The sequence below is a fragment of the Marinifaba aquimaris genome, assembly GCF_013328345.1.
GTDB classification, from domain to species: domain Bacteria; phylum Pseudomonadota; class Gammaproteobacteria; order Enterobacterales; family Alteromonadaceae; genus Marinifaba; species Marinifaba aquimaris.
In genome coordinates this window covers 1-49,170 of sequence record NZ_JABULX010000031.1, presented here as the reverse complement: position 1 = coordinate 49,170, position 49,170 = coordinate 1, and the positions used below count along the sequence as shown (strand labels likewise).

At 39.8% G+C, this 49,170-nt stretch carries 41 protein-coding genes and 3 pseudogenes; 15 read left to right on the top strand and 29 right to left on the bottom strand.

The window, feature by feature from the left end; genetic code table 11:
- Positions 1-29 precede the first annotated feature (29 nt).
- The 3 genes and pseudogenes from HR060_RS19505 to HR060_RS16115 form a co-directional block, all read right to left on the bottom strand.
- Positions 30-416, bottom strand: a pseudogene (locus HR060_RS19505) (IS3 family transposase); the annotation flags it as partial.
- A 121-nt stretch (positions 417-537) separates the two neighbouring features.
- Entirely contained in the window at positions 538-1,746 is a 1,209-nt protein-coding gene (gene zigA / locus HR060_RS16120; RefSeq protein ID WP_174201324.1) for a zinc metallochaperone GTPase ZigA, read from the bottom strand.
- 184 nt (positions 1,747-1,930) lie between these two features.
- The gene (locus HR060_RS16115) at positions 1,931-2,239 is read right to left on the bottom strand and encodes a hypothetical protein (RefSeq protein WP_174201323.1); all 309 of its coding nucleotides are present in this window, start codon (positions 2,237-2,239) and stop codon (positions 1,931-1,933) included.
- 374 nt (positions 2,240-2,613) lie between these two features.
- Here HR060_RS16115 and HR060_RS16110 point away from each other — a divergent pair, with 374 nt between their 5' ends.
- Together HR060_RS16110 and HR060_RS16105 are read left to right on the top strand one after the other, a co-directional pair.
- Positions 2,614-3,588: a DUF1852 domain-containing protein gene (locus tag HR060_RS16110; RefSeq protein ID WP_174201322.1), complete on the top strand. Its 975-nt coding sequence runs from the start codon at positions 2,614-2,616 to the stop codon at positions 3,586-3,588.
- 45 nt (positions 3,589-3,633) lie between these two features.
- Positions 3,634-4,686, top strand: coding sequence for a methionine synthase (locus HR060_RS16105; RefSeq protein ID WP_174201321.1), 1,053 nt, complete (start codon positions 3,634-3,636; stop codon positions 4,684-4,686).
- Positions 4,687-4,731: 45 nt separating this feature from the next.
- On the opposite strand, the gene HR060_RS16100 is transcribed toward HR060_RS16105, so the two are convergent.
- Positions 4,732-5,370, bottom strand: a complete 639-nt coding sequence (locus HR060_RS16100) for a Pr6Pr family membrane protein (protein WP_174201320.1) — start codon at positions 5,368-5,370, stop codon at positions 4,732-4,734.
- 129 nt (positions 5,371-5,499) lie between these two features.
- Between HR060_RS16100 and HR060_RS19800 the strand changes: the two genes are divergently transcribed.
- Positions 5,500-6,120, top strand: a complete 621-nt coding sequence (locus tag HR060_RS19800; protein ID WP_174201319.1) for a TetR family transcriptional regulator — start codon at positions 5,500-5,502, stop codon at positions 6,118-6,120.
- A 74-nt stretch (positions 6,121-6,194) separates the two neighbouring features.
- Here HR060_RS19800 and HR060_RS16090 read toward each other — a convergent pair whose 3' ends face one another.
- From HR060_RS16090 to HR060_RS16080, 3 genes are all read right to left on the bottom strand, one after another.
- Complete coding sequence (locus tag HR060_RS16090; protein WP_174201318.1) at positions 6,195-7,193, bottom strand: metal-dependent hydrolase; 999 nt, start codon at positions 7,191-7,193, stop codon at positions 6,195-6,197.
- A 247-nt stretch (positions 7,194-7,440) separates the two neighbouring features.
- Positions 7,441-8,133 (bottom strand): cytochrome c biogenesis CcdA family protein, encoded by a 693-nt coding sequence (locus tag HR060_RS16085; RefSeq protein ID WP_174201317.1) that lies wholly within the window; start codon positions 8,131-8,133, stop codon positions 7,441-7,443.
- On the bottom strand, positions 8,133-8,525 hold the full coding sequence (locus HR060_RS16080; protein WP_174201316.1) for a thioredoxin family protein: 393 nt from the start codon (positions 8,523-8,525) through the stop codon (positions 8,133-8,135). Before HR060_RS16080 ends, HR060_RS16085 begins: the two co-directional genes overlap by 1 nt.
- 358 nt (positions 8,526-8,883) lie before the next feature.
- Between HR060_RS16080 and HR060_RS16075 the strand changes: the two genes are divergently transcribed.
- Positions 8,884-9,579 carry a cytochrome b/b6 domain-containing protein gene (locus HR060_RS16075; RefSeq protein ID WP_174201315.1) on the top strand — a complete coding sequence of 232 codons (696 nt, stop codon included), beginning with the start codon at positions 8,884-8,886 and terminating at the stop codon, positions 9,577-9,579.
- Positions 9,580-9,597: 18 nt separating this feature from the next.
- A complete protein-coding gene (locus HR060_RS16070) occupies positions 9,598-10,065 on the top strand; it encodes a c-type cytochrome (protein ID WP_174201314.1) in 468 nt (155 codons plus the stop codon).
- Positions 10,066-10,194: 129 nt separating this feature from the next.
- Here HR060_RS16070 and HR060_RS16065 read toward each other — a convergent pair whose 3' ends face one another.
- Positions 10,195-11,028 carry a sulfite exporter TauE/SafE family protein gene (locus tag HR060_RS16065; protein ID WP_174201313.1) on the bottom strand — a complete coding sequence of 278 codons (834 nt, stop codon included), beginning with the start codon at positions 11,026-11,028 and terminating at the stop codon, positions 10,195-10,197.
- 195 nt (positions 11,029-11,223) lie between these two features.
- On the opposite strand from HR060_RS16065, the gene HR060_RS16060 reads away from it, so the two are divergent.
- Positions 11,224-12,108 carry a LysR family transcriptional regulator gene (locus HR060_RS16060; RefSeq protein ID WP_174201312.1) on the top strand — a complete coding sequence of 295 codons (885 nt, stop codon included), beginning with the start codon at positions 11,224-11,226 and terminating at the stop codon, positions 12,106-12,108.
- 82 nt (positions 12,109-12,190) lie between these two features.
- Here the strand turns inward: HR060_RS16060 and HR060_RS16055 are convergent, their stop codons facing one another.
- Both HR060_RS16055 and HR060_RS16050 read right to left on the bottom strand, forming a co-directional pair.
- Entirely contained in the window at positions 12,191-12,607 is a 417-nt protein-coding gene (locus HR060_RS16055) for a phosphate ABC transporter substrate-binding protein (RefSeq protein WP_174201311.1), read from the bottom strand.
- An 11-nt stretch (positions 12,608-12,618) separates the two neighbouring features.
- A complete protein-coding gene (locus HR060_RS16050) occupies positions 12,619-13,806 on the bottom strand; it encodes a porin (RefSeq protein WP_174201310.1) in 1,188 nt (395 codons plus the stop codon).
- 481 nt (positions 13,807-14,287) lie between these two features.
- Between HR060_RS16050 and HR060_RS16045 the strand changes: the two are divergent.
- A pseudogene (locus HR060_RS16045) lies at positions 14,288-15,491 on the top strand (IS256 family transposase).
- Positions 15,492-15,850: 359 nt separating this feature from the next.
- On the opposite strand, the gene HR060_RS16040 reads toward HR060_RS16045, so the two are convergent.
- The gene (locus tag HR060_RS16040; protein WP_174201309.1) at positions 15,851-18,517 is read right to left on the bottom strand and encodes a hypothetical protein; all 2,667 of its coding nucleotides are present in this window, start codon (positions 18,515-18,517) and stop codon (positions 15,851-15,853) included.
- Positions 18,518-18,557: 40 nt separating this feature from the next.
- Positions 18,558-19,073, bottom strand: coding sequence for a hypothetical protein (locus tag HR060_RS16035; RefSeq protein ID WP_174201308.1), 516 nt, complete (start codon positions 19,071-19,073; stop codon positions 18,558-18,560).
- A 173-nt stretch (positions 19,074-19,246) separates the two neighbouring features.
- On the opposite strand from HR060_RS16035, the gene HR060_RS16030 reads away from it, so the two are divergent.
- The 3 genes from HR060_RS16030 (at position 19,247) to HR060_RS16020 (ending at position 22,593) form a co-directional block, all read left to right on the top strand.
- A complete protein-coding gene (locus HR060_RS16030; protein WP_174201307.1) occupies positions 19,247-20,737 on the top strand; it encodes an EAL domain-containing protein in 1,491 nt (496 codons plus the stop codon).
- Between the two features lie 624 nt (positions 20,738-21,361).
- On the top strand, positions 21,362-22,045 hold the full coding sequence (locus tag HR060_RS16025; RefSeq protein ID WP_174201306.1) for a hypothetical protein: 684 nt from the start codon (positions 21,362-21,364) through the stop codon (positions 22,043-22,045).
- 389 nt (positions 22,046-22,434) lie between these two features.
- Positions 22,435-22,593 carry a hypothetical protein gene (locus HR060_RS16020; protein WP_174201305.1) on the top strand — a complete coding sequence of 53 codons (159 nt, stop codon included), beginning with the start codon at positions 22,435-22,437 and terminating at the stop codon, positions 22,591-22,593.
- Between the two features lie 156 nt (positions 22,594-22,749).
- Here the strand turns inward: HR060_RS16020 and HR060_RS16015 are convergent.
- From HR060_RS16015 to HR060_RS15995, 5 genes and pseudogenes are all read right to left on the bottom strand, one after another.
- Positions 22,750-23,238: pseudogene (locus HR060_RS16015) on the bottom strand (IS3 family transposase); the annotation flags it as partial.
- Positions 23,239-23,516: 278 nt separating this feature from the next.
- Positions 23,517-26,414, bottom strand: a complete 2,898-nt coding sequence (gene gcvP / locus HR060_RS16010; RefSeq protein WP_174201304.1) for an aminomethyl-transferring glycine dehydrogenase — start codon at positions 26,412-26,414, stop codon at positions 23,517-23,519.
- Between the two features lie 137 nt (positions 26,415-26,551).
- Positions 26,552-26,941: a glycine cleavage system protein GcvH gene (gene gcvH / locus HR060_RS16005; protein ID WP_174201303.1), complete on the bottom strand. Its 390-nt coding sequence runs from the start codon at positions 26,939-26,941 to the stop codon at positions 26,552-26,554.
- A 215-nt stretch (positions 26,942-27,156) separates the two neighbouring features.
- Positions 27,157-28,236: a glycine cleavage system aminomethyltransferase GcvT gene (gene gcvT, locus HR060_RS16000; RefSeq protein ID WP_174201302.1), complete on the bottom strand. Its 1,080-nt coding sequence runs from the start codon at positions 28,234-28,236 to the stop codon at positions 27,157-27,159.
- Between the two features lie 390 nt (positions 28,237-28,626).
- A complete protein-coding gene (locus HR060_RS15995) occupies positions 28,627-29,385 on the bottom strand; it encodes a methylenetetrahydrofolate reductase (protein ID WP_174201301.1) in 759 nt (252 codons plus the stop codon).
- A gap of 214 nt (positions 29,386-29,599) precedes the next feature.
- Between HR060_RS15995 and HR060_RS15990 the strand changes: the two genes are divergently transcribed.
- On the top strand, positions 29,600-30,688 hold the full coding sequence (locus HR060_RS15990) for a diguanylate cyclase (RefSeq protein WP_174201300.1): 1,089 nt from the start codon (positions 29,600-29,602) through the stop codon (positions 30,686-30,688).
- A gap of 30 nt (positions 30,689-30,718) precedes the next feature.
- On the opposite strand, the gene HR060_RS15985 is transcribed toward HR060_RS15990, so the two are convergent.
- The 9 genes from HR060_RS15985 to rnr all read right to left on the bottom strand — a co-directional run bounded on the left by HR060_RS15985 (position 30,719) and on the right by rnr (position 40,348).
- Entirely contained in the window at positions 30,719-31,456 is a 738-nt protein-coding gene (locus tag HR060_RS15985; RefSeq protein ID WP_174201299.1) for a dienelactone hydrolase family protein, read from the bottom strand.
- A gap of 22 nt (positions 31,457-31,478) precedes the next feature.
- Positions 31,479-33,902 carry a bifunctional diguanylate cyclase/phosphodiesterase gene (locus tag HR060_RS15980; RefSeq protein WP_174201298.1) on the bottom strand — a complete coding sequence of 808 codons (2,424 nt, stop codon included), beginning with the start codon at positions 33,900-33,902 and terminating at the stop codon, positions 31,479-31,481.
- A 205-nt stretch (positions 33,903-34,107) separates the two neighbouring features.
- Positions 34,108-34,560, bottom strand: coding sequence for a 50S ribosomal protein L9 (gene rplI, locus HR060_RS15975; RefSeq protein WP_174201297.1), 453 nt, complete (start codon positions 34,558-34,560; stop codon positions 34,108-34,110).
- 38 nt (positions 34,561-34,598) lie between these two features.
- A complete protein-coding gene (gene rpsR / locus HR060_RS15970) occupies positions 34,599-34,826 on the bottom strand; it encodes a 30S ribosomal protein S18 (protein WP_048694093.1) in 228 nt (75 codons plus the stop codon).
- A gap of 9 nt (positions 34,827-34,835) precedes the next feature.
- On the bottom strand, positions 34,836-35,144 hold the full coding sequence (priB, locus tag HR060_RS15965; protein ID WP_174201296.1) for a primosomal replication protein N: 309 nt from the start codon (positions 35,142-35,144) through the stop codon (positions 34,836-34,838).
- Positions 35,145-35,148: 4 nt separating this feature from the next.
- On the bottom strand, positions 35,149-35,547 hold the full coding sequence (gene rpsF, locus HR060_RS15960; RefSeq protein ID WP_174201295.1) for a 30S ribosomal protein S6: 399 nt from the start codon (positions 35,545-35,547) through the stop codon (positions 35,149-35,151).
- A 178-nt stretch (positions 35,548-35,725) separates the two neighbouring features.
- On the bottom strand, positions 35,726-36,874 hold the full coding sequence (locus tag HR060_RS15955; protein ID WP_174201294.1) for a porin: 1,149 nt from the start codon (positions 36,872-36,874) through the stop codon (positions 35,726-35,728).
- A gap of 232 nt (positions 36,875-37,106) precedes the next feature.
- Positions 37,107-37,847, bottom strand: coding sequence for a 23S rRNA (guanosine(2251)-2'-O)-methyltransferase RlmB (gene rlmB / locus HR060_RS15950; RefSeq protein WP_174201293.1), 741 nt, complete (start codon positions 37,845-37,847; stop codon positions 37,107-37,109).
- A gap of 26 nt (positions 37,848-37,873) precedes the next feature.
- Positions 37,874-40,348, bottom strand: coding sequence for a ribonuclease R (rnr, locus tag HR060_RS15945; RefSeq protein WP_174201292.1), 2,475 nt, complete (start codon positions 40,346-40,348; stop codon positions 37,874-37,876).
- A gap of 207 nt (positions 40,349-40,555) precedes the next feature.
- Here rnr and HR060_RS15940 point away from each other — a divergent pair, with 207 nt between their 5' ends.
- A complete protein-coding gene (locus tag HR060_RS15940) occupies positions 40,556-41,206 on the top strand; it encodes a hypothetical protein (RefSeq protein WP_174201291.1) in 651 nt (216 codons plus the stop codon).
- On the opposite strand, the gene panP is transcribed toward HR060_RS15940, so the two are convergent.
- Positions 41,203-42,846, bottom strand: a complete 1,644-nt coding sequence (panP, locus tag HR060_RS15935) for a pyridoxal-dependent aspartate 1-decarboxylase PanP (RefSeq protein WP_174201290.1) — start codon at positions 42,844-42,846, stop codon at positions 41,203-41,205. The genes HR060_RS15940 and panP overlap by 4 nt on opposite strands.
- Positions 42,847-43,058: 212 nt before the next feature.
- On the opposite strand from panP, the gene HR060_RS15930 reads away from it, so the two are divergent.
- The gene (locus HR060_RS15930; protein ID WP_174201289.1) at positions 43,059-43,361 is read left to right on the top strand and encodes a YebG family protein; all 303 of its coding nucleotides are present in this window, start codon (positions 43,059-43,061) and stop codon (positions 43,359-43,361) included.
- A gap of 51 nt (positions 43,362-43,412) precedes the next feature.
- Here the strand turns inward: HR060_RS15930 and HR060_RS15925 are convergent, their stop codons facing one another.
- Positions 43,413-45,032, bottom strand: coding sequence for a methyl-accepting chemotaxis protein (locus HR060_RS15925; protein ID WP_174201288.1), 1,620 nt, complete (start codon positions 45,030-45,032; stop codon positions 43,413-43,415).
- 346 nt (positions 45,033-45,378) lie between these two features.
- Here HR060_RS15925 and HR060_RS15920 point away from each other — a divergent pair, with 346 nt between their 5' ends.
- Positions 45,379-47,961, top strand: a complete 2,583-nt coding sequence (locus tag HR060_RS15920) for a TonB-dependent receptor (RefSeq protein WP_174201287.1) — start codon at positions 45,379-45,381, stop codon at positions 47,959-47,961.
- A gap of 15 nt (positions 47,962-47,976) precedes the next feature.
- On the top strand, positions 47,977-48,402 hold the full coding sequence (locus tag HR060_RS15915) for a phosphate ABC transporter substrate-binding protein (protein ID WP_174201286.1): 426 nt from the start codon (positions 47,977-47,979) through the stop codon (positions 48,400-48,402).
- A gap of 50 nt (positions 48,403-48,452) precedes the next feature.
- Here the strand turns inward: HR060_RS15915 and HR060_RS15910 are convergent, their stop codons facing one another.
- Positions 48,453-48,770: a hypothetical protein gene (locus tag HR060_RS15910; protein WP_174201285.1), complete on the bottom strand. Its 318-nt coding sequence runs from the start codon at positions 48,768-48,770 to the stop codon at positions 48,453-48,455.
- Positions 48,771-49,170: the final 400 nt, after the last annotated feature.

Below are 49,170 nucleotides of genomic sequence, written 5' to 3'. Positions count from 1 at the left end.
ACAAGCTCTACTGACAGATAGCTTGGTTATGTTTTTTTCTTCAATAACGCGTTGCGTTGCTTTTTTGTGATACGTACTCCGAAATCTTTATCAAGTACATCGACTATCGTTTCAAAGAATTGTGCTTTTATCTTGGTATCTTCTAGCTCTTTTTCGAGGGCTTTGATTTTTTGCTCGGGTGTTAAATCATTGGGTTTAGACATAAGGGGAAGCTCATTCATATGATTGGGTGTACCTTTACTCCAATCTAGTTGACCATACCGGCGAAGCCAAGTTAAAACGGTTGAAGCACCTTGTATTCCATAGTGGCTTTGCGCTTATTTGTAAGTACATTCGCCTTTTTCTACTTTATCAACGACGGATAATTTAAAGGCAAGTGAATAATCTTTTTGTGTACGCTTAGTTATTGGTTTCATTATCTTCTCCAAATTGAAGTTGGAAAAGTGTCAACCTTATTCAGGACGGGTCAGCTATAATTAAAAAGGCCACAGTCTTCACTGTGGCCTTTTTATTAACCCATTAGTTGAATCAGTTCAATTAAGCAATTTCCCACCTTGGGAAAGGATCGGGTAATGCTTTCCATGCATCTTTGCCCAACAAAACTTCATTCTCTGTTAACAAGCAATCGTTTAAACGACTAATAATGTCGTCTTTATCTAAACCTTGGCCAATAAACACCAACTCTTGGCGCATATCACCAAAGGGTTCAACCCATTGTTTCATAATGGCTCTGCGGTAATCTTCATCTTCAGGCCATTGATCTTCAGGTACGGCTTTCCAAAATAACCCTGCGGCACCGTATCGAGCCATACCGCCTGCTTGGCTCCAACTCCCTGCAAATTGAGGACGAGTTGCCAACCAGAAAAAACCTTTTGATCGAATTAATTTACCGGCTATATCTTTGCTGTGTAAAAACTCATAGAACTTTTGTGGGTGAAATGGAAAACGCGCTTCAAACACAAAACTACTAATGCCAAATTCTTCAGTCTCTGGCACGTGCTCGCCGCGTAACTCTTTTAACCAACCTGGTGCTTGTTGTGCTTTTTCAAAGCTAAACTTCCCCGTGTCTAAAACTTGTCTAACGGGCACATTGCCATTTTCAATTGGGATCTGAATCGCTTCAGTATTTAACGTTTTCAGAATACTTTGCAGTCGTTCTAGCTCTTTTTCAGGTACTAAGTCAATTTTGCTGATCAGTAATACATCTGCAAATTCAACTTGCTCAACTAATAAGTCAGCAACACTGCGCTCGTCTTCTTCCCCTAAACTTTCACCCACTTCATGGAGTGATTTAGCTTGGTCGTAATCTTTTAAAAAGTTTAAGGCGTCAACCACAGTGACCATAGTATCTAACTTGGCAACATGCGATAAACTCACGCCGTCTTCATCTTCAAAGGTAAAGGTTTCAGCAACAGGTAAAGGCTCTGAAATACCCGTCGACTCGATAACTAAGTAATCGTACTTACCTTCTTGGCAAAGGCGATTGATCTCAACCAGTAAATCTTCTCGCAAGGTGCAACAGATACAACCATTGCTCATTTCAACCAGTTTTTCTTCAGCTCGGTTCAAGCTTATTTCATTTTTTACTGTCGCAGCATCAATATTAATCTCACTCATATCATTGACAATAACCGCAACTTTCAGGCCGTCGCGATTATTAAGAATATGATTGAGAACCGTAGTTTTACCCGCGCCTAAAAAGCCCGACAAAACCGTCACTGGCAAGTGACGTGTTGTAGTAGACATAATCTTATTTCTCTTTTTCTCCGTGGTGTGAAATAAATGATAAGTTACAACATCACAAACATCAATTAAGCACTTTAGCCAGAGGTGGCACCTGGCTGACAGCCAAGTAAAAAATAAGGTTTGGCAAGTGAAAAAGTAAAACATGCTCAATAAGTAAAATGATTGAGCGTGTTTTATTTAACGATCAGAAAGGAGCATAACGATCGTATTTTTGATCATTTGCAGGCATAAACCAACGCGTATTTGCATCAAACGCTAAGCCATCATCAAGCTCAACGTAAGGCACAAACCCGTTTTCACCATACAACCAAAATACTAAGTTGCTACGCTCGCCACTGATAATAGGCTGGGCGGCGTGCGGAATATGGCCTCGGTGCAACGTTGCAATACCGGGCTCAAAACTAAAGTGTGTTTTAGCGCGCGTTTTTGGATTATAAAAATTCAGCGCTGAACCGCTAAAGTGCTCATCTAGTAAATTCATATTCACGTTCATCTTAACGCTTTTCTAAGTGCTCTCTCCTTGCTGTTAACTGAGCAACTTTCCAAAATAGCTCAAAGAAACAAACACTCAAAGCATAAATTTAACATTAAATCAGCGAGTTAATCGTTTTGAACAAGCAGTAAGCCAACAGCAACAACCCCAAATAAAACAAGGGCTGTAGCGAATATCAAAACAAAAACATGAATAAAACTAATCATTCAATGAATTTATATCAATTTTATTCATGTAACTATCGGCGTATAAATCTAATCCAGACACCAACTGACTAATTTGCGATTGATTCTTAGCGGTGCAATTGAGCGCAAATCGAAGGTGGTGAATACCACAGATTTAAGAATATCGGCAAACACAACGGGAAAACGATCATGAGTAAAGATTTCACATTTGCAATTAAGCGCATTTGTTTTGATGAAAACTACCACCCATCAGACAACACGCGAATTACCACTAACTTTGCAAACCTAGCGCGTGGTGAAACACGTCAATCAAACCTGCGCAATGCGCTTAAGATGATCGATAACCGTTTTAACGCCATGGCTAATTGGGATAACCCAAATGGCGATCGCTATTCATTAGAGCTAGAAATCATTTCAGTTGATATCAATATAGAAGACAGTGGCCAGGCTTTCCCATCAATTGAGATCTTAAAAACGAATATTCTTGACCATAAAACGAATAAACGCACCGAAGGTATTGTTGGTAATAATTTCTCATCTTATGTACGAGATTATGACTTCAGCGTAGTGCTGTTAGATCACAATAAAGACCAGCCACAATTTAGTATTCCAGATAACTTTGGTGACTTACACGGCAAGTTATTCCAACACTTTGTTAAGTCAGATACTTACCAAGAAAATTTCGAAAAACCACCTGTGATTTGTTTATCCGTTTCTGATAACAAAGTGTATAGCCGTACTGAAAACCAACACCCTGTTTTAGGTGTTGAATATACACCAAATGAATCATCGTTAACCGAGCAATACTTTAAAAAGATGGGTTTGCAGGTACGTTACTTCATGCCTGCCAACAGTGTGGCGCCACTCGCATTTTATTTCTTTGGCGACTTACTAACGGACTACACCAACTTAGAGCTCATTAGTACGATCAGCACAATGGAAACCTTCCAGAAGATCTATCGCCCTGAAATTTATAACGCCAACGCTACTGCGGGCCTGCGTTATCAGCCTAATTTACAAAACTTAGATCACTCACTAACACAAATTGTTTATGACAGAGAAGAACGCAGCAGACTCGCTAAAGAACAAGGCAAGTTCGCTGAGGAGCACTTTATCAAGCCATATCAAACCGTGCTTGAGCAATGGTCGGCAAGTCACGCTTAAACAGTACTTGGCTTATCCATTAACAAAGATTAGAACTGAATAAATATGAAAACACTTACTGAAAAATTACTGTTACCCACCTCTACTGCCGGAAGTTTACCTAAACCATCTTGGTTAGCAGAGCCTGAAAAATTATGGTCACCTTGGAAGCTCGAAAACGAAGAGCTATTAAACGGTAAAGAAGATGCCCTTCGCGTGACGCTGCAAGAACAACAAAATTCAGGTATCGATATTGTCAGTGATGGTGAACAAACTCGTCAGCACTTTGTCACCACGTTTATTGAAAACCTTGCGGGTGTTGATTTTGAAAACAAGAAAACGGTTTTTATTCGCAACCGTTATGATGCCGAAGTACCGGGTGTAGTTGGCCCTGTATCTCGTCAAAAATCAGTATTTGTCGAAGACGCTAAGTTTTTACGTGCACAAACTAATCAACCGATAAAATGGGCATTACCCGGCCCTATGACTATGGTTGATACGCTTTATGATGATTACTATCAAGACAGAAAAAAGCTCGCTTTTGAATTTGCGAAAGCCTTAAATGAAGAAGCCAAAGAGTTAGAAGCCGCAGGTGTTAACATTATTCAATTTGATGAGCCTGCGTTTAACGTCTTTCTCGATGAAGTGAATGAATGGGGCATTGAAGCGCTTGAAAGAGCGACAGAAGGCTTAAAGTGTGAAACTGCGGTACATATTTGTTATGGCTACGGAATTAAAGCCAACACGGATTGGAAAAAGACTTTAGGTGCTGAATGGCGCCACTACGAAAAAACCTTTCCAGCGATTCAACAGTCGAATATAGATATTATCTCTTTAGAGTGCCATAACGGTCGTGTACCGCTTGAAGTACTTGAGATGATCCGCGGCAAAAAAGTCATGGTCGGTGCCATAGATGTCGCTCGCAATGAAATTGAAACACCAGAAGAAGTGGCTGCTACCTTGCGTGAAGCGTTGAAGTACGTTGATGCAGATAAGCTCTACCCTTGCACTAACTGTGGTATGGCGCCGCTATCGCGCGAAGTCGCCAGAGGTAAACTCAATGCCTTAAGTGCTGGTGCTGAAATTGTTCGAAAAGAGCTGCAAACCCAAGCAGCTTAATACCTACTTTTAAACGTTACCAGTTAGATAAAACACATCCCCCACTTATCTAACTGGTAACTTTTTACGACAGGCTTGCTGATTGTGAATATCAATGAGCTTTATAAACCCATAGCTCGCCGCCAATACCAGTAAAGAAAGTACCACTGCATTCAATATGTAATTCGCTAAACCTAGTGTCTTTATATTAGTAAAAGGGTAAGGACTAAAACCTGACCAGCTGATATGAGCAGAGGTATACAACACGTAGCTCCAAGGATAGAGCAACCAATAGTGCAATTTGCCTACCTTAATGTTGTGCTTATTAGCGCTAAAAAGCCAATAGCTAAAAAACAATATGGGCGTTAATGCGTGAACTAGAAAATCAGATAGCGCGTAAATATCGACCAATGGCTTAAAAGGAAAAATCAAGTAATTACCAATACCAACAATGGCAATATAAAAAGCAATAGCAGCAAAAATAGTCGGCTTAGCAAACCATTGACCTAAATGTGTTTTAGGAAAAAGCAATAGCGTTGTTGATGCAACAAACACTAAGGTATTGGTCCACAGCGTGAAATAGCTATTTAACTGCCAAAAGCCCATTAACAGTGACGTATCGGCGTGGTCAAGGTAAGTGGTGTAATAGCCCGTCAGTACCCCTGTCGCTGCACTTAACACAGTCAAAATAAGCAGTATATTCATATATTTCCCTAATAATAATTTGATTGATAGCAGCAAGTTTTTGCCCAGCTTGACCTTGTTACACTTGATGAAAATTGAACTTGGCAAAATTATCCGTTAATTTGAGGTTTTTACTACTCGGATATTTCAGTGACATCAAAAGCGCGCTACGAGCCCCGTAAACAGCCAACTCAGGCTCGATCTTCAGCTACTTATCAAGCCATTTTACAAGCCGCTACTCAGGTTTTAGCAAAAGAGGGCTATGATGCGACCACAACGAACAAAATTGCAGACAAAGCGGGGGCAAGCATTGGTACCTTGTATGAGTATTTTCCAACTAAAGAGGCTATTTTTGCTGAAGTAATCCGAGACCTTGATCAGAAAATGGCGCAATCTGTGGTGGCTAATTTCACAAATATGGGGCAATTAACACCCGCTCAGTTTTTAGAGGCTGTTTTGCGAAGTCGTATCAAAGCAGCAGTTGAACACCCCGAACTAGACAGGCTACTGCGAGCCAAAATACCAGCTCAATTATTTGAGCAGCAAGTACAAAATACTTATGAAATGTTTGCTAATGGCATGAAGCTATTTGCCAGCATGAACCCAGAGATTATTCGAATACGCGAGCTTGATACCGCAATTGAACTGGGTTGTACGGTTGTTGAGTCAACCATTAGAAGTGTCGCTGCCACTACCCCAGAAAAGCTAGAAGATGAAGCATTTGTCCAAGAATTTGTCGATATGATCTTAAGGTACATTCTAAAAGATTAAGCCAAATGCATCGGGGCTAAAAAGTGCAATTAACACACAATGCAAGCGGCTTAATATACACTTTTTACCTTGAGTTAAATTTGAACCTCTTCAGACCAAATTCGTCGCCAGACGGTATTTAATATACTTAAATCCCTTTCAGGCGCTAACTGCTCAGCATCAATCGTTATCAATGAATCACCTTGGATTTTTGCAACAGCAAATTGAAAAACATAATCGGGCTCTAAGCCCATTCTCAAATCGCTAATGATCACTTGTTCGTCTTGTTGCTTAACCGCATAAAAGCCTTTACTAAACCATTGTAATCGCGCGATAGACCAATCGCTCGACATTCCACTTAACAAGTTTTCATCACTTATAAAAAAAGCGTTATCACTGGGTAGTTGTTTATCAAAAACGGAGTAATAAACCTCGTAATACCCCTTGTCTGTTTTCGCAATACCGCGCCAAAGTAACGTATTAAAAGGTGCAGGTGTACTAAAGAGCGAGTAGTTTTCAACCCCCTGCTCTTTTAAGCCCTGATGCATTTTTTCATCTACATATACTTTTGCGCCAATCGACCAGCTCAAATAAAGCGAACTTAACCCTACCCCCCAAAGGTTCCACTTTTCTGTACCAGTGCTGCGCTTGATCAGAATGGCAATGAGGCCGACTAAAAGCGGTACCGTATAAAGAGGGTCGATAATAAATAGGCTCGACCACGTCATCGGTGTTGAGAAGAAGGGCCAGAAAATCTGCGTGCCATAGGCGGTGAAGCTATCAAGCAGTACATGTGTTGCAAATACTAAATAGACCATCATCCACCAGCGCCGTTTCAGTGAGTCAGGTTGTTTGTGTATTTTCATACCCAACCAAGCAACGAGCGGAGTCAAAAGTGCCAAAACGAAAAGTGAATGACTAAAAGAGCGATGATAAGTGAAATCGGCCACCGCATTTCCCATAGGGATAAATACATCTAGGTCAGGGATAGTACCGCAAATACCGCCCCACAACATCGCTTTATTACCAAGTTTTTTACCCAGTACAGCTTCACCAACGGCAGCTCCGAGTGCAAATTGGGTCAAACTATCCATTCTCTGTCCTTTTCATTTGTCTTGTGGGTTGTACCAAGTAACGCCCAGGTAACGATCATATTTGTACCAATTAAAGCGATAAAAACGATGGATATACGGCAGTTTGATAATTCAGGGCGATAAAACATCCCATCTATAAAGAAAATTTTGAGAAAAGGTCTTAGAAAGGCTTAAGAAATATAAAAAAAGCCAACACAAAGTTGGCTTTTATCTCATTGAATCATCGAAACATCAAAGATAGAGCAGCTTAAATAGATGTTACCCAATCAGGTAGAATTTCCAGTGCCCAAGTTTCAAGAACTCTATCAAGGCCCGTGATAATCACTAAAGCCAATAAAATCAGCGTGCCCCCTAAGATGTACTTGCCAAATTGTCCGACATTTCGAATCGTTGCGAGCCGTTTCCCTGAATAATAGCCAATTAAAACAAGAGGGATGGCAGTACCAATTCCAAAAGCCATCATCACGACAAAAGCCATTGCCATGCTTTCACCCGTTGAAGCCAAAGCTATGGCCGTTCCTAATGTCGGTCCTACACATGGTAACCACACTAGCCCTAGCGAAGTACCAATGACAAATTGCATCCCTGCAGAACTGCCCTCAACTTGGACATTCCCCGCTTTACTGGTGAGTTTAGATAATTGAAAGGCTAACCAATCGGATAATTTAGGGATCACTAAACTCAGTCCCATAAAGAGCAAAAGCGCAACAGAGAAATGGCGCAACCATTCAGTAGAAATACCTGAATTAAGTAGCACAAATGTCAGTACTGTTCCGGCAAGTGCAAACGCAAGGCTTATTCCTAACGCTAAGGTGACTAATCCCCATTTAGATGATTGCATCGCTGATGCCGATACAGCCGGTATCATAGGCAGAACACAAGGTGATATTAAACTTAAAATGCCAGCCATCAAGGCCAGCGGTATAGCGGTAAACCCCATTACTTTTGCTGTTCCGCCTGGCGAAGCTTTTTAAAGATTTTATTTTTGTTCGTTTCTGCAACCGAAAACCAGAGCTTTTCTGTACCCTGATACAAGACTAAAGTCGATTGTCTTGGCGCTCTAAAATGCGTTACCCAATCTTTTTGGTCATCAAAGTTAACTTTTAGCACTTTTAACTGACTAGTTGGATATTGCTGAAAATACTTATCGAGTATTTTTCCCTGCTTTTTACACGTTGGACACCAAGTGGCATACACATCAATTAACACCAATTCATTGTCCGCTTGGTATTTATTAAATAACACCTCTGTAAATGCTTCTTTGCCGGCATGAGCCGATAAAGACCACAAAGAAAAAAGGGCAAAAAATATAAAGTATGTTGTTTTTTTCATTATTTGAACTCTTAACTAAAAATGAAATATCGCGATATCTCTATGTTTTGATTAGGTAATATCAGCGCAATGAGCGAGATCAACAAGCACAATGAATATGCACCGTGCTAGACCAATCACTAGACTCATTAACTAGACCGTATTGAATGGAAAAAACTTTCTCAAAAGCGCGTACTAAATCGTCTATATAATACGACTGACGGCCGCTTTGTTTATCAGGTGTAGTTTTTATCTGACACTGTTAAGTGCCCAATTAACCTAACTTTAGGATGGTTAGGTTTGTTTCGTCTTGGGGGATGATGCTATTTTATCGCCCTTAGTATTTTTGAATATCAACAAGGTATGAGTAACTCTTAAAATGAAATCGCAACACTTAATTTGGGATTTACCGTTACGGCTGTTTCATTGGCTGTTGGTATTAACATTCATTGCACTGTGGGCAAGTGCAGAAATGGGCAGTGAATACATGCAATACCACATGTATGCTGGGTACTTTATGCTGTTTTTATTAACGTTCAGAGTCGTTTGGGGAATTGCGGGCACAAAGCACGCTCAGTTCTTAAGCTTTTTCCCAACACCTGCAAGGTTGAAAGCGTATTTAAAACCCAGCGAAAATATCGCTAAGCGCGAGCCTGCGGGCCATAACCCTCTAGGCGCTATGATGGTATTTGCGATGATCTTACTACTGTTTACTCAAGCAGTTAGTGGACTCTTTATTACTGATGATGTTTTTTCATCAGGCCCTTATTATGGCAGTGTAGGTGGTGACCTGGAAACGCTTTTCAACCGCCTTCACGACATATGTTTTACCTTGATACAGGCTTGTATTGCTCTGCATTTAGTCGCTCTGGCGTTTTATAAATTTACCAAAAAGAAAAGCTTAGTGCAGGCGATGTTTACGGGTAAAAAGTCATCTGCGGATGTAAAAAAAGAAGATGCCATCAATAGTTCTAAGCTCGTTACTGCAATCGTGCTAGCGATTATTGTTGCCGTCTTTGTATATTGGCTGGTCGTGATAAACGCACCAGTTATCGAAGACTATTATTATTACTAAAACAAGATAGGAAGTATTATGAAACTTACTGTTACTTCGTTATTACTCGCTGGACTTGTTACTTCAGCCACGGCTTTTGCAAAACCTGCAGCAAATGAAAAACACGCAAACTGGGCGACTAAAGTTCGCCAAGCTAACTTCACTTTATTAGGTCACAACATGGGCCCTATTGGTGGCATGCTAAAAGGTAAAGTTGAGTTCGACGCACAAGTTGTAAAAGACAAAGCAACACGTATCAATGAATTAGCAAAAATGATTGCTGATACTTCGAGAGTAGATACCTCTAAATTTAAAGTAAAAACAGAAGCACTTGCCAATATCTGGACAGATAAAGCAGATTACCAGCAAAAGATTGATGCGTTGGTTACCGCTTCTGAAAAAGTAAGCCAAATTGCTTTAACCGCACCTAAAAAAGATGTGTTAAAAGCCATGGGGAAGATTGGTCAAAGCTGTGGTTCATGCCACGACAGCTATAAAAAAGACTAGTAAATGCTGAACGATTGGTTATCTCTGACCTGATGATAGTCAATTGGATAAAGCGATATTATTGTCTGAGTTAAACGCATTAAAAAAGCCCCTGTATTGGTTCAATACAGGGGCTTTTTGTTAACAGGATTACGATAAAAACAGTTGGGCCAACATACGTAAACCAGTGATAAGTAAAACGACAGCAAAAACTTTCTTTAATTTAGCCGCATCTAACTTAGCCGCAATAGAAGCACCAACAGGAGCAAATAACACCGTCAGCGGTACAATACAAATAAAGCCTACAAAGTTAACAAGACCGAGTGTACCCGCAGGTGCATCAGCAGGCGTACTACCTAAAGCCAGCATGGTTAAAGCCCCTGGTAAAGAGATGATCAAGCCAATTGCAGCAGCGGTACCCACCGCTTTGTGTGCTGGGTAGTTGTAGGCTGTCAGCAATGGCACAGAAAGCGTACCGCCGCCGATGCCAACCATAGCGCTAAAAAAGCCAACCGAAGAGCCCATCACACCTTGTCCGCCCTTACCAGGTAGTTGTTCAAATAATGCCGACTTACCTGTTCTAAATAGCATGTTAAGCGCAGATAACGTGGCAATCACGCCAAATAAAATGGTTAACAACGTGCCATCTACTCGGGTGACTAACCAGCTACCAGCTAACACGCCAATTAAGATAAACAACGACCAACGCTTGAGTAAATCAAAGTCGACATTACCTTTTTTGTTGTGAGATCGAATTGAGCTAATAGAGGTAGGGATAATTGTCGCAAGCGATGTTGCCGTGGCAACTAACATGGCTGATTCTGGCGATACGCCAAAACTTTGGAATAAGAAAAATAAAACAGGCACGATAACGATACCGCCACCTACACCTAGTAAACCAGCCAAGATACCAGCAAATATCCCAGTGCCAACTAAAGCTAAGAAAGTCGGCAAATTATTCGTTATAAATTCAATGATGTTCATTAATGATCACTTCTAATTGTTCTTGTTAACTGAAGTTGCTAGCGCATTTACTAAGCCGTTAACGTTAGATCGGTTTTTTCGTATTTTAGTTATCGGCGGCGATTGTAACGCCACTTGTTTGATGAATAAAAGTGATATAATTTCATTGTTCAATGAATAAATCTCATCATTAAAGCAAAAGACAGGAGGTATCTGATGTTAGAGAGGATTCACTTAGAAATACTCACTGCAATTAAAGAACACGGAACCCTAACCAAAGCGGCAGATTCACTGCATTTATCGCAATCGGCTCTGAGCCATAGTATTAAAAAGTTAGAGAGTTTAGTTGGCACCAGTATTTGGAAGAAAGATGGGCGTAATTTGCGTCTAACCGCAGCGGGAGAGCGAATCCAAACATTAGCTAACCGAGTACTACCTCAGTTTTTGCATGCGGAGTTATTGCTCAATCAAATAGCAAAAGGTGAAATGGGATCGCTAAGAATAGGTATGGAATGCCACCCTTGTTATCAATGGTTACTCAAAGTGGTGCAATCATACTTAGAAAAGTGGCCTGATATTGATATTGATGTAAAACAAGAGTTTCAGTTTGGCGCACTCGGTGCACTTTTAAGTTATGAAATTGATGTACTTATCACCCCAGACCCACTCTACAAACCCAAAATAGAATACATCCCCGTTTTTGATTATGAGCACAGACTCGTGGTATCGAGCGAACACGACCTAGCCAAAAAAGAATACGTACTACCAGAGCAACTTGCAGATCAGGTTCTGTTTAGTTACCCAGTAGAGCCTCAACGACTGGATATTTTTAGCCAGTTTCTAAACCCAGCTAAATGCTCGGTTAAACAACACAAGATCATCGAAACAACTGAGATTATGCTACAAATGGTCGCAGCTGGTCGTGGCGTTTGTGCCCTGCCCGGTTGGCTGGTAGATGAATACTCGAAAACCATGCCGATAAAAAGCGTTCGCTTTGGCGAAAAAGGGATCAGCAAACAGATATTCATTGGTATCAGGAAAGACGATAGCCAGGTGGACTACCTTAACGACTTTATTGAACGCGCTAAAACAACAAACTAAACCAATAAAAAAGGCAAGCCTAAGCTTGCCTTTTTATCTTTGTCTTTAAATTAACTTCAAAATAACCTGTAACTCATCAATACTAAAACGTAGCGACAACTCTAACGTCTTCGGTTACTTTAGCTGAGTCAATGAACGCAATAACACTTTCATCTGATTTGACTAACTCAATCACAGCCTCACTTGACTCCAGCTCTTTAGGTGGCACCCCAACGCCAGTGAATAAAGCTTTAGACCAGTATGCTTTTAGTTGTGCAGCGCTTTTTCCCAATACTTGTTTATAAAACTCACCAGTAATAGGGTCTGTTGCTGTTAAACCGGCAGTTTTTAAACTAACGCCTGAAGGAAATGCTTTAATTTTATTCAAATACATCCTTTTAATAGTCGCCTTGTTGAGTTCACTGCTATTACCTTTATTGACAATCACTGCTACCTCAGCAGCAGCAAAGTGGGAAAATACCAGAAAAATTACAAATACAGCTGTTTTGTATAAATACATAGCACTCTCCTTTAAAAAACAAAATCAATACCGGCAACAACAACACTATTGTCATCGCCAGATAGATCGTGGTTAGTTTGAGTATATTCGAGCTTATATGCTATCCCCAGATGAGCTTCATATCTAAGGTGTATTCCCTGAGCATCATACTCATCATCTTTAAATAATGCGTCAGTAGAGCCAATTAGAAATGCATTTACATTTGGGTCAGTTGAATTGGCATGCTCATAATCAAATGAGTAACTAACATCCTCATGAACAAAAGAGAGTGTAATATCGCCGAAGTTATAAGAAACAGCAGCGTAATACGCCTCATTTTCTTCAAATAGTGAATCATCAATATCATAAGCGGCATATTCTAAATTAAATATCCAGCTTTCATATTCAGCGGTTATACCGGCTGAATAATACAAAGAATCATCTTCATCTACATATGCATCTTGCATGTTGTAAACGTAAGAATTTGTCACTGGTGAAAACACTTGATCGCCATCAACGCGATAACCTGTCAACGTATAAATTAACTGCTGACCTAGTGCTGAGTTAATATCTAATGTTGTTTCAGCCGATACCACCCCAGCATAAGCAGAAAACCATTCATAACTATACTCAGCTGAAAATTGAATAATATTATTAATATCGATGTCTCGTTGTTGGCCTAATACTGCTACTTCACCATCAAATGCCCCCAACGAGCCTTTCAGGGTTAAATCGCCATCGCCTAAAAAAGTAGAATGTGCAACGCGGATCCCTTCAATAATATCGAATTCTTGACCTGCATATATGGAGATCGGCATTCGAGTATAATTGTGACTGTAACCTATGTCTTGGGTATCAGAGTGTCTAAAATAAGGCAAAGCAAATCGACCAAATGTGATCACTGTTTCTGGTTGAATTTGGTAATTCAAGTAGGCCCAACGAGCTTCTATGTCGTAATCTTCATCCCCTGCTGCTCTCATTACTAAGGTAGCAGACCAAAAATCATTTAAGTTAGCTTTAGCTTGAATGGCAAATAATGACTCATTTTTAAAGTCTACGTTATCATCATAGCCAAAACTTGGAGAGGCCGAATCATCATCCGTTTCAATTCCTCCTCTAATAGAACCATAGCCACTAAAATTAATATCAGTGGCAAATACTTTTAATGAAAATAACATCAAAATACATAACATCGTGGTTTTAAATTGTGATGTTTGCATAAATATCCCTCAATTAATGTGATTGGTTATACACGTATTGTTATTACGTGAATCGTTTTTTAGCTGGGGCTCTGCTATTTATCAGTAAAGATTAAAGTAAGAAAAAGACAATGCAGTAAATCGTAAAAATGTATTACACAAACATGAGGTGTGATGTGTTCTGTCTATAGCGCAGTAGGTTTTTTGTCACTCTATAGTGTCAAATACGCCATTTATTCACGGTGGATGACGTTTTAAATCACAAGTTGTAGCTTTTTTATAAGTACTATTGAGACAAAGAGAACAAATAGAAATCAACACAACAAAACGAAACTAACAACCAAAATAAAGCCGGCTACTTAACTAGTTTTATTTGATTTATCAGCGATAAATTGGGAATTTTAGACTTTAGGTGAATGTGCCACGAGGAGGAGAAATAAAAAACAATTAATGTTAAGAAACCAGTGTCATTTCAGTAATATTAAGAAAACAGGGATGATACATGACTCAATATTTCGACTTCAAGAAAGCATTAGCTGAACTTCAATCTGGTAAAGGGTTAATCGGTGAAGATGGTGTTTTAACGCCGCTGATTAAACAATTAATCATAGCCGCATCTAAAGCAGAACTAGAGCAACATCTAGATTCAAATCAACAACCTAACTGTAAGAATAGTATAAGTAAGAAAACGGTTAAATCATCCGTAGTTCAGTTTGAACTTAAAATACCAAGAGATAGAACGGGTTCATTCGGGCTTCAGCTCTTTAAGAAAAAATCAAACCAAGCTAAATGCTGAAATCGACCAGAAAACCTTATCCATGTTTGCGCTCGATATGAGTTATCGAGATATTCGAATCCACGTTCAGGAAATGTATGGCATTGAAACCTCAGAAGCTACAATTAAGAGCGTAACAGACCAGCTAATACCTGAGCATAAGGTGTGGCAATCAAGCAGCCTAAATAAGCTTTGCCCATTTATCTGGCTTGAAGCTATTCATTATAAAATCAAAGAAAGTGGCCAATACGTTAGCAAGGCTGTTTATACAGTACTTGGAATTAATATCGAAAGTAGCAAGGAATGACTTTGTCTATATGTATCAGAAAGCGAAGGCGCTAATTACTGGCTATCTTTGTTAACTGATTTACACAATCGTGGTGTATGTGATATTTTTGATTGCCCATATTGAGGGGCTTAAAGACTTCCCTGAAGCTATTGGCCCTTCTAGCCTGAAACGGAAGTTCAGCAGTGTGTTATTCACCAAATAGTAATTCAATGAAATACGTAACCTCTAAACATCAAAAAGTATATAGCTGATTTAAAACCTGTTTATCGTGCAGTTACCAAAGATGTAGCCGAAGCAGCATTAGATGAGTTAGAAGATAAAAGAGCCAAGTTATATCCCATCGTTATCAATTCCTGGCGTCGCAAATGGACTAACCTATCGGTTTACTGTAAATACCCTGATTACCTGCGAAAAGCCATCCATACAACCAATGCTATTGAAGCTGTGAATTATCAATTTATGACATTAACCAAAACTAAAGCCGCATTACCAAATGAAAATAGCTTGATGAAGTTATTATATGCGAACATATTGAATGCTTCGAAGAAATGGACAATGCCAATTCACAATTGGAATCTTACATTGTCGCAATTAGCCATCCAATTCGAAGGTAGATTAGATGGCATCCTAGATACCGACTAACTCTAGTTTACGCAAATGGTAGCTTTTACGCATATATAATATTTTTTCTTCGATGATTGGGTCAACACGAGTAGCTGGTATTTAAGGGCATGGCTCGGAGTTAATCAGACCAGCTTAACGTTTAGCCGCATAATCTTTTTTCCATAGATAAAAGGTATCTCTGGATATCCTTTAGCAACGATAGGCTTTACTGACGTTTCTGGTTTCTTTTACTTGTTTTAATACCTTAAGCTTACGCTAACTTCTTTTTCTTTTTTTGCTCATATGAAACCTAAAAAATAGCGAAAAAACCATCTTAAGGTATGTCTTTGTTAAAAGCTGAGCATCTAAAATGCAATTAAAACAGCGTAAAATAATCGTCACTTGAACACGTTAACAATATCTTGAGCAACCTTTTTAGCTGCGGATGCGACGATTTTTTCAAAGTTCTTTTCAAAGTTGCTCACGGTAACGTGATAAACGTGATGTCTTTTGTGAACAGTCACATCAATGGTTAAGATCGTATCATCGCCTTCTTTGCCCAATGTTGTTATACCTTTAAGTGAGCCAGAAACTTCTATCTTGTTAATTGTTAGAACTGATGGGTCATCAAGTTTTTTCAGGGCGCTAGCCACACCGTTGTCGGCGTCCTTTATCCCTTGTAAAAACCCTTTTGCTGCTGTTAACGCAAGTTTTGCTGTTTTTAGCTCAGCTGTTAAGGACACTACTTTGGGTGCTGAATCAACAGGGACAATTTTTACCGTTTTCTTGGCTTGTTCCAACGCCCAATTAGCTGTTTTTAATGAGGCCTCTTCTGCAGCAACAGCTGTTTTAACTGCCGCCTCTTTTGTACCGTCTTTAGCTGATTTTCCCAATCGAAGATGCTTGGCATCTTTTCTTGCTTTCTTGTCTAGGTCATGTTCCTTCTTTTTGTTGTAAGCGATAGTTTTTTTAAGTTTGTCTACTTTATTTTTTGCACTATTAATTTTTTTCGTGGCATGATCAAGCGCAGATTTTGCATCCTTTTTCGCTTTCGCTAACTGCGTGTTAAGTGAATCAACGCTATGTTGTTTTTTAGTCAAGTCATGCTGTGCGTCCGTTAACTTCTTGTTAGCTGACTTAAGTCCCTTAACTGCCGAAGAAACAGCTTTATGGAAAATTTTGGTGTAGTTAGCAGCTAAAGTGCCATCAAAGGACAAGTCGTCGCCTGATTGAAAATCTAAACCTTCTGATTCAACGCTTATTTCAGCCTCAAAGCTCTTGCCAAATTTGAGGTCTGAATATAGCGAAAATTTGTGAGGTTCTATGTCGATACTGTAGTCTTCTTCTACATTTTTAAATAGGCTCATATCACCACTAAAGGCAAATTTAGGTTCGACATTTGGACCTGCTTGTATTGCCAAAGAAGCATCTTTTAATCTCATCGGACCTACCTTAAAGGGCGAAACCTCACCATTCACGGACAACCCTTTGGTCGAAGCATAGCCGCTCGCACTGGCCACTGATTTTCCTTTTACCAATAATGTACCTTTTAGCGCTAATCCTGAGCCTTCGATATTCAGCTCATTCTCCAAATCCGAGGGTAAAGTGGAACCCGGAGTCATAAATGCAAAAGCAACATCTTGAAACTCAACATCCATATGAGGGAAACGTTTTTTTTGTTTAGCATGTTTATTGGCAAAATTTGTTATGTTGTTGAAATCAACTTTGTTCACTTCTCCAGCTATAGCGAAAGCTGAAGGCAGCCCGAGTGCCTCCGGAGATAGAACCAGATCAATGGCCCCACGTATTTTTTCGCTGCCAATCATTACTGTACCGTCAATGAGCGTATCGAAACTACCAGATTCATTAATCCCCATAGACAAAAATGGGTTCTCAAGGGTTAATCCTCTAATGCCCGCTGCATTTTTCCAGTCACCACTCATTGCACCCGCTACTTGCACTTCAATATTGGTGTCTGATTCTTTTAGTTCAAAGTCGACATCGAATGCTAACTTGTCTTTACCTTTTCCCTGAGACAGCAATACTGCCGTTCTAAAACCGAGCCCTGCTTGCTCTTTTGATAATTCAATGAAAAATTCTACGTGAGCATTATCGATCTTCAACGGACTGAAGCCGTGATTGCTTGGTGTGTCAATGGTGACAGCCATCTTGAGTTCTGTATCAGCACTAAACATATTTTTAATATCGCCATCTATCTCGAGGCTATCGTTTGCTAAACCAAGAGAATACAGTGCAGATTTAACCTTTTTAGAGGTCGATTCAGGGTCAAAGGTTGCGGATATAGTAACTTCAGATTTTGTTAACGTTAGCTGTGCACTAGGCAACGCTATGTCTTTGAGGAAACTGTGTTTGTGCCCGGTCAATTTACCTAGCGTTATCGCATTGGCAAACTCCAGACTCATTTGCCACTCATCAGCTTCCTGGTCACGTGAAATTTCACCATTGGTCGTTTCATCAAGAAAATTAATTTCGCCAGCAAGGCTGTTAAGTGTGAAGGTCGGTTTTGCTAAAGTTATTTTGTTGATGCCTTGGATGTGCTTAAACTCACTAATTCTGCCAAGTGACAGTTTTGAATCAGGCAAGGAAAAACTAAAATCGGTAATTTTTTTTTCTTCAACCGTCAGAGCAACAGATACATAAATTGGTTTGTTTTTTTTCTTAAGTACGCCGCCTAGTTGGCCTTCAAGGCTGACGTCAAATTCACCAGCTGCAATTTTCAGGTTTAGTGTTACATTCTCAAGGTTGAGGAAGCTCAAACCAAATGCTCGATCCCAGTTCAGAGGTGTATCTTCGTTTGTAATAAAGACGAATGTCTTATCTTGCAGGGCATCAGCGTCAACGCTACCACCAAAAGTTAGCTTTTTACCTCCCATTGCCTTAGGCATTTTTAAAGTAATATTATTTGTTGTAGCATCAAGAAATACAGGGAGTGTTGAAACACCAGCTTCTTTCAAGCCTGATTTTACATCAACACTGTCAGCTAAAGCCGTCATGTTATTGAAAAGTAGTAAGATGAAAAAATATTTTAATACTGACCTGAACATAATATTTCCCTCTTTTTCTATCGATTTTTCACAACTTCAACTAATCGTCTTCTGATGAGGCGTCACTATCGTCGCTTTTTATATTTTCATTCGTCTGAACCGTGGCTCCTGAACTTGTGTCTAACGCATCGGTGATCTTTATAGTGGTATTACCAGCTTCAGTCGTCCATACATTTCCAACAAGTGTCAAGGTCTTTTCGTACAGTGCTTGCGCTTCAACTTTGGTTAGATTGAAATTTGCTGTGAACTCACACGTCCGATACATCAACTCTCTGGTCATCAACAAAACAGGGGTTCTGCCTGACATTTCGACATCATTCGCTGAGTTTTGGTTTCGGATAGTTTCGCTTGCACCGCTCGTAAATGTCCCACTTACCCCATCGTTAGAACCTTGATCAAACGCTGCATCAGCAGACGTTTGTGAGCAAACGATGTAATTATTTGATTTAGACCGCACGAAGGTATGATTAATAACTGCAGTTGTCGCCAAGGTGGAGTCTTCTTGAATGATAACTTGGTGGGGAATTGGCGCATAAACACTTGAGCAACCTATCACTGAGCTGCCCAACAGCAATAATATTATCATTTTTGCCATTTAAAAAGCCTCTTAATATTTACTTTTAATAACCTTAAGTATGCTTACTTACTGCAGTTTGTCCATTAGGTTATTATGCACTAAATTAAGAAATTAATGTTGTGCTATTGATGTGATACCAAAGGGTGAAAAATATGAATAAAATACTGCCAATGATATTTTTATTCGTCTTCATTATATGCATGGCCAGTGTTAGCAGCTTCAATAATTTTTACGCCAAAGGTGCTTTAGAGCGTGATACTGAACAAATATTATACGAATTCCATGATACATTAATCACCGCTCATAACGTGCTAGAGCAACTTCAAATAATGTCTAATGACCAATGTAGCGATAAACTTAAGGGGCAACTAGAACGCACTGTTTTCGAGCAACCAGCCATTAGACTGCTTGGTGTCTGGAAAGATGGGGACATATTTTGCAGTAGTGCTGGTATTCGAGAAACACTGGAACCTAACAGTACTCATCGACTTGGCGGTGAATACACGCTTGGCATGGGCAGTCACGGAGATAAACATAGGGACCTCCTTTTGATTCGCAATGTTGGAAACTTAAGATACTTTGCTAACTTAACCCCATTTTTAATTAATCACTTAGCAGAAGAGGCATGCAGAGATTGTTTGGCTTATCTGATTAAGATTAAAGGGGAGCCTGATGTTCTTTTTTCAGGAAAAAAACTTATGCAAGCACCTCATATGGAATTGAATTCATACAGAAAAGAGGGGGTTCTCGATATAGAATTACGCCTAGAAGCAACCAGAGACTTCTTTGAATACTACAAAGAAGTTAGTTTAATAACTTCAATTACTTTCGCATTGCTCGTTAGCTCGTTTTTAACATTCTCTGCTCATAAATTGTTAACAGTGCGTCAATCTCTCTCCCGCATTATCAAAGACGGTATTAAGTATTCTGAGTTTGTACCCTTTTACCAACCAATTGTCGACAGTCGAAATGGAGACCTTTTAGGTGCTGAAGTTTTGGTTCGATGGCAAAAAAAGGATGGTACTGTCATTCCTCCATACCAATTCATACCTTATGCCGAAGAGAGTGGCTTGATCATAGATATCACACGGCAACTTGTCGATAAAGTTATCAAAGACATTAAAGTGTTGGGTTGGGATAAGTCTAAAAAATTTACCAGCATTAATATTGTCGCAGAACACTTGGATAACGCCGACCTTTTCGAACAAATTTCAACGCTTTTGGAGCAAGAGAATATCAGTCCCAAGTGCATAAGTTTAGAGATCACCGAAAGGAAACAAATTCCCGATTTAATTCAAGCTAGGAAAGAGCTTGAAAAATTTTATTCTCTTGGTATTAACTTAAAATTAGATGATGCAGGCACGGGTTATGGAGGCTTCTCTTATGTTCAAGAGTTAGGCATTGACACGCTAAAGATTGACAAAATGTTCGTAGACACCATCAATAGTGATGACTTAAAACTGTCTGTACTAGACGCTATTGTTGCATTCTCTGTGTCTTCAGGTTTAAAAACAGTTGCAGAAGGTGTTGAGAATGAAGAGCAAGTTGCCTATTTGGCAGAGCGAGGTGTATATACCATTCAAGGGTATTTCTATGCTAAACCCATGCCACTGGAAGATTTAGTTAAGTGGCAGATGAATTAGGAAATGCAGCTCTAATATTATTCAACTTTGAATTGTGTAAATAGGGGGTAAACTAAACGCTGCTCTCCAATTCTTTGTCTGCAATTTTTGTTCGCAGCAGCACCAAAGCGTCGATATTAATTGAACCGCTCAGGAAAAACTTAGCCATCAAAGGGTGCAAAATAGAAATGGTAAAGCAAAAGGGCACAATCGCATTGCACCGAGCACAAAGTTTAAAGTTTTTTAATGACTAAAAGAATTTAGTCGATTCAATCGCCTAAAATGCTAAATGCTAAATGCTAAATGCTAAATGCTAAATGCTAAATGCTAAATGCTAAATGCTAAATGCTAAATGCTAAATGCAAAATGCAAAATGCAAAATGCAAAATGCAAAATGCTAAATGAAATAGAGATTAAATTAGGAACCTAAAGGCGGGTATCGAGTGGCCAATCTACTTCTGGTTGATAGTAGCCAGAAGTTTCGTCCAACCTAATAGCCACAACGGGAACTAAAAGAAGTTTAAAAGTTAATATCGGAATGAATTATGCAAAGATAGTTTGCTTATTGCGTCTGTAGTTTGCTCTTCTCGATCGGGTTTGACAAACACAACGCTGTTTTCAACTACTCATATTTTGGAGCTAATCATGAAACAATTACTTTTTGCGATAGCTGTTTTGATATTTACGATTTCAGATACCAGCGAAGCAGCCATTATTAATTGGGACTTTAAATTTGAAGTAACCAATATGAGAAGTGATTACCCTCAACCAGCGGAAATAGGTGACATTTTCGAAGGTTCATTGAGTTACAGTTATAGTGGACAAGCAAACTATCTTGGTATGACGGCAAACTTTGTCCTCGACTATTTGTTTATTGATATACCGCTTTTAAGCAGTAGTGAATGGCTGGCTTATGATCATAAAAGCTTAAGTCTGTATTATGATTACGACGACAACTCTGGCCGATTTGACACCTTTGTTGCTTCATGGTTTGATATTCCAGACTCAATGGGGAACTACATTTATGGAGAAAGTATTAATCTACTCCATACGTTTGAGGCTAATGAAGCTGATGTAACTGATTTCACAGAGCCTTTTGATGAGTGGCATCTTATTCCGCTAAGCTCAATAGTTGTTGGCTACATTAGACATATAGAAGACACTGCTCCGATTGATATTAGTGGTGTTGCCACAGAGTTCAATTTACGCACAGTTGAGGTTTCAGAACCCCACTTTATGACGATTGTGTTTATATTATTACTAATTTTAATAAAATCTACAAAACAGCACAGTATGTCTTCTGCAATCGCACTTACAAAATCCAGCTAAATACTGGAAAAAACTGATTAGCCATTTCTGCCTATGCTGAAGGTTGCTCTTACATTTACGTTAACGGGTTTCCGAAATTCATCATTGGGAATAACTGTTATTTTGATTACTTTAATTTGCTTTAATCAGACAAGGCACTTTCATAATGGAATATCACCCAATTATTGAGCTATTTAATGATAAAACATACAAACAAAACTTATGAGTTTGAATATTTAGGCCTCGGCTGACACATTGTTTATATTTGCAATGTGTTAGTTGAGGTATTAGATGAATAGAAAAGAAGAACAAGAAGTCAGGCGTAAGCTTAAGATATTGAATCACGCAATAGAAACCAGAAATGTCAGTAAAACTTTTAGGTATTGCGACATCCAGAGATACCTTTTTCGATGGGAAAAAGATTGTGCGCTGAAGGTGAAGCAGAGTTAATCAACTCTATGCTGCACCCTGAAAATCCAACTATTCGTGTTTACCCAATCAACGAAGAAAAAATCTTATACTTGCGTAAAAAATATCATTTGGGCAAGCTCAAATTAGTTGGTATTTAGCTCGTTATCTGAGGCTTAAAGTATCTATCTCAGGCAATTGTAATCCCCCCTATATTTAACAGCACTTATTAGTAGAAGATTCTATAAACTAAAAGTAAGGAGTTTTCTATGCGAAAGTCTAAATACAGTGTGATCTTCCCCTGAATTCGTAGACACCTAGCTTTCCGGTTTGTATCGGACTTCAAACTTTTCAGGGGACTGATGGCCAAGATGGCTATGCAATCGAACTCGATTGTAGAAGACTTCTATATAATTAAACAAGTCTGCTCTGGCCTCATCCCTAGTAGCGTATATTTTTCGCTTCACTCGTTCTGTTTTAAGAGAATGGAAGAAACTCTCCGCAACCGCATTATCCAAACAGTGTCCACGCCGATTCATACTGCTGGTCAAGTTATTAGCCTTTAAAAAGGCTTGATAGTCGTCGCTGTTATATTGACTACCTTGGTCACTGTGTATGATGACATTGGATTTAGGCTGTCTGCGCCAAACTGCCATTAATATCGCTTTGATGACAATTTCTCGTTTCATCGTTGGTTGCATTGACCAACCAATCACTTTGCGAGAAAACAAATCGACAACGACAGCGAGATACAACCAACCTTCATACGCTTTGATATACGTGATATCAGTAATACCTAGTCTATTGGCGACATCCTAAATTGAGTAACCGTTATCGATAACCTGACGAACCGCTTCGTCTTTAAATTCTTGGGGAAATTTATTTCTCATAACACCTTCTATCTTACTTCAATTTCAAAATAAAAGATGTCTAGTTATTCAGGGGAAGATCAACTATCTAAAATAAAAAAGCGAGCTAAATAGCTCGCCTTTTACTTAGTTTTTAACAGCCAGTCACAATCTTAATTAAAGCCACAAACTTCATTAAAATGGTCACAAACTTTATTGTTAATCACCAGCAAGACTCACTCTTCAGCGTAACTTTCTGTACTTGGGCAAGTACATACTAAGTTTCTATCACCATATACGTCATCGATGCGATTAACTGTTGGCCAGAACTTGTTGGTAGCAGCTTGTGCCGTTGGGAAGACCGCTAACTCACGCGAGTAATTGCGTGACCAGTTAGCATCCACTAAATCAGCCATAGTGTGTGGTGCATTGTGAAGTGGGTTATCTTCAAGTGTCCATTCACCGCTTTCTACTTGTGCGATCTCTTTGCGAATAGCAATAAGTGCATCAACAAAACGGTCGATTTCAGATAATGGCTCTGATTCAGTTGGCTCAACCATTAATGTACCCGCTACTGGGAATGACATTGTTGGTGCGTGGAAACCATAGTCCATTAAACGCTTTGCCACGTCCATTTCTGTGATGCCAGATGCTTCTTTTAACGGACGTAAGTCGATAATACACTCGTGTGCAACTTTATCGTTTCGACCTGTATATAAGATTGGGAAGTGCTCTTCTAAACGCTTCGCCATGTAGTTAGCACTTAAAATAGCAACCTGTGTGGCTTTGCGTAAACCTTGACCGCCCATTAAAGCGATGTAAACCCAAGAAATAGGTAAGATACCTGCACTGCCCCAAGGCGCTGCAGAAACCGCACCATTACCTGATGTTGTTTGATCAACATTAATCACAGGGTGATCAGGTAAGAAAGGTGCTAAGTGTGATTTCACACCAATTGGGCCCATACCTGGACCACCACCACCGTGTGGAATACAGAATGTTTTGTGTAAGTTTAAGTGAGAAACGTCTGAACCGATAAAGCCAGGTGATGTTACACCCACTTGTGCGTTCATGTTTGCACCATCCATATACACTTGACCACCATGAGCATGCACAAGATCACAGATTTCACGAATAGTTTCTTCGTAAACACCGTGTGTTGATGGGTAAGTGATCATGATACAAGATAAGTTTTCAGATACTTGCTCGGCTTTTTCGCGCAAGTCATCCATATCAACGTTGCCTTTAGCGTCACACTTAACAACCACCACTTTCATACTCGCCATTTGCGCAGAAGCTGGGTTGGTACCGTGGGCTGAGCTTGGGATCAAACAAACATTTCTGTGCGTATCGCCGCGGCTCTCATGGTATTTTTGAATAGCTAATAAACCTGCGTACTCGCCTTGTGCACCTGAGTTAGGTTGCATAGATAAAGCATCATAACCTGTTGCTTCCACTAACCAGTCAGAAAGCTCAGTGATCATTTGTTGATAACCTTTAGCTTGGTCAACAGGTACAAATGGGTGCAAACTAGCAAATTCAGGCCAAGTGACAGGAATCATCTCAGCCGTTGCATTTAGCTTCATCGTACATGAACCTAAAGAGATCATTGAATGATTAAGTGCTAAATCTTTGCTTTCTAAATGCTTGATATAACGAAGCATTTCAGTTTCTGAATGGTGAGTATTAAAGACTTCGTTGGTTAAGAAGTCTGACTGACGTACTAATTCAGCAGGAATTGAGCTAATTGACTCAGAGGTAATTTGTGCATCGATGGCATCGATATCTAAACCGTGACCTTCACCGATTAATACATCGAATAATTGAGCGATATCGCTAGCTGATGTTGTTTCGTCAACTGAGATACCGATTTGACCGTCTAAGTCAGTACGGAAGTTAATTTCATTCGCTAGCGCTTTTTCAACTAACGCTGATTTTTTATCACCAACATTAAGCGTAATGGTATCAAACCAAGTGTCGTGTGCTAATTCAAAACCTTTTGCTTGTAAGCCCGTTGCTAAGATAGTTGTTAAACGATTAACGCGTTGAGCAATTTGCTTTAAGCCTTCAGGACCGTGGTAAATAGCGTAAAACACCGCCATATTGGCTAGTAATACTTGCGCTGTACAGATGTTTGAGTTCGCTTTTTCACGGCGAATATGTTGCTCACGTGTTTGCAATGCCATGCGCAGTGCTTGGTTACCGCGTGTATCTTGAGAAACACCGATAATACGACCTGGCAATGAACGTTTGAATTTATCACGTGTTGCAAAAAATGCTGCATGTGGACCACCGTAACCTAATGGCACACCAAAACGCTGTGATGATCCTAATACAACGTCTGCCCCTAACTCACCTGGCGCTTTTAAAAGCGTAAGAGAAAGGATATCAGCGGCAACTGATGCAATGCCTTTCTTTGCTTGTACAGCGGCAATTAAATCAGTTAAGTCAGTGATTTCACCCGTTGTGCTTGGGTATTGGAATAAAGCGCCAAATACATCGGCATCTGCTGCATCTTTTGCAGGCGCAACTAGTACCTCAAAACCAAACATTTCAGCACGTGTTTTAACCACATTGATTGTTTGAGGATGTACATCGTCAGCAATGAAATACACGTTCGATTTTTTGTTTTTACTGACGCGTTTAGAAAGTGCCATCGCTTCTGCGGCGGCTGTACCTTCGTCTAATAGAGAAGCGTTAGCCATTTCTAAGCCTGTTAAATCAACAACCATTTGTTGGTAGTTAAGTAAAGACTGTAAGCGACCTTGAGCGATTTCTGGTTGGTAAGGTGTGTACGCAGTGTACCAACCTGGGTTTTCCATAACGTTACGCAAGATAACGTTTGGTACTAGCGTATCGCTATAACCCATACCAATGTATGACTTGTATAATTTGTTTTGGCTAGCAACTTGTTTTAAGTAACCTAAAACAGATTCTTCGGTTTGTGCGTCGCCAATTTGCATTGGCTTTTCAAGTAAGATGTTCTCAGGCACAGTTTGTGCGATAAGTTCATCTAAAGACGTTGCACCTAATGTGGCTAACATGTGTTGTTGTTCAGCTTCATCAGGGCCAATGTGACGCTGTACAAACGCGTCATTGTTTTCTAATTGCTGCAAAGACAAATTATCAGTCATTTAAATTTTTCCTCAAATCACTGAAAAAACACTTTGTTAAGATAGTTAAAGTGTCTTACCAGTAAAACAAAAACCCCGAAGCGCATGCCTCGGGGCTTAGTCAATCAATTAGCGCTAAGCGCTATGTGCTTTGACGATTATTCTTCGTCAATTGCACCTTCGTAACCTTCAGCGTCTAGAAGTGACTCTAGTTCGCTGACGTCTTCTAATTTTAATTTGAATAACCAACCGTCGCCAAAAGCGTCAGAGTTGATTAATTCTGGTGAGTCTTCTAAATCTTCATTGATTTCGATTACTTCACCTGAAACGGGTGCATATACATCAGATGCTGCTTTTACTGATTCAACTACAGCTACATCGTCACCTGTTGCGAATGTATCACCTTCATCAGGTAAGTCGACATGTACTAAGTCGCCTAATAAATCTTGAGCGTGCTCGGTAATACCGATAGTTACTACGCCATCACCCTCGTGACGGATCCATTCGTGTGTGCTTGTATATTTTAATTCTGCAGGAATATTGCTCATTATCAGATCCTTTCAACTGATTTCGAATACTTAAACATGGCTGCTTTTATTTTAAACCATGTGATTCAAGTTACATAATGCTTATGTTGCCATTCATTGGGTTGTAATAATGTGAAACAACTCTCAATTTTTTTGAAAAACAACAATTTTATCTAATTAAATCAAAAAGCTAGGCTCTAGTTAAAAGCCTAGCTTAATAATGGGTTTGCCAAAAACTATAGTACAGATTTACCGTTGCGAACAAAGTTAGGCTTAACGACTTTTACTTCCACACCTTTTTTGCGCATTTCAACAACAGCAGTATCACCAATCGCTTTTGGAACACGTGCCATTGCAATACTGAAACCTAATGTTGGTGAGAAAGTACCAGATGTGATCACACCTTCACCCGCGTCGCACGTTACTTTTAAGCCAGAACGCAATACGCCTTTAGCTTCCATCACTAAACCGACTAGTTTCATATCGTTAGTTTCACGAATCGCTTCTAACGCCTGACGGCCAACGAAGTTACGATCAGCTGGTTCCCATGCAACTGTCCAGCCCATGTTTGCCGCTAATGGGTGAATCGTTTCATCCATATCTTGACCGTATAAGTTCATACCGGCTTCTAGACGTAAAGTATCACGTGCACCTAAGCCACATGGTAGTACGTCAATATTTAATAATTGTTGCCATAAATCAGCAGCTTGTTCGTTGCTAACGATAATTTCGTAACCCGCTTCACCTGTGTAGCCAGTCGTAGCAATGAATAACTCTTCTGCTTGATGACCAAAGAAAGGTTTCATATCAGCAATGATGGCTTTTTGATTATCGTTTAAAAGCGATTGTACTTTTGCTTGTGCATTTGGACCTTGCACTGCGATCATTGATAAGTCATCGCGAACCGTCAATTCAACGTCAAAACCTTCTGCTTGTTTGTTTAACCAAGCTACGTCTTTTTCGCGAGTAGCTGAGTTTACAACTAAACGGTAATCATCTTGTGCGAAGTAATAAACGATTAAATCATCAATAACGCCACCTTCTTCATTCAGCATGCCTGAATAAAGCGCTTTACCCTTTACCGTTAATTTAGCCACATCATTAGCTAATAAATGACGTAAATACGCTTGAGCTTGTTCGCCCTTCGCATCTACGATTGTCATATGAGAAACATCAAACATACCTGCATCGGTACGAACAGCATTATGTTCATCAATTTGAGAGCCATAACGAATTGGCATATCCCAACCAAAGAAATCGACCATTTTAGCGCCAGCTTCTAAGTGCTTAGCATGTAAGTTTGTTTGCTTTGTCATAGTTAGCCTTATTTTATGAAGGATGATTGTGCGGCTGATTACTTGCTCTATTTAAAGAATAAGTAGGCATAATTTGCCGCGGATTATACTTGAGTGAATTTAAAATGCACGATTGACACAGAATCTAGACAATAAAAAGTGGAAAATGTTTTAAACAAAAGCGGATAAGTTGGCAAACAGCTGTAAAGTTTTCGTAACTAAACTGCTTATTTAATGTTTGAGTTTACACCTAGTATTGAACTTATCCGTTTATCTGAATGCGAACTTTAGATGATTTGACTGCAGCTAAAAGTGAGGATGGTAAGTTAACAGCCCAAAATAACGGGCGTTTAAAAAGCAAAAAAGCACCCGTAAAGGTGCTTTTTTATGATAGAGGTTGAGTGCTGTTAATTAAACAATGATATCACTCATTACTTTAGAAACAGGACCAAAATAGCGTTCTAAATCGATGCGAATTGGCATGAAATATACGTGAGACCCGGTTTTAGCACAGTGCTTTAATACTTGTGTCGTAAAATCGATGTTCCATTGATATGAACAATCAAAGCTTTCTGGAAAAACAACGTGATTCATTCTTTCCCAATACGCTTGAGATTTTTCTGTCACTACAGGTGAAACACCCCAGAAGGTTTTTTCTGGTGGTAAAAAGTCAGAGTAAACTTCTAACAAACGCAAATCAAAGAAAGGTTGAGAGAGTACATAATCACAGCCAGCATCAAACTTTTTAAAGATGTATTCTTTTTCTTGTTTAACGCTGCTTCGATATGGGTCAAATCCACAGTAAATATCAATATCAGGGAAATCGTTTCTGATGTCTCTAATTAGGTCAATCACATCAGTATCGTAAACTCGGTGCGACATATCCGGTGGTGGATCGCCCGACACAATTAACACCTTATCTAACTCATACGCGTGAATTAGCTTTTGTAAACGTTTTTCCGGTCGGTTGAAATCAATTGCGCGAATGTGCGGAATAAAGTCAAACTTTGAACGATCAATAAAGCGATTACCTTCCCAGCTGCGAATGGGTAAACGCAGTAAATCAGGAATATTAATAGTATTGACCTGAGGGAGTGCTTTATTAATAAAATCGATTTGTTCCTGAGTCGCCTCTTCTGTTCTTGGAACGACTTCAAAAGACACTTTCATTTTATTCATTACCTTTTGATTGGTGAATAATAAGTTTAATCACTTTCTATTCTAAAGAAATCGACTTGATTAGGATAGTATGAAATCTTCAACTTGATCTTGAATAGAGCTAATTTTGCCAACTAGGTTCAAGTTTTTGCCTATTAAGTGCTTTATATTACCCACTAAATCAGTCTAATATGCACCATGGAAGAATAATAAAGGATTATTTATTTTGCCACACTCATCTGTTCTCGATCCCAACTCACCTGAGAGTAAACGATTAAAAGGGCTCAACTTTTCAAAGCGCTTGTATTTACCAAGAGTCGCAGGTTTAGGCTTAGGCTCCATTTGTGTCGCCTCATCTTTGTATGAACAACAAGCCAGCTTTAGCTGGTGGGCAGTACTCTTTTTCGTCGCTTTTATTTGGCCACACCTGGCTTACTTTCGTGTACAAAAGCATCCCAAACCCAGGCAAGCTGAACTAGATAACTTTCTTATTGACTCTTTTTTTGGTGCCATGTGGCTACCCGTGATCAGCTTTAACATACTACCCAGTGCAATTATTGTCGCTATGTTGAGCTTCGATAACTTGGCGTCTGGCGGTCCTAAGCTTTTTTCCAAAGGCTTAGTGGCACAAGCCTGTGGTATTGCACTTGGTATTGGCCTTTACGGCTTTAACATCACAGATACCACTAGCCAGTTACAAATCTATGCGTGTTTGCCTATGCTCATTGTCTACCCTTTGTTTTTGGGGTACTTAACACACTCATTATCTACTCGACTTTCGGATCAAAACCGCAAACTAAAACACTTAAGTGTGACTGACGGTTTAACTCAAACGTTTAATCGCAGACACTGGGAATCACTTGTACAAGCCGAGTTTTTAAGGGCCAATCGCGCTAAGCTCTGCTCAAGTATTCTCATGTTAGACCTTGATGATTTTAAGCTGATTAACGACAAATACGGCCACTTAGTTGGTGATAAAGCCCTGCAGTTAGTAGCCAGTACAATTAAAGACAATATTCGCCGGAGCGACTTTTTAGGCCGATATGGTGGAGAAGAATTTGGTATTTTGCTAACAGACACTACACCTGAATGCACATTAAAACTGGCAAACAAGTTACGCCGAGCTGTGGAGAGAATAGACTTGATCGATTTATGCCCTTCTCCTTTGAGTGTCAGTGTAGGTATTTCAACAATCCACCCACAAATGGCAGATTACAGCCAGTGGATGAACGCTGCTGATATGGCGTTATATCAAGCTAAGAACAATGGCAAAAACCAGTGTATTGATGCGAACAGCCAATTAATGCAGTTATAAAAAAAGGGCCTTTAGGCCCTTTTTTTATAATTAACTTAATGTTCTATGGAATAAATCAACCGACATTCGATAAACTTCTAATGCTAATGCAGGGTCATATCTGTCCCCTTCGTCACGCATAAATGCATGTTGCGCATTAAACTCATGCCAAGTGAAGTTAACGTCACAGTCGATGAGATTGTGGTGGATCTTAAATCGCCCTTCATCTGGTACATGTGGGTCTTGCTTGCCCCAAATCATCATTAATTCAGCTTTGATATCTTTGGTGCGCGCAAAACTGTTATTACCTTCTTTAGCAGGTAAAGTATCAGAGTGGATATCTGTTGCATATAAACAACAAGCAGCCTTTACTTCCGGGTTAAGTGCTGCGCGATACGCCAAGTGACCACCAATACAGACGCCCATTGCACCCAAAGCACCTGAGTAATAGCTTTGTGTTTTTAGGAAATCCGCCATTGCCTGTGTATCAGTATCGTGATCTTCAAGTGGTTTAGTCCACTTGTCTTGGTTTCCTTTGTCTTTTCCCGCATCGTCGTAGGCAAGTACTGTGCCTATTGGGTTTAATTCGTGGAAGACTTCCGGAACTAATACCACAAAACCATGACCAGCCATAATGGCAGCTGTTCTTGCTATAGGAGCAGTTTGCTGAAAGATTTCAGAGTAAAAAATAATGGCAGGATATTTACCCTCAGCAACAGGGCGGTAAACGTAAGTTCTCATGGTACCCGTTGCAGTTTGGATGTCATGAGTTTCATTTTGGATGATCATATTAGCTTTTCACTTTCAAATACTAAGCGGGTTCTTGATTCATAGCGACTTCATACAAATCGCATTCAATCTTCAGTAATTCTTTCACAGGCATTGGCTTGGCAAATAAATAACCTTGAGCATATTCACATCGGTGTTTTGCTAAAAAGTCGACGTGCTCTGTCGTTTCTACGCCTTCAGCAACAATCTCTAATCCAAGATTGTGGGCCATCGCCAAAATAGCAGAAGATATTTCAACGTCATTTTTATCTGCGGGAATACCGGTAATAAAACTGCGATCGATTTTAACACTATTGATTGGGAATTTTTTCAAATAAGCCAAAGAGGAATAACCAGTACCAAAATCATCAATGGATAAGCGACAACCCAAAGTTCGAATTTGACGCATGATCTCAACAGCTTTAGGTGCATCTTCCATGACCAGCGACTCAGTGATTTCAAACTCAATCATGCTAGGGTCGATATTATGAATATCAAAAATATTGTGAATGTCCGCGACTAAGGTGTTAGAGAAGAACTGCTTAGCCGATAAGTTAATAGCGATACCTTGAATACCGATTTCTCTTAAATCAGCTTGGTGCGTAGAGATAATCTCACACACTTCATTAATCACCCAATTACCAATAGCGACAATGAGATTAGATTCTTCAGCAACAGGGATAAACTTATCAGGAGGAATAAAGCCATCATCTTTATCAATCCAGCGGATAAGCGCCTCACCCCAAAATACGGATTTATCAGCCAACGCAATTTGCGGTTGAATGTAAATTTGGAATTGATTTTTCATCAGCGCATTTTTGAGTTTATTCTCAATTCGCACTGCTTCTTTTAGCGCGCTGTCTAATTCACTAGAGAAAAAGGCAAACTGGTTACGGCCAGATGCTTTGGCTTTGTATAACGCCATATCGGCATTTTTAATTAAACCTTCCACCGATGATGCATCTTCAGGAAAAGTCGCGATACCTATAGATGCAGATACTTGCAAGTCGTGATCAAACAATGAGATGGGTTGTTTAATAGCAGCTAAAATGCGCTCGGCTATCGCCTCAACTGTTTTACCACCATCGTTATTGTTTAGAAGCAACATAAACTCATCACCGCCCATTCGAGAAACGACATCTTCTTCAAATACTGAATTGCGAATACATTTTGCAATTTGGATCAGCAACTCATCACCAGCATCATGACCAAGGGAATCGTTCACTTTTTTGAAGTGATCTAAATCCAACATCATCACCGCCAAGCCAGAATCGTTTTTCCTAACAGCTTGTAGCATAAAGTGCAGGTGATCTCGGAAAAACCTGCGGTTAGGTAAGTTAGTTAGCGGGTCATAGTAAGCAAGCTTTTCAAGCTCAATTTGCGCACTTTTAAGTTCTGTCATATCAACAATTGAGCCAATATAACCATTGATGTCATTGGTTTCATTATCGACCAACGGCGCCATATACTCCATCAGCGTAAGTTGTTTATCTTTTTCTTTGTTGAACTGATATTCAATCACTTGTGGAGAAACGGTTCGGATAACACGGCGACACGCATTAGTAAAAATATCTCGGTGTTCCAGCTCAATATTGCGAACATATTTATCTTCTGAGCAAGTTGAGGATAGACCTGTTATTTCGCGCCAGCGTTTATTTACATAGAGCTTTTGATGCTCATTGGTTTTCATATAAATACCAATTGGCGCATTCTCAGCAAGCGTGCGAAAACGCGATTCAGATTCAAGCAATGCTTGGTTTTCGTATGACAGGTTATCAAGCATGAGGTTGAAACTATCAACTAGGTGACCGATTTCATCTTCACTGTGCTTCTCTGCCCTTTTTTTCGAAAAGCTGTCATCTGCCACAGCGAGTGCTGTTTCATGTAAATCTTCAAGCGGTCGAAGCGTGGTGGATAACATGCGTACAGCAAACAAATAAGCAATCAGCATTGCAATTGCAAGGGTTAAACCTGCGGCAATTAACTGTGAAGTCTGACTTTGTTTTAAGTAGTCGGTGTTGGCAAAAACACTAATATGGCCAATGTATTCACCTGCATCATAGATGGGTAACTGCCAATGGATGGACCCTTCGTCCATTTGCAGCTGAGCTTGGCTGACTGTGTTTTCGGTATCATTACACAAAGATTTATTACTTTGTTTTAGGTAACTACTGAAGTAATTGCCATCTGTATCGTATAAACACAGACCTTCAATAGAGTCATGGAAACGCGCTGTTCTTAGGTTGATGGAAGCGGCCTGGTTATCAAAGAAAATCAAAGCAGCAATCGAACGGTTTCCCATAATCTGACCAACAACTTTTAACTCTTTGACCAGCTTATCTTTTGTTAGATTACTTTGAATTGCATTGATACTGACAACCAGTAAGACAAGAGCCGCCAAGCATGCAAGTAACACGACTTTGATAATACGAAGTCGGAATGAAGTGGGCTTGAAGAAATTTAACATACCTGTCTAATCGTCTCTGAGATAAAAATACTGCTTTTATTTTAATAATTTCAGTTGCTTAACCAATAACTAGCAGAATCTATTATAGTCAATGATAGCGATAATTAAACTCAATTAAGGGAAACTCAGAAATAAAAAGCCTTAAAAACAAAAACCCCGCATAAAGCGGGGTTTCTGTCTTGAATCGGGTTCGCAATATCAAATATTAAGCTTCAGCGATAACTTCTAATTTGATTGTTGCTTTTACATCTGTGTGTAACTGTACAGTGATGTCGAATTCACCTGTTTCACGGAGTGCACCGTTAGGTAAACGAACCTCTGATTTAGCTAACTCAACACCAGCTGCTGTAACGGCATCAGCAATATCGCGAGTACCGATAGAACCGAATAATTTACCTTCATCACCAGCTTTAGATGCGATTGTAACATTTTCTAATGCAGCTAATTTCTCAGCGCGTGCTTCAGCAGCAGCTAAAGTTTCAGCTAATTTAGCTTCTAATTCTGCGCGTTGAGCTTCAAAGTGAGCAATGTTCTCTTTAGTTGCTGGAACAGCTTTACTTTGAGGGAATAAAAAGTTACGTGCGTAACCTGCTTTAACGCTAACTTGATCGCCTAAGCCACCTAAGTTTGCGATTTTGTCTAAAAGAATAATATTCATTTTTGACTACCCTTAAAAAACTAATTGTGGACCTAAAATTAGGCGTGTAAGTCAGTGTAAGGTAGCAATGACAAGTAGCGAGCACGCTTGATAGCGCGAGCTAATTGACGTTGATACTTAGCACTTGTACCAGTGATACGGCTAGGAACAATCTTACCGCTTTCTGTTACGTAGTTTTTTAAAGTTGCGATATCTTTGTAATCGATTTCGCTAACACCTTCTGCCGAGAAACGGCAGAACTTGCGACGTCTGAAATAACGAGCCATTGGCTTCTCCTAATCAATTCTGTCAATTTGTTGGGCATGTAAAACGAGTTGTGAAACGCCGTTTCGGCTTTCGACACGAGAGATAAACCCGCTCACTCTAATTTGACTGCCTAACTGTAAATAATCTGTCTGCTGTTTTAGCTCTTCTCCACTGGCTACCACTTTGATTCTGCACCATGCCTGTCTAGGCATATTAGCTTCAATTTGTTGCGAGCGATGCTCAAGTACAAACTGACAATGTGGTATCCCCGAAGGGCTAACTGTGCGTTGGGGCGCCTTAGATAAAACACCTGCAAGCACTAAAGTGTTATCAAACACTTAATTATTCAGCAGCTTCTTCCGCTTTAGCTTCAGCTTTTGGAGCTGACTCTTCACGACGAGCTGGACGAGCTGAACGCTCTTCTTCTTTCTTAGCCATTGGTGATGGCTCAGTTACAGCGGCTTTGTTACGAACAACTAAGTTACGTAATACAGCATCGTTGAAACGGAAAGCAGTTTCTAACTCATCGATAGCTTCAGAAGGCGCTTCAACGTTTAATAAAACGTAGTGCGCTTTGTGTAACTTCTCGATTGGGTAAGCTAGTTGACGACGGCCCCAGTCTTCTAGACGGTGAATTTGGCCACCTGCATTTTTGATAACGTCAGTATAACGCTCAATCATGCCTGGTACTTGTTCACTCTGATCAGGGTGAACCATAAATACGATTTCGTAATGACGCATTTACGTGCTCCTTACGGTTAATTAGCCCCGAGAACAGCTCAGCTAAACTGTCTATGGAGGCAAGGAACTATGAATAGCTGATAAGGGCGCGGATTTTACAGGACTGACAAAAAATATGCAATGATGAGGCAGAACAAAAAACGCCCGCTGCAAGCGGGCGTTTTACAACTGGGGTAATTTAGAATTGGTAACGAATACCTAAAGCGAAAATATCGTCGCGATCATTGGTACTTCCGTCAGCAAATTTAGAATCGTCTTCGAGCTGCGCTTCGGTGAAAACATAAAATGATGGGTCGTAATAATAAGCAAGACCTAACAGATAATGGCTGCGCTTATAGCTATTATCTTCACCACTAGAATCATCTTCGAGAGCATTGTAACCGCCATAACTCATGAACTTATCATCCATAAAGCGGTAACTAGCCCACACTTCAAGACCGGTAGACTCTTCCATTAAACCATTTTGGTCGTTAATTTCATGAAACTCTGCTTCAGTAAAGATAGCTACTACATAAACCTTGTCTGATTTACCAGAGCCATAACTAATCGAAAAAGCGGTTAACGTATCATCAACATCAAATGTTTGATTAGCATTACTGTCTTCAAATTCAAGGTAAGCTTCGTTGTAACCTGCGCCCAATGTAATATTCCAAGGTAAACTGTACTTTAATCCGAAGCCAAAGCTATCATCATATAAAGCACTCACCCCGTCGATCTCTTCACCAAATTGGTTGTAGACGCTGATATCTTCTTCAGTAGCTTGATACTGAAGACTTAGCGCTAAATCGCCAAATTTATTGTTGTATTGAATCGCTTGTTCAGCACGACCTGTCCCCGAGAAACCACCGTCACTACCTAAGTTATATATACCTGCGGCATCACCACCTAGGTAATGCCAAATATCAGCTTGGCCAGAAACAGTATAAATACTACCCCATTGTTTACCTATGGTAATACTGCCGTAATCCTCGTGTTTCGCACCGACATAACCTTGTCTAAGCCAAACACTGTCATCTTTTGATGAAGAACCTTTGATACCATTACCTTGAACAACAAGGCTATTATTGTTTTCAGCTAGCTCAACGCCTAACTCTAAATATCCAACCGCAGTCCATTCTTTGGGGATGTGCTTATTAAAGCCAAATGCGATTCGTGAATTACTATCGACAATCTCGTTCGAACTGTCTGAGGAAACATACTGAACTTGGTAATGACCCGTTAACGTAGCTAAGTTTTTGTCATCTTTGTAAATATCTACAGCCTGAGCATTGGCTGCAACGCACATTAAAGCAATGGCAGAACAGGAAGATTTCGCAGTGATTGTCATCTGTATTTCCTTTGTATAAAGAACGATATCGACATCAGAAGACATTTTGCTGTTATTTTTTTGTCTTCTATCTGTAACTATAGGTGATAAATAGCACCATGCCAGAAAATTGAGTGGAACTGATAGAGACTAAAAATGAGTGATCGTTTGATGACGGATTAACGAAAGAAATGACTAAAAAGGAAGTTATTTGCGCTTATTTCTGTATATCAATAAGCGCAATAATGATTGGTTAACCGCGTTGACGGACAATCTCAAATAAGCAAACACCTGTTGCAACCGAAACATTCAAGCTAGATACACTACCAGCCATAGGAATAGAAATCAGCTCATCACATGTCTCACGTGTTAACCGACGCATACCCTTGCCTTCAGCTCCCATGACTAAGGCAATTGGTCCGGTTAATTTAGCTTGGTGTAATGTTTGAGTTGCTTCACCTGCAGTGCCAATTAACCAAACCCCTTTTTCTTGTATCTCTCTTAGCGTTCTAGCCAAATTAGTTACTTGGATAAAAGGAACAGTTTCAGCTGCGCCACATGCTACCTTTTTCGCTGTACCTGTTAACGAGCCAGATTTGTCTTTTGGTACAATCAGCGCATCAACACCCGCAGCATCAGCAGTACGCAAACATGCGCCAATATTATGCGGGTCAGTGACACCGTCCAAAACTAAAAGAAATGGCGCTTTATCCGTTCTTTCTAAAATCGCATCCAGATCTTTTTCGTTCAGTTGCGGAGCAGCTGTCACTCGAGCGACAACCCCTTGGTGTTGCTCGCCTTTAGACTTATCGTCCAACGCTTTGCGGTTAGCAAACTGAACGGTAATACCTTGCTGACGAGCAATATTAATAATTTGATTAATACGCTCATCCTCTCGCCCTTTCAAAGCAAAGATTTCAATAAAACGTTCTGGCGCTTTACTAATTAAGGCTTCCGTTGCATGTAAGCCATAAATAATGTCTGTTTTACTCATTCAATAATCTCTAAAACTGTTTTCTGTTATCTGCGTTTTTGCTTGCGCTTTTTGCTACTTGGCTTCACTTTTCCTTTCGGAGCTGATTTATCTGAACGCTTTTGTTTATCTAACGCTTTTTTCTTACCAGGCTTACTGGATTTACCACGGCGCTTACCTTGGTATTTCCCCTTTCCTTTGCCTTCATCTTTACTATTTGATTTTCCGGAACGTTTAGGCTTTGCCTGGCCTTCTTGTTCCATCAAACGTTGTGTCTTACTGATTGTTTTATCTTTTTGCTGAGCGTCTTTTGTATACGTCACCTCAGCGCGACTAACAGGGCTTTGCGGTGACTCACCTTCAGCGGCAAGCATAAAATCAATTTTCTTTTCTTCTAGATTAACGGCCATAACTTTTATTACCAAGGCGTCACCTAGTTTAAATACTTTGCGTGTGCGTTCACCAATCAGTCTTTGTTTACCTGCATCATAAACATAAAAATCTTTTCCTAAATTAGCGACGTGCACCAAACCTTCAATATGCAAATCATCTAAGCGAACAAAGAAGCCAAAGTTTGTGACGGCAGAGATAACACCAGAGTAAACCGCGTCGATATGGTCTTGCATAAATTCGCATTTGAGCCAATTTGCCACGTCGCGAGTTGCCTCATCAGCACGACGTTCAGCCATGGACGTATGCTCACCTAATTGCTCAATTTGATCAGCGTGATAAGCAAGTTCACCAATATCAGCATCGCATACTTTTTGATGAACAAGTATCGACTTGATAGCGCGGTGTAATATTAAATCTGGATATCGCCTAATAGGTGACGTGAAATGCGAGTAAGCATTTAACGCCAAGCCGAAGTGCCCTTCATTTTCACCAGTGTAAACGGCTTGCTTCATCGACCTAAGTAGCATGGTTTGTATTAACTCTTGATCAGGTCGACCTTGGATAAGTTCAACAATAGCTTTGTAGTGTTTAGGCTCTATATCTTGGCCAACACTGACTGTTAAGCCAAGCTCAGCAAGAAAACCAATGAACTGATTGAGCTTCTCACCACTAGGTGACTCATGCACGCGGAATAAAGCTTGAGCTTTGTGTTTTTCAATAAAACGTGCTGCGGCAACATTCGCTAAGATCATACTTTCTTCAATTAGCTTGTGCGCATCATTTCGTACCACTAATTCGATACTGTCAATTTTTCGCTCTGCATTGAAAATAAACCTTGGCTCAGGTGTTTCAAATTCAATGGCACCACGTTCAGCACGAGTCACTTTTAGTGCTTGATACATTTGATGGAGGTTTTCTAGATCTGGCACAAAAGCTTGGTATTTATCTCTTAGCGCGTCATCACCATCTAAAATGCGCCCTACTTGCGTGTAGGTAAAGCGGCAATGAGAGTTCATCACGGCAGGATAAAATTGATAGCCCGATAACTTACCCGCCTCACTAACGGTCATTTCACAAACCATACACAGGCGATCGACATGCGGGTTAAGTGAACACAAACCGTTAGATAGTTTCTCTGGCAACATGGGGATTACTTGCTCAGGGAAATAGACAGAAGTAGCGCGATTTTCAGCTTCAGTATCCAGTGCGGTATTATTGCGCACATAGTAACTGACATCAGCAATAGCGACCCAAAGGCGCCATCCCCCCGACTTTTTACGTTCACAATAAACGGCATCGTCAAAGTCTCGAGCATCTTCACCGTCAATGGTCACCAGAGGAAGCTTTCTTAAATCAACACGGCCTTCTTTAGCCTCTTCAGGGACTTCGTCAGCGATTTTAGTTAACTCTTTGTCCACCCTTTTTGGCCATTGATGGGGGATATCATACTTTCGAAGCGCGATGTCAATTTCCATACCTGGGGCCATATGCTCACCGAGTACTTCAACAACATGCGCTTGTGGGCCAAAGCGTTTTGTCGGTCGTTTGACCATTTTGATGACAACCATCTGCCCATGTCGAGCACCCAGACGCTTACCTTCGTCAATCACGAATTCTTGGCCAATGCGTCCATCGTCTGGTACTACAAAAGCTAAACCATGTTCGACAAAGAAGCGCCCAACAACGAGTTCTTCACGGCTTTTTAATACTCTAACGAGCTTAACCTCTTGTCGGCCTTTTTTATCAACATTACCCGGTTTAGCAAGAATAAAGTCACCGTGCACCAAACTGCTCATTTGGTGATGAGGAATGAATAAGTCATTGCGCTTACCTGATTGATGGAAAAAGCCAAAACCTTCCCGGTGGCCTATTACCGTTCCAACCAGTAAACCGATTTGCTCGGCAGTCGCATAATCTAAACCATCCTTAGACTTCATCACTCTCCCCTCTGATTCCAGAGCAGCTAAACAAGCATTAAGTTCTTGTTGGGCTGAGAGTCCAGCAATATCAAACTTAGAGCAAAGAGTTTGATAACTGACAGGGAATGCTTGTTCGGCAACAAATTTTGCAATTTTTTCAGCCAGTAGAGGGTGGTATTGAGGTGGAGCGAGCGGTTTAGAATGAGCCATTATTTAGCAACAACTTGAATAATTAGGAATAGTGTTCTCTTATCATGATTATAGCGAAAAGCGCTAATTAAAGAATTAAATAACTGAGATATAGATAAAATTAATTAAACTTACGATAAAAGCGGCTTGCTGTGATTAAAAATTAAACCTAAGATAATTTTTATGCAAAATAACAATAAATTAACATTTCCAAAAGGAGTTTGGAAAATGCGAAATAAAGCGACGGCTCTATGTCTGAGTATTTTACTCAGTGCCTGTGCGAGCACCGATGAAAAGTCAGCCACTAAGATGGACCCTAGCAATTATGAGACTGACTTCTCTTATCCCAAAACAACTAAGAATTTAGTACTTGTTGAGCAGAAGATTTACGATGAGCCTCTGTACGGTTCAAGCGTGCGTTATGCAAATAAGTACTACGAAAAAGACAACATCTTGGTTTTTGCCTACCCCATTCGCAGTTATGTCTGGCAGGATAATCTTTATAATATTCTGGCGGGTGAAATGAATAACGCCTTGGATGATATCGATAGTGCAATCGATCAAGGGCTCTATCAGCAAAGAATTGGCCGCGAAGTAGAAGATTTTAGCTTTTTCAGACAAGGCGAGCTGTATGAAGGGCTCAGAGCACAAACTAAAATTATCTTGAAATCAGGTACGCCTTACCAATCTTACACTTACCTTTTTACCCAAAAGGATAAGTTTGTGAAGTTTAGTATCAGCTTACCCTGGGCAATGGACCTCCCTGCACCGGATCACTTTGTTACAGAAGTCTTGCCAAATTTAGAAGTACCGGATGAATCAAACTATATGGTGAATCTCAGAAAGCTACACCAAAAAGAGTATCAAAAAACGCGCTAACTCGCTTTCGCGATAAGCTTAAGCAAAGCGGGCACTATCTTGGTACTCGCTTTAGCTAATTCGCGTTGTTCAGCTAACACATCTTTTAATATGGCTTTAGTCGTCAACGGATTAGCTAACACCACTCGAAATACCGTGATGTTTTGCCCACCGTATTCATTTGGATTAATACGAGTACGCGATACAAATGATTGACCAGACTCACGCTGACGCTTTTGAATAAAGCGAGTCAGTTCATTAAGCATTTCATTAATTTGCTCGCGCAGTTCAATCGATAACGTGGGCAGAATGGCTTTGATTTCAGGTGGCACGAAACGATAAGTTAGTAAACACAACTCAGGTTTAGAGACCAGCTCAAAATCAGCTTGTTCAGAGATTAACTCAGCAAAATATTGAGCCTGAGAAATACTCTGATTAATCAATAGTTCAAAACCCTGACGCCCTAATATGTTCATACTGGCATAAACCAATAAAGCCATACCTGGACGAGAACCTTCAAGAGTATGACTACCTAAATCTTTTGAACCTCGACGCAGTACATATTCAGCATGATGTTCAATTTCAGATGCCAGAGAAGGCTCTTTAAACAGTACTAACCCCGCCCCCATAGGAACATACATTTGTTTGTGTGCATCTATAGTGACTGAATCAGCTCTTTCAATGCCTTTTAATAATGCTTTATGGCGTCTTGAGAAAAGCGTCGCCCCCCCCCAAGCCGCATCAACATGGAAGTGACAGTTAATTTCATTAGCAAGATCAGCCATCTCATCAAGTGGATCGATGTTACCTGTTTCTGTAGTTCCAGCAACACCGACAATGGCCAATACTGCAATGCCCTGCTCTTTCAGGTGATACGCTTTTTCGCGCATCGCATTTACATCTACACGGTTATAATCATCTGTTGGGATAGAAATAAGGTCATCTCGACCAAGCCCTAAAACATCAGCTGATTTACTTAAAGAGTAATGACCGCGCTCAGACACCAAAATTGCTATTCCTTGGTAGCCGTAATGCATAAGAGCACGATATAAACCCGCTTTAGCGATACCAGAAAAATCTGTAGTTGGTTTAAATAAGTTGTTTCTAGCAACCCATAGAGCAGTTAAGTTGGCAATCGTACCGCCAGAACAAAAAGCGCCTAAAGAGTGCTGTTCAGAATGCATATACTCTAAATAAAACTGCTCTTTATCGTCATAAACCAAGTTATGCATCATGCCAATCGTTTGTCGTTCCAATGGCGTGAAAGCTTTAGACGTTTCAATTTTTACCAAGTTTTGATTCAGTGCGATCATTATCTTTGATAACGGCAACATAAAATAAGGTAAGGCCGAAGTCATGTGACCAATAAACCTAGGAGAAGAGGTATGAACAGACTGAGCTACGAGTTTATCGAGTAAGAAATGCGTGTGTTGAGAAACAAAAACAGGCTCTTCAGGCACTTGTGCATCATTAAAGTCCTGTTCAATTTCTGCAAGCGGCTTTTCTTGTGCAACAATGTGCTCATTTAAAAAACCATTCAAATTCTGTGAGATCTCTTTTTCGATGCGTCCTAAAGTCGAATCAGGCGCTTCAGGTACAGTAAAGATCCTAAGCATTGATTCAGTATTTGCCGTAGCATGTTTGTTATTTTGAGAAGTCACAGTATTTACAGATTTATTGGTTTTAGCTTGCCTGAATACAGGTAAAAATTTCAGAGCGCGTATTTAACAAAATTTCCACCCAAAAGTCTTCAAATTTTAACTCAATTTAGCTAAAGGCTAAATTTTTTTCATACTTTCTTGATAAATTGCCATTTATAATTTACTGTATAAAAATACAGTAAATTATAAATTAACTTTATCTAGGTGAAATTATGGGTGTTAGAGCTTTATGGCAATGCGATCGAGATGGCAAAATGTTTACCAGTAAAAAAGAAGCCGATTTATACGACAAAATGTTAGAACTTGCAGAGTTAGTTTCTGATGTAATAGGTAGCAATGTTGAAGGTTTAAACGAAGGCCAGCTAGAAAACATAGGTCGTTTAGTTGCTGAAAATAAAGAGCAATTTACCAATGCTTTCAAAGGTAAGTTAGATGACTTGGAGTGTCTAACGCAAAAGAACGAAGAAGCAGAAATAAAGGAAGATAAAGTAACCCCAATCGCGAAAGCTAGTTAATTGGTAACTTAACTCGAAAGTAAAATGGCGGTATAAACCGCCATTATTGTTTTATAACCTAAATTGACTCGTTGCTTCCATTAAGTCATCAGAAGCTTGATGTAACTGCCTTGATACTTCATCAAGTGAGCCAAATGACGTTTGAATTTGTTTTTCTGCTTCATACATGTCATTGATGATTTCAACTACATTTGCAGCTAAATTAGTTTGATCGTTTGAAGCTGTTGCGATTTGATTATTCATTTGTGCCATCGCTGCCACTTTCTCTTTAACCAGCTTTAAAGCCCCCCCCGTGTTAAGTGCAAACTCTTCGTTAGTTGAAGATAAAAGCTCAGACTCCTTCATCATATCCACACTTTGACCTGCTGCAAGTTTAAGCTTATCGAGTACATCTCTGATCTCAGTTGTCGCTTCACCCGTTCTTGATGCAAGCGTTCTCACTTCATCAGCAACAACAGCAAAGCCTCTACCTTGCTCACCTGCCCGTGCGGCTTCAATGGCAGCGTTAAGTGCAAGTAAATTAGTTTGCTCTGCAATTGAAGTGATCACATCTACAATTGATGCAACGTTCTCGGTATCTTGAGCTAATTGATATACTGATTTGGACGTATTTTCTATTTGGTCATTTAACGTTTGAGAGTTAGCAATGGTTTTTTCAACAACTCCAAGACCAGTATCAGCTTCAGACTCCGCTTCAGTAACGGCCTGATTTGCCTGATTAGCAGCATCCGTAATATCTGTTATAGAAGTTTGTAAATCCGTCATTGATTGCTGAGCTTGTTCTGCAAATTCAGCCTGTTGTTCAGTTAACACTCTTGCCTTGTCGGTATTGGTAATAAGACGTGTAGAAGTATCTAACAAAGGCTGAGAAACAGACATTACGCCCTGTACCGACCTTAAAAGTAAATCCATAAAGCGGTTAAAGTTGAGCGCCATTTTGCCAAACTCGTCGTTACTTTGAACTTCAATTCTATCATTTAAGTTACCATCTCCATCACCTAAGTGTTGGAGTGAATCACCGACTTTATTGGCAGTAAAGCTGATTGTTCTAGCAACGTATAGCGCCATAACGACTAATGCACTCAACATTATCACACCAGATTGCAGCGAAAAAATAATGGCCTGATCACCATTTTCATTGGCATTTTCGATTGTTGCCAAAAATAATTCCTGAACTTGCTTTTGGTACTGCTCAATGTCTTCATTTGCTTGTTTTAAAAGATCTGACTTTTTCTTCGCGAGTTCTGGCAAAGTGGAAAAGTCGATATCACCTGATAACATGCCATCAACAATTTCAATTGATAGCGCTTTGTATTTCTCAATAATTTTAAGTTCTTTTTCAAGGCGAGCCTTATTTTCACTGTCTAAGCTAATTGCTTTTTTAATATTAGCTTTGAGTAAATTCAGTTCTTCAATTGCCTGTACTTTTAAATCTTCATCAGCAAAGGAAACCGATTGACTGAGTAGTTCATCTGCACGCTTTAGTAGTACATCATTTACCGTAGCAACTTGTACTAGGCTATAAATGCGTGTTTCTAGTTTTTCAAGTTCATTTTGCGTGGCATTAATAGCATTGATGTTGATAATAATATTGATGACAAAAAGGGCAACAGACAAGCCAATAATGGCTAGAATTTTCGAAAACAAATTTAAGTTTTTAAACCAATTCATAAATTGTTCAGGCTCATTTTAAAATTTAATAAGATTGCCTATATAAATTAGCAGTTTAAACGCTCGAACGCTGAACTAATCAGTAAACGATTGTTTCAGCAGTAAATAACTTTTACAAAACCACCAACTCATACACGTTTTATCACTGTAAACTTCTGCTAATTAAATCGCGTTACACAAAAACCGACAGCCTCCAGAAGCTATATCGACGCATTTTAATATTTCTAAACTAATATCAAGCTATTAAGTAGCGCAGACTACAAGCACTAAATAAAAACATAAGGTCAACCCATCTTCATAACTAAGATAGGTTTGCGTTTTTTTACATTCCAAAAGAGATAGAAAAATGAGTAATATGCTGTCAAAAACTGCAGTAATTTTACCGCTCGCACTACTGAGCACCTCGGGCTTAGCCCAAACGGAAGGCGATGAATTATTCGATGATTTATTTGCAGAGGAAGAAATCGAAACAATTCAGGTAACAGGCTTTCGCTCTCGACTAAAGGCTAACTTAGATCAAAAGCGTTACAGCGAATCGGTACTTGATGGTATCAGCGCAGAAGATATAGGTAAATTTCCAGACAAGAACATCGCTGACTCACTACAGCGTGTTACTGGTGTATCAATTACACGTGACTTTGGTGAAGGTGAAAAGATCAGTATCCGTGGTACAGCACCCGGTCTTAACCGCACACTTTTAAATGGTCAGAATGTAGCAACAGCCGATTGGTTTGTATTGGATAACCCAACACGAAGCTTCAACTACAGTCTACTAGCTTCAGAAATGGTTTCTTCGTTAGAAGTATACAAAAGCCCTCAAGCTGATATTGATGAAGGTAGTATCGGTGGTACGGTAGTGCTAAAAACTCGCCGTCCTTTATCTGTAGAAAGCGGAACCATGGTAGGTTCAGCTCAAATGGCCTATACAGAAAAGTCTGAAGAGTGGGATCCTCAATTATCGGGTTTCTACTCTTGGCACAATGATAACAAAACATTCGGAGCCCTGATTTCAATCGTTACGCAAAATAGAACACTACGTCGTGATGGTTTTGAGGTATTGGGCTATACAGAACGAGATATCAATGGAACACAAGCTTACGTACCCGATTTAATTGGTTCACCTTACTTTGAGCAGGAACGTGAAAGAAATGGCTTTATGTTCAGTGCGCAGTTCAAGCCGGTTGATACACTATTATTAACGTTTAACGCGTTACATTCAAAGTTAGATGCTGATAATACCAACCACAACCTATTAACAGTACCAACGTGGGAATTTAACCCTGATCGTAACCCAGATGGTGCCGATACCAGTAACGGTGTAATTAAAGATGGCACCCTAGTTTCTTGGGATTACGGCGCAGAAGATAGAACAGGTGCAGTATTAGATATCGCCGAGCGTACTTCATACAGTGAGACAAGCTCATTTGATCTAGACATCATGTATGACCCAGGTAGTTACCAATTGCATTTCCAATTTGGTTACACAGAAGCTGAAGGTGGTACAACCAAAGATACCTTTGCAGAGTTTGTTGCGGAAACTAGGCAGTCCTATGATATTACACGTAAAGCACCTCAAGTCAGTTTCCCTGACATTGATGTTAATAATGCTTCAGTTTACGACCAGCTAGACTGGACTCAAATTGACAGTAAGCCACAAAAAGACGATGAAACTTACGGTCAAGTTGATTACAAATACTATTTAGACCATGACTTGTTCACAACAATCAAGGTTGGTTTAAAGTTTCGTGATCACACTAAAGAGCAGTCAAAAATGGCTACACGCTTCAATAATGGCTCAGACATTCCTGGTTTAGGTTTATCAGCAGACCAATTCCCTGCAGGTACTCTGCCAAGCGACTTTATGGATGGTATAGCAGAGTCAGGTTCTATCACTAGCTATCCATTGGTTGACATGGATGCATTTGAACGAGCGGCCTACGCTAATCGTGACCTATACTCAACAACGGAAAGTAAACTAGACTTCTTTGAGATTAACGAAGAGATTACAGCCGTTTATGCGATGAGTAACTTTGAAGGTGAATACTTCAGAGGTAACGTTGGTGTGCGTTATGTTCAAACAGATATGACAAGCACATTCTGGAACCTCGCTGGAGATGAATTTCTTGATTCAGAAACGAATGACTACTCAGAAGTCTTACCAAGCTTTAACATTAATTATGATTTAAACGAAGAAATGTTAGTGCGCTTTGCAGCATCAAAAGTGATGTCACGTCCAGAGTACATCCAAATTACCGGTGCACGCAGTTTAAATCACTCAACAAGTACTGGTAGTGGTGGTAACACTCAACTAGACCCATTTAAAGCCAACCAATTCGATGTTAGCTATGAGTGGTATTTTGCGGACACAGGTTTATTCTCAGCGGCAATATTTTACAAAGATATTGAATCTTACATCGTAGAAGAAACAACCATTGAACAGCACTACAATGAAATCAGCGGTAAGATTGAAGATTTCGAAATTCTACTCCCTACCAACGGTCAAGGTGGAACAAACCAAGGTTTAGAAATTGGTTATCAACAAGACCTATGGCAAGGCTGGGGTCTACTAGCAAACTATACATACTCAGATGCTGAAGCTGATGATGGCTCTCTAATTCCTGGCAACTCTGAACACACTTACAATGCGACTCTTTATTTTGAAAATGAAAGTCTGAGTGCACGTGTTTCTTATAACTACCGCACTGAATATTTCGAAGGATACGATCGCGGCAGTGAATTAATGACAGATGGCTTTGGTCAAATGGACGGTAGTATTTCTTACAACCTTACAGAGAATATTTCATTAGTGCTGCAAGGGCTTAACTTAACTGATGAAGAGATATACAAGTACTCCGAAGTTAAATCTCGTCCTTATTCATATTACAGTAATGGTCGCCGCTATTTTGTTGGCGCTCAATTAAGCTTCTAATTGAGGGTTAGCATAATGAAAAACTTTATCTCAAAAACAATTATCACAATATCGTTAACATTAGCTTCAACTCTTTCTAACGCAGAAAGTATTGCAGTAATTGCTAATACTGAAATGACTGAAACCTTAGATGAAAATGCAATATCTCGCATTTTCTTAGGGAAAACAAACAACTTCCCTTCAGGCGCTCCAGCACTTGCAGTTGACCTTGGAGAGGGCAACCCAGCTAGAGCTAAATTCCAAGAAGTTGTTTTGAAAAAGTCTGATGCTCAGCTTAAATCATATTGGGCTAAACAAATCTTCACCGCTCAAGGTACGCCACCTAAATCAACAGACAACATAGATAAGCTAATTCTTTTAGTTTCAAAGAATCCATCCGTGATCACCTATGTACCTGTAGATAAAGTACCTGACAACGTCAGAGTAGTGGCTAAGTTCTAACTTAGTAAAAGAATAAAAAAGCCCGCTAAACGCGGGCTTTTTTATATTAACTACTTAACTAATTTGAGTTCAAACTCAGGAGAGATATCAAAGTGGTAGTTAATTAACTCTCCATCTTTGAAACGATCAAAACTCACTTGCCTGATACCTAAGCCTTGGCAAAACTGTCTTATTGTGTACTGATCTTTTTTAGTAAAGTCATCTTCGGTCTTTGTCATAAGACCATCTATATAAGCAACATCGCCTTGCACACTTATATTAGCAATAGCATCGTACGGTAGACCATACTCAGAAACTTTGATGGCGCGGACTGCTTTTACCTCAAAAATCCAATCCCCTGATTGAACATATTTGGGCATATCTGTCATATTAAACCTCATCATGGCGGGTTCTATTATTATTAGGATCAGATGGCATAAACAATTAGACTCACCAAATCACATCCACTTCGATATGGCCTTAATACCTGAGCTATTATTTTATTTGTTGCTACAAATGCTAATCATCTGCGGCAGATTCTACCACTGCGCCAGTATTTATAAAGTATCAAAAGTATAAAAGATCACTATCATTACTTAATCTGACAGAATGATTCTTAGCGGTTACTTTGAGCAGCTATGTAAATCAGAAAGGGAAATATTCAAATGCAGAAAAGCAAAAAGCCCGTTACTTTCGTAACGGGCTTTTCTTCAATAGGAGTCTGGCAGTGTGCTACTCTCACATGGGACCTCCCACACTACCATCGCCGCTATTAGGTTTCACTTCTGA

Coding starts and splice junctions, on each gene's coding strand:
- HR060_RS16030 (WP_174201307.1), top strand. CDS start 19,247: ATGAATAAAATACTGCCAATGATATTTTTATTCGTCTTCATTATATGC.
- HR060_RS15985 (WP_174201299.1), bottom strand. CDS start 31,456: ATGATCATCCAAAATGAAACTCATGACATCCAAACTGCAACGGGTACC.
- gcvP (WP_174201304.1), bottom strand. CDS start 26,414: ATGACTGATAATTTGTCTTTGCAGCAATTAGAAAACAATGACGCGTTT.
- HR060_RS16060 (WP_174201312.1), top strand. CDS start 11,224: ATGTTAGAGAGGATTCACTTAGAAATACTCACTGCAATTAAAGAACAC.
- HR060_RS16085 (WP_174201317.1), bottom strand. CDS start 8,133: ATGGGGTTTACCGCTATACCGCTGGCCTTGATGGCTGGCATTTTAAGT.
- HR060_RS16050 (WP_174201310.1), bottom strand. CDS start 13,806: ATGCAAACATCACAATTTAAAACCACGATGTTATGTATTTTGATGTTA.
- HR060_RS15915 (WP_174201286.1), top strand. CDS start 47,977: ATGAAAAACTTTATCTCAAAAACAATTATCACAATATCGTTAACATTA.
- HR060_RS16020 (WP_174201305.1), top strand. CDS start 22,435: ATGGGAAAAAGATTGTGCGCTGAAGGTGAAGCAGAGTTAATCAACTCT.
- HR060_RS16105 (WP_174201321.1), top strand. CDS start 3,634: ATGAAAACACTTACTGAAAAATTACTGTTACCCACCTCTACTGCCGGA.
- HR060_RS16090 (WP_174201318.1), bottom strand. CDS start 7,193: ATGGATAGTTTGACCCAATTTGCACTCGGAGCTGCCGTTGGTGAAGCT.
- rplI (WP_174201297.1), bottom strand. CDS start 34,560: ATGAATATTATTCTTTTAGACAAAATCGCAAACTTAGGTGGCTTAGGC.
- HR060_RS15955 (WP_174201294.1), bottom strand. CDS start 36,874: ATGACAATCACTGCGAAATCTTCCTGTTCTGCCATTGCTTTAATGTGC.
- HR060_RS16075 (WP_174201315.1), top strand. CDS start 8,884: ATGAAATCGCAACACTTAATTTGGGATTTACCGTTACGGCTGTTTCAT.
- gcvH (WP_174201303.1), bottom strand. CDS start 26,941: ATGAGCAATATTCCTGCAGAATTAAAATATACAAGCACACACGAATGG.
- HR060_RS15980 (WP_174201298.1), bottom strand. CDS start 33,902: ATGTTAAATTTCTTCAAGCCCACTTCATTCCGACTTCGTATTATCAAA.
- HR060_RS16110 (WP_174201322.1), top strand. CDS start 2,614: ATGAGTAAAGATTTCACATTTGCAATTAAGCGCATTTGTTTTGATGAA.
- HR060_RS15995 (WP_174201301.1), bottom strand. CDS start 29,385: ATGAAAGTGTCTTTTGAAGTCGTTCCAAGAACAGAAGAGGCGACTCAG.
- rnr (WP_174201292.1), bottom strand. CDS start 40,348: ATGGCTCATTCTAAACCGCTCGCTCCACCTCAATACCACCCTCTACTG.
- HR060_RS16115 (WP_174201323.1), bottom strand. CDS start 2,239: ATGAACGTGAATATGAATTTACTAGATGAGCACTTTAGCGGTTCAGCG.
- HR060_RS15920 (WP_174201287.1), top strand. CDS start 45,379: ATGAGTAATATGCTGTCAAAAACTGCAGTAATTTTACCGCTCGCACTA.
- gcvT (WP_174201302.1), bottom strand. CDS start 28,236: ATGACAAAGCAAACAAACTTACATGCTAAGCACTTAGAAGCTGGCGCT.
- rpsF (WP_174201295.1), bottom strand. CDS start 35,547: ATGCGTCATTACGAAATCGTATTTATGGTTCACCCTGATCAGAGTGAA.
- HR060_RS16100 (WP_174201320.1), bottom strand. CDS start 5,370: ATGAATATACTGCTTATTTTGACTGTGTTAAGTGCAGCGACAGGGGTA.
- HR060_RS16065 (WP_174201313.1), bottom strand. CDS start 11,028: ATGAACATCATTGAATTTATAACGAATAATTTGCCGACTTTCTTAGCT.
- rpsR (WP_048694093.1), bottom strand. CDS start 34,826: ATGGCTCGTTATTTCAGACGTCGCAAGTTCTGCCGTTTCTCGGCAGAA.
- HR060_RS15925 (WP_174201288.1), bottom strand. CDS start 45,032: ATGAATTGGTTTAAAAACTTAAATTTGTTTTCGAAAATTCTAGCCATT.
- HR060_RS16070 (WP_174201314.1), top strand. CDS start 9,598: ATGAAACTTACTGTTACTTCGTTATTACTCGCTGGACTTGTTACTTCA.
- rlmB (WP_174201293.1), bottom strand. CDS start 37,847: ATGAGTAAAACAGACATTATTTATGGCTTACATGCAACGGAAGCCTTA.
- HR060_RS15910 (WP_174201285.1), bottom strand. CDS start 48,770: ATGACAGATATGCCCAAATATGTTCAATCAGGGGATTGGATTTTTGAG.
- HR060_RS16025 (WP_174201306.1), top strand. CDS start 21,362: ATGAAACAATTACTTTTTGCGATAGCTGTTTTGATATTTACGATTTCA.
- HR060_RS15930 (WP_174201289.1), top strand. CDS start 43,059: ATGGGTGTTAGAGCTTTATGGCAATGCGATCGAGATGGCAAAATGTTT.
- HR060_RS16080 (WP_174201316.1), bottom strand. CDS start 8,525: ATGAAAAAAACAACATACTTTATATTTTTTGCCCTTTTTTCTTTGTGG.
- HR060_RS16040 (WP_174201309.1), bottom strand. CDS start 18,517: ATGTTCAGGTCAGTATTAAAATATTTTTTCATCTTACTACTTTTCAAT.
- zigA (WP_174201324.1), bottom strand. CDS start 1,746: ATGTCTACTACAACACGTCACTTGCCAGTGACGGTTTTGTCGGGCTTT.
- HR060_RS15940 (WP_174201291.1), top strand. CDS start 40,556: ATGCGAAATAAAGCGACGGCTCTATGTCTGAGTATTTTACTCAGTGCC.
- HR060_RS16055 (WP_174201311.1), bottom strand. CDS start 12,607: ATGTATTTATACAAAACAGCTGTATTTGTAATTTTTCTGGTATTTTCC.